General features: G+C 58.2%; 50 protein-coding genes and 1 tRNA gene (2 of these 51 cut by a window edge). 31 read left to right on the top strand and 20 right to left on the bottom strand.

Translation table 11 applies throughout. The features are described 5' to 3' along the window. Nucleotides 1-1,289, top strand: the 3' portion of a protein-coding gene (locus Q0899_RS13455; protein ID WP_298294781.1) for an NADP-dependent malic enzyme. Its footprint begins 970 nt before the window's first position; only the last 1,289 of its 2,259 coding nucleotides appear in the window; the start codon falls outside the window, past its left edge; the stop codon is at nucleotides 1,287-1,289. A 24-nt stretch (nucleotides 1,290-1,313) separates the two neighbouring features. Here Q0899_RS13455 and dnaJ read toward each other — a convergent pair whose 3' ends face one another. Together dnaJ and dnaK are read right to left on the bottom strand one after the other, a co-directional pair. Next, the gene (dnaJ, locus tag Q0899_RS13450) at nucleotides 1,314-2,450 is read right to left on the bottom strand and encodes a molecular chaperone DnaJ (protein WP_298361021.1); all 1,137 of its coding nucleotides are present in this window, start codon (nucleotides 2,448-2,450) and stop codon (nucleotides 1,314-1,316) included. 77 nt (nucleotides 2,451-2,527) lie between these two features. Continuing rightward, nucleotides 2,528-4,456, bottom strand: a complete 1,929-nt coding sequence (dnaK, locus tag Q0899_RS13445; RefSeq protein ID WP_298294779.1) for a molecular chaperone DnaK — start codon at nucleotides 4,454-4,456, stop codon at nucleotides 2,528-2,530. A gap of 227 nt (nucleotides 4,457-4,683) precedes the next feature. Here dnaK and Q0899_RS13440 point away from each other — a divergent pair, with 227 nt between their 5' ends. Continuing rightward, nucleotides 4,684-5,289 carry an alpha-ketoglutarate-dependent dioxygenase AlkB gene (locus tag Q0899_RS13440; RefSeq protein WP_298361583.1) on the top strand — a complete coding sequence of 202 codons (606 nt, stop codon included), beginning with the start codon at nucleotides 4,684-4,686 and terminating at the stop codon, nucleotides 5,287-5,289. Here Q0899_RS13440 and Q0899_RS13435 read toward each other — a convergent pair. Beyond that, complete coding sequence (locus tag Q0899_RS13435; protein ID WP_298294775.1) at nucleotides 5,286-6,107, bottom strand: ABC transporter permease; 822 nt, start codon at nucleotides 6,105-6,107, stop codon at nucleotides 5,286-5,288. The genes Q0899_RS13440 and Q0899_RS13435 overlap by 4 nt on opposite strands. Nucleotides 6,108-6,226: 119 nt before the next feature. On the opposite strand from Q0899_RS13435, the gene cysQ reads away from it, so the two are divergent. The 9 genes from cysQ (at nucleotide 6,227) to Q0899_RS13390 (ending at nucleotide 16,440) form a co-directional block, all read left to right on the top strand. After that, a complete protein-coding gene (cysQ, locus tag Q0899_RS13430; RefSeq protein ID WP_299193392.1) occupies nucleotides 6,227-7,024 on the top strand; it encodes a 3'(2'),5'-bisphosphate nucleotidase CysQ in 798 nt (265 codons plus the stop codon). Beyond that, on the top strand, nucleotides 7,024-7,824 hold the full coding sequence (gene kdsB / locus Q0899_RS13425) for a 3-deoxy-manno-octulosonate cytidylyltransferase (RefSeq protein ID WP_298294771.1): 801 nt from the start codon (nucleotides 7,024-7,026) through the stop codon (nucleotides 7,822-7,824). The genes cysQ and kdsB overlap by 1 nt, the downstream gene beginning before the upstream one ends. Further along, nucleotides 7,821-9,059 (top strand): glycosyltransferase, encoded by a 1,239-nt coding sequence (locus tag Q0899_RS13420; protein WP_299193389.1) that lies wholly within the window; start codon nucleotides 7,821-7,823, stop codon nucleotides 9,057-9,059. Before kdsB ends, Q0899_RS13420 begins: the two co-directional genes overlap by 4 nt. 115 nt (nucleotides 9,060-9,174) lie before the next feature. Continuing rightward, nucleotides 9,175-10,068, top strand: coding sequence for a UTP--glucose-1-phosphate uridylyltransferase GalU (gene galU, locus Q0899_RS13415; RefSeq protein WP_298294767.1), 894 nt, complete (start codon nucleotides 9,175-9,177; stop codon nucleotides 10,066-10,068). Between the two features lie 18 nt (nucleotides 10,069-10,086). Next, complete coding sequence (galE, locus tag Q0899_RS13410) at nucleotides 10,087-11,070, top strand: UDP-glucose 4-epimerase GalE (RefSeq protein ID WP_299193387.1); 984 nt, start codon at nucleotides 10,087-10,089, stop codon at nucleotides 11,068-11,070. Continuing rightward, nucleotides 11,030-12,283, top strand: a complete 1,254-nt coding sequence (locus Q0899_RS13405; protein WP_299193385.1) for a glycosyltransferase — start codon at nucleotides 11,030-11,032, stop codon at nucleotides 12,281-12,283. Before galE ends, Q0899_RS13405 begins: the two co-directional genes overlap by 41 nt. Before the next feature lie 33 nt (nucleotides 12,284-12,316). Then, entirely contained in the window at nucleotides 12,317-13,327 is a 1,011-nt protein-coding gene (locus Q0899_RS13400) for a glycosyltransferase family 2 protein (RefSeq protein WP_298294761.1), read from the top strand. Beyond that, a complete protein-coding gene (locus Q0899_RS13395; protein ID WP_298294759.1) occupies nucleotides 13,324-15,018 on the top strand; it encodes a beta-1,6-N-acetylglucosaminyltransferase in 1,695 nt (564 codons plus the stop codon). The genes Q0899_RS13400 and Q0899_RS13395 overlap by 4 nt, the downstream gene beginning before the upstream one ends. After that, nucleotides 15,019-16,440 (top strand): nodulation protein NodH, encoded by a 1,422-nt coding sequence (locus Q0899_RS13390; protein ID WP_299193382.1) that lies wholly within the window; start codon nucleotides 15,019-15,021, stop codon nucleotides 16,438-16,440. Here Q0899_RS13390 and Q0899_RS13385 read toward each other — a convergent pair. From Q0899_RS13385 to Q0899_RS13355, 7 genes are all read right to left on the bottom strand, one after another. Further along, nucleotides 16,437-16,901 (bottom strand): PTS sugar transporter subunit IIA, encoded by a 465-nt coding sequence (locus Q0899_RS13385; RefSeq protein WP_298294754.1) that lies wholly within the window; start codon nucleotides 16,899-16,901, stop codon nucleotides 16,437-16,439. The genes Q0899_RS13390 and Q0899_RS13385 overlap by 4 nt on opposite strands. A gap of 29 nt (nucleotides 16,902-16,930) precedes the next feature. Further along, nucleotides 16,931-17,506: a ribosome-associated translation inhibitor RaiA gene (gene raiA, locus Q0899_RS13380; RefSeq protein WP_298294752.1), complete on the bottom strand. Its 576-nt coding sequence runs from the start codon at nucleotides 17,504-17,506 to the stop codon at nucleotides 16,931-16,933. A 254-nt stretch (nucleotides 17,507-17,760) separates the two neighbouring features. After that, nucleotides 17,761-18,522: an LPS export ABC transporter ATP-binding protein gene (gene lptB / locus Q0899_RS13375; protein WP_298294750.1), complete on the bottom strand. Its 762-nt coding sequence runs from the start codon at nucleotides 18,520-18,522 to the stop codon at nucleotides 17,761-17,763. Further along, complete coding sequence (locus Q0899_RS13370) at nucleotides 18,522-19,028, bottom strand: LptA/OstA family protein (RefSeq protein ID WP_298294748.1); 507 nt, start codon at nucleotides 19,026-19,028, stop codon at nucleotides 18,522-18,524. The genes lptB and Q0899_RS13370 overlap by 1 nt, the downstream gene beginning before the upstream one ends. Nucleotides 19,029-19,036: 8 nt before the next feature. Beyond that, the gene (locus tag Q0899_RS13365; protein ID WP_298361004.1) at nucleotides 19,037-19,633 is read right to left on the bottom strand and encodes a hypothetical protein; all 597 of its coding nucleotides are present in this window, start codon (nucleotides 19,631-19,633) and stop codon (nucleotides 19,037-19,039) included. Between the two features lies 1 nt (nucleotide 19,634). Further along, nucleotides 19,635-20,624, bottom strand: coding sequence for a KpsF/GutQ family sugar-phosphate isomerase (locus Q0899_RS13360; RefSeq protein WP_299193378.1), 990 nt, complete (start codon nucleotides 20,622-20,624; stop codon nucleotides 19,635-19,637). A gap of 9 nt (nucleotides 20,625-20,633) precedes the next feature. Next, nucleotides 20,634-21,245 (bottom strand): ribonuclease D, encoded by a 612-nt coding sequence (locus Q0899_RS13355; protein WP_298294742.1) that lies wholly within the window; start codon nucleotides 21,243-21,245, stop codon nucleotides 20,634-20,636. A 201-nt stretch (nucleotides 21,246-21,446) separates the two neighbouring features. On the opposite strand from Q0899_RS13355, the gene Q0899_RS13350 reads away from it, so the two are divergent. The 6 genes from Q0899_RS13350 (at nucleotide 21,447) to Q0899_RS13325 (ending at nucleotide 29,861) form a co-directional block, all read left to right on the top strand. Continuing rightward, a complete protein-coding gene (locus Q0899_RS13350; RefSeq protein WP_299193376.1) occupies nucleotides 21,447-22,325 on the top strand; it encodes a LysR family transcriptional regulator in 879 nt (292 codons plus the stop codon). A 95-nt stretch (nucleotides 22,326-22,420) separates the two neighbouring features. Continuing rightward, nucleotides 22,421-23,245 (top strand): putative hydro-lyase, encoded by an 825-nt coding sequence (locus tag Q0899_RS13345; protein WP_299193374.1) that lies wholly within the window; start codon nucleotides 22,421-22,423, stop codon nucleotides 23,243-23,245. A gap of 27 nt (nucleotides 23,246-23,272) precedes the next feature. Then, nucleotides 23,273-24,310, top strand: a complete 1,038-nt coding sequence (locus Q0899_RS13340; protein ID WP_298360995.1) for a TRAP transporter substrate-binding protein — start codon at nucleotides 23,273-23,275, stop codon at nucleotides 24,308-24,310. 61 nt (nucleotides 24,311-24,371) lie between these two features. After that, nucleotides 24,372-24,935: a TRAP transporter small permease subunit gene (locus Q0899_RS13335; RefSeq protein WP_299193371.1), complete on the top strand. Its 564-nt coding sequence runs from the start codon at nucleotides 24,372-24,374 to the stop codon at nucleotides 24,933-24,935. 4 nt (nucleotides 24,936-24,939) lie between these two features. After that, entirely contained in the window at nucleotides 24,940-26,223 is a 1,284-nt protein-coding gene (locus Q0899_RS13330) for a TRAP transporter large permease (protein ID WP_299193369.1), read from the top strand. Between the two features lie 62 nt (nucleotides 26,224-26,285). After that, nucleotides 26,286-29,861 (top strand): hydantoinase B/oxoprolinase family protein, encoded by a 3,576-nt coding sequence (locus Q0899_RS13325; protein WP_299193368.1) that lies wholly within the window; start codon nucleotides 26,286-26,288, stop codon nucleotides 29,859-29,861. A 17-nt stretch (nucleotides 29,862-29,878) separates the two neighbouring features. Here Q0899_RS13325 and Q0899_RS13320 read toward each other — a convergent pair whose 3' ends face one another. Continuing rightward, nucleotides 29,879-31,033 carry an acyl-CoA dehydrogenase family protein gene (locus Q0899_RS13320; protein WP_298294729.1) on the bottom strand — a complete coding sequence of 385 codons (1,155 nt, stop codon included), beginning with the start codon at nucleotides 31,031-31,033 and terminating at the stop codon, nucleotides 29,879-29,881. Nucleotides 31,034-31,201: 168 nt separating this feature from the next. Here Q0899_RS13320 and Q0899_RS13315 point away from each other — a divergent pair, with 168 nt between their 5' ends. Continuing rightward, the gene (locus Q0899_RS13315; RefSeq protein ID WP_299193367.1) at nucleotides 31,202-31,891 is read left to right on the top strand and encodes an allophanate hydrolase subunit 1; all 690 of its coding nucleotides are present in this window, start codon (nucleotides 31,202-31,204) and stop codon (nucleotides 31,889-31,891) included. Next, complete coding sequence (locus Q0899_RS13310; protein ID WP_299193365.1) at nucleotides 31,884-32,885, top strand: biotin-dependent carboxyltransferase family protein; 1,002 nt, start codon at nucleotides 31,884-31,886, stop codon at nucleotides 32,883-32,885. Before Q0899_RS13315 ends, Q0899_RS13310 begins: the two co-directional genes overlap by 8 nt. 115 nt (nucleotides 32,886-33,000) lie before the next feature. Here Q0899_RS13310 and Q0899_RS13305 read toward each other — a convergent pair. Further along, a tRNA-Leu gene (locus tag Q0899_RS13305) sits at nucleotides 33,001-33,086 on the bottom strand. 140 nt (nucleotides 33,087-33,226) lie between these two features. On the opposite strand from Q0899_RS13305, the gene Q0899_RS13300 reads away from it, so the two are divergent. Further along, nucleotides 33,227-34,204, top strand: a complete 978-nt coding sequence (locus tag Q0899_RS13300; protein WP_299193363.1) for a complex I NDUFA9 subunit family protein — start codon at nucleotides 33,227-33,229, stop codon at nucleotides 34,202-34,204. Here Q0899_RS13300 and Q0899_RS13295 read toward each other — a convergent pair. Continuing rightward, nucleotides 34,201-35,004 carry an undecaprenyl-diphosphate phosphatase gene (locus tag Q0899_RS13295; RefSeq protein ID WP_299193361.1) on the bottom strand — a complete coding sequence of 268 codons (804 nt, stop codon included), beginning with the start codon at nucleotides 35,002-35,004 and terminating at the stop codon, nucleotides 34,201-34,203. The two genes, Q0899_RS13300 and Q0899_RS13295, sit on opposite strands and share 4 nt — an antisense overlap. Nucleotides 35,005-35,217: 213 nt before the next feature. Between Q0899_RS13295 and Q0899_RS13290 the strand changes: the two genes are divergently transcribed. The 4 genes from Q0899_RS13290 (at nucleotide 35,218) to Q0899_RS13275 (ending at nucleotide 44,891) form a co-directional block, all read left to right on the top strand. Then, nucleotides 35,218-36,651, top strand: coding sequence for an NAD(P)-dependent oxidoreductase (locus Q0899_RS13290; protein WP_299193359.1), 1,434 nt, complete (start codon nucleotides 35,218-35,220; stop codon nucleotides 36,649-36,651). Further along, the gene (locus Q0899_RS13285) at nucleotides 36,652-37,425 is read left to right on the top strand and encodes a hypothetical protein (RefSeq protein WP_299193357.1); all 774 of its coding nucleotides are present in this window, start codon (nucleotides 36,652-36,654) and stop codon (nucleotides 37,423-37,425) included. A 183-nt stretch (nucleotides 37,426-37,608) separates the two neighbouring features. After that, nucleotides 37,609-42,135 carry a glutamate synthase large subunit gene (gene gltB / locus Q0899_RS13280; protein WP_299193355.1) on the top strand — a complete coding sequence of 1,509 codons (4,527 nt, stop codon included), beginning with the start codon at nucleotides 37,609-37,611 and terminating at the stop codon, nucleotides 42,133-42,135. A 197-nt stretch (nucleotides 42,136-42,332) separates the two neighbouring features. Beyond that, nucleotides 42,333-44,891, top strand: coding sequence for a DUF3857 domain-containing protein (locus tag Q0899_RS13275; protein ID WP_299193353.1), 2,559 nt, complete (start codon nucleotides 42,333-42,335; stop codon nucleotides 44,889-44,891). Between the two features lie 9 nt (nucleotides 44,892-44,900). Here the strand turns inward: Q0899_RS13275 and Q0899_RS13270 are convergent, their stop codons facing one another. The 5 genes from Q0899_RS13270 to gpmI form a co-directional block, all read right to left on the bottom strand. Beyond that, nucleotides 44,901-45,371, bottom strand: coding sequence for a hypothetical protein (locus Q0899_RS13270; protein ID WP_299193351.1), 471 nt, complete (start codon nucleotides 45,369-45,371; stop codon nucleotides 44,901-44,903). 96 nt (nucleotides 45,372-45,467) lie between these two features. Continuing rightward, nucleotides 45,468-45,956: an RNA pyrophosphohydrolase gene (locus tag Q0899_RS13265; protein ID WP_299193349.1), complete on the bottom strand. Its 489-nt coding sequence runs from the start codon at nucleotides 45,954-45,956 to the stop codon at nucleotides 45,468-45,470. Then, a complete protein-coding gene (locus Q0899_RS13260) occupies nucleotides 45,953-47,296 on the bottom strand; it encodes a S41 family peptidase (RefSeq protein WP_298360970.1) in 1,344 nt (447 codons plus the stop codon). Before Q0899_RS13260 ends, Q0899_RS13265 begins: the two co-directional genes overlap by 4 nt. 4 nt (nucleotides 47,297-47,300) lie before the next feature. Next, the gene (locus tag Q0899_RS13255; RefSeq protein WP_299193347.1) at nucleotides 47,301-48,431 is read right to left on the bottom strand and encodes a peptidoglycan DD-metalloendopeptidase family protein; all 1,131 of its coding nucleotides are present in this window, start codon (nucleotides 48,429-48,431) and stop codon (nucleotides 47,301-47,303) included. Beyond that, nucleotides 48,428-49,945, bottom strand: a complete 1,518-nt coding sequence (gene gpmI / locus Q0899_RS13250) for a 2,3-bisphosphoglycerate-independent phosphoglycerate mutase (RefSeq protein WP_299193345.1) — start codon at nucleotides 49,943-49,945, stop codon at nucleotides 48,428-48,430. The genes Q0899_RS13255 and gpmI overlap by 4 nt, the downstream gene beginning before the upstream one ends. A gap of 136 nt (nucleotides 49,946-50,081) precedes the next feature. On the opposite strand from gpmI, the gene gmd reads away from it, so the two are divergent. Together gmd and Q0899_RS13240 are read left to right on the top strand one after the other, a co-directional pair. Further along, the gene (gene gmd, locus Q0899_RS13245; RefSeq protein ID WP_299193343.1) at nucleotides 50,082-51,194 is read left to right on the top strand and encodes a GDP-mannose 4,6-dehydratase; all 1,113 of its coding nucleotides are present in this window, start codon (nucleotides 50,082-50,084) and stop codon (nucleotides 51,192-51,194) included. Further along, a complete protein-coding gene (locus Q0899_RS13240; RefSeq protein ID WP_299193341.1) occupies nucleotides 51,194-52,153 on the top strand; it encodes a GDP-L-fucose synthase in 960 nt (319 codons plus the stop codon). Before gmd ends, Q0899_RS13240 begins: the two co-directional genes overlap by 1 nt. Here the strand turns inward: Q0899_RS13240 and Q0899_RS13235 are convergent. Continuing rightward, nucleotides 52,150-52,947 (bottom strand): exopolysaccharide biosynthesis protein, encoded by a 798-nt coding sequence (locus tag Q0899_RS13235; RefSeq protein WP_299193339.1) that lies wholly within the window; start codon nucleotides 52,945-52,947, stop codon nucleotides 52,150-52,152. The genes Q0899_RS13240 and Q0899_RS13235 overlap by 4 nt on opposite strands. 1 nt (nucleotide 52,948) lies before the next feature. Next, on the bottom strand, nucleotides 52,949-54,148 hold the full coding sequence (locus Q0899_RS13230) for a hypothetical protein (protein WP_298294698.1): 1,200 nt from the start codon (nucleotides 54,146-54,148) through the stop codon (nucleotides 52,949-52,951). 341 nt (nucleotides 54,149-54,489) lie between these two features. On the opposite strand from Q0899_RS13230, the gene Q0899_RS13225 reads away from it, so the two are divergent. The 5 genes in view from Q0899_RS13225 to Q0899_RS13205 are tightly spaced (at most 17 nt apart) and all read left to right on the top strand, a layout consistent with a single transcriptional unit that may run on beyond the window. Beyond that, nucleotides 54,490-55,182: a sugar transferase gene (locus tag Q0899_RS13225; protein ID WP_366942117.1), complete on the top strand. Its 693-nt coding sequence runs from the start codon at nucleotides 54,490-54,492 to the stop codon at nucleotides 55,180-55,182. A 17-nt stretch (nucleotides 55,183-55,199) separates the two neighbouring features. Then, nucleotides 55,200-55,832, top strand: a complete 633-nt coding sequence (locus Q0899_RS13220; protein ID WP_299193335.1) for a polysaccharide biosynthesis/export family protein — start codon at nucleotides 55,200-55,202, stop codon at nucleotides 55,830-55,832. Next, a complete protein-coding gene (locus Q0899_RS13215) occupies nucleotides 55,829-57,157 on the top strand; it encodes a hypothetical protein (protein ID WP_299193333.1) in 1,329 nt (442 codons plus the stop codon). Before Q0899_RS13220 ends, Q0899_RS13215 begins: the two co-directional genes overlap by 4 nt. Beyond that, the gene (locus Q0899_RS13210) at nucleotides 57,154-57,591 is read left to right on the top strand and encodes a UDP-N-acetylglucosamine--LPS N-acetylglucosamine transferase (RefSeq protein WP_298294691.1); all 438 of its coding nucleotides are present in this window, start codon (nucleotides 57,154-57,156) and stop codon (nucleotides 57,589-57,591) included. The genes Q0899_RS13215 and Q0899_RS13210 overlap by 4 nt, the downstream gene beginning before the upstream one ends. Further along, nucleotides 57,588-57,671, top strand: the 5' portion of a protein-coding gene (locus tag Q0899_RS13205; protein WP_298294689.1) for a glycosyltransferase. It continues 378 nt past the right edge of the window; 84 of the gene's 462 nt are visible here — the first part of the coding sequence; the start codon lies at nucleotides 57,588-57,590; its stop codon lies off the right edge, out of view. Before Q0899_RS13210 ends, Q0899_RS13205 begins: the two co-directional genes overlap by 4 nt.

The raw sequence follows: 57,671 nt of genomic DNA, 5'->3' as shown, positions 1-57,671 counted from the left end.
TGTGCTTCCCGTATTTGTTCCGTGGCGCGTTGGACATCAGGGCGCGGACGATCAATGACACCATGAAGATTGCGTGCGCTGAGGCACTGGCGAAACTGGCGCGTGAGGATGTGCCGGATGAGGTTGCGATGGCCTATGGGCGCAAATTGGCCTTTGGTAGAGACTATATTATCCCGACGCCGTTTGACCCGCGGTTGATCCACAAGATCCCCCCAGCGGTTGCGAAGGCTGGGATTGATACTGCCGTGTCGCGCAAACCGATTGTTGATTTTGACGAATACGAGGCGGCGTTGCGAGCGCGGATGGATCCGACGGCAACGATGTTGGACGGGTTGCACAACCGGGCACGAAAAACGCAGGCGCGGATGATCTTTGCGGAGGGCGATGACCACCGCGTGCTGCGTGCTGCGGTCGCATATGCGCGATCCGGGTTTGGCGAGGCCTTGGTCGTTGGTCGCGAAGACGATGTTCGGGAGAAATTGGACGAGGCCGGTTTGGCGGATTCCTATCGCGAGTTAACCATCGTGAACGCGCGGAATTCTGAGCATTTGGAGACCTATAAAGATTTCCTCTACGCGCGGCTGCAGCGCAAAGGGTACGACCACCAGGACGTGCACCGTTTGGCGGCGCGGGACCGGCATGTATTTTCGGCGCTGATGTTGGCGCATGGGCATGGCGACGGGTTGGTGACTGGGGCGACACGGAAATCGGCGCATGTCCTAGGCCTGCTGAACCATGTTTTGGATGTGTCGGAGGAAGATGGCGCGGTCGGCGTGACAGCGCTGTTGCACAAAGGGCGGATCGTTCTGATCTCCGACACATTGGTGCATGAATGGCCGGATGAGGAAGACCTGGCTAACATCGCGGTGCGCGCGGCGCATACGGCGCGGTCGCTGGGGCTGGACCCGCGTGTGGCGTTTGTCAGCTTCTCGACCTTCGGCTACCCGATCTCAGAGCGGGCTGAGAAGATGGGCGTGGCTCCGGCGGTGTTGGAGAAGATGGGCGTCGATTTCGAATTCGACGGGGAGATGAATGTGGACGTTGCGTTGAACCCGGACGTGTTGGCGAATTACCCGTTCTGCAAACTGTCGGGGCCTGCGAATATTCTGGTGGTGCCGGCGCGGCACTCGGCATCGATCTCGGTCAAACTGATGCAAGAGATGGGGGGCGCCACGGTGATCGGGCCGATCTTGAGCGGCTTGGACGAACCTATTCAGCTGTGTTCGACCACATCGACGGCGAACGACATTTTGAACATGGCGGTCATGTCGGCTTGTAAGGTCGGATAGCGGTAAGGCGGGGTTAACCCCGCCCTACGCTGATCCATCCCAGAAGGATTTGACCTTCTTGAAGAAGCCGGAAAGTTCGGGATTGTTCTCTTCGCTGAGCTTTTCAAATTCGCGCAGCAGTTCTTTCTGCTTACCGGTCAGATTGACCGGAGTTTCAACCGCAAGTTCGATGAACATATCGCCGGAGCCGCCGCCCCGCAGGGCGGGCATGCCTTTCGAGCGCAGGCGCATTTGGCGACCAGATTGACTGCCGCCGGGGACTTTGACGCGGGAACGGCCGCCGTCAATTGTCGGCACCTCAACGTCACCGCCAATGGCGGCAGTCGTCATCGAGACAGGCACGCGGCAGAACAGATCGACACCGTCGCGTTGGAACAGGTCGTGCTCCTTAACTTCGATGAAGATATACAGATCACCGGTTGGCCCACCGCGCATTCCGGCCTCGCCTTCACCGGCCAGACGGATGCGGGTGCCAGTTTCAACACCTGCCGGAATGTTAACCGAGAGGGAGCGTTCTTTCTGCTCCCGCCCTGCCCCGCCACAGGTTTTGCATGGATTCTTGATGATCTGGCCAGCGCCGGAACATGTGGGACATGTCCGTTCCACCGTGAAGAAACCTTGCTGCGCGCGGACCTTGCCCATGCCGGAACAGGTTGGGCAGGCTTGTGGTTCCGCGCCACCCTCCGCACCGCTGCCGTCGCAGGACGAACAGGACACGGATGTGGGCACGGTGATTGCTTTTTGCAGGCCGTTATAGGCTTCTTCCAAATCGATGCGCAGGTTGTAGCGCAGGTCGGACCCGCGTGCGGCGCGTTGACGTCCGCCGCCGCGCCCGCCGCCCATAAAGTCGCCGAACAGGTCTTCGAACACGTCCGAGAACGCGCTGGAAAAATCACCACCACCGGGGCCGCGCTGCCCGCCGCCGCCCATTCCGCCTTCGAATGCGGCGTGGCCGTAGCGGTCATAGGCTGCTTTTTTGTCGGCGTCTTTCAGAACTTCATAAGCCTCGTTGGCTTCTTTGAACTGCTCTTCGGCCTTGGGGTTGTCGCTGTTGCGATCAGGGTGCAGCTCCTTCGCCTTTTGGCGATAAGCTTTCTTCAGCTCGTCTGCAGACGCGCCTTTGGCGACACCGAGCACATCGTAATAGTCACGTTTTGACATAAATTTAGGTCTCCCCTGAAAACCGCAAGACCGGCCGCATTACTGGGCCGGTCTCACGTGGTTCAGGTATTCCGCGATCACGAGCGCTTGTCTTCGTCGTCCAGGTCTTCGAAGTCGGCGTCGACGATGTCGTCATCCACACCGCGTGGCGTGTCGTCAGGCTCTGCATCCGGGTCAGGTTGCGCAGCGGCTTCGTCCTGGCTTGCCTTGTAGATAGCTTCGCCAAGTTTCATCGATGCTTCCGTCAGGTTCTGGATGCCGCCTTTGATCTTGCCGGCGTCTTGTGTTTCAACGGCTTCTTCCAAAGCTTTCATCGCAAGCTCGATCGCTTCAATGGTGGAGCCGTCGACCTTGTCGCCGTGGTCTTCCATGGCTTTCTTGGTCGAGTGGATCAGGCTTTCAGCCTGGTTGTTTGCTTCCACCAGCTCCTTCTTCTCGGCGTCGGCCTCGGCATTCGCCTCGGCGTCTTTGACCATTTGTTCGATGTCCTCATCGGACAGGCCGCCGGAGGCCTGGATCGTGATCGCTTGCTCTTTGCCGGTGCCTTTGTCTTTGGCGCCGACCGACACGATGCCGTTGGCGTCGATGTCGAAGGTCACTTCGATCTGTGGAAGGCCGCGAGGTGCCGGCGGGATCTCTTCCAGGTTGAACTGGCCGAGGATCTTGTTGTCAGCAGCCATCTCACGCTCACCCTGGAACACGCGGATCGTCACCGCGTTTTGGTTGTCCTCAGCGGTCGAGAAGATTTGCGACTTCTTCGTCGGGATCGTTGTGTTGCGGTCGATCAGGCGGGTGAACACGCCACCCAAGGTTTCGATGCCCAGCGACAGCGGGGTCACGTCCAGCAGAACCACGTCCTTGACGTCACCTTGCAGAACACCAGCTTGCACAGCCGCGCCCATGGCAACCACTTCGTCCGGGTTCACGCCTTTGTTCGGCTCTTTGCCGAAGAACTTGGACACCTCTTCCACGACTTTCGGCATACGGGTCATACCACCCACAAGCACAATCTCGTCGATGTCGTTCATGGAAAGGCCCGCATCTTTCAGCGCTTCTTTACATGGTTTGATCGAGTTCTTGATCAGGTCGCCAACGAGGCTTTCCAGTTTTGAGCGGGTCAGCTTCATCACCATGTGCAGCGGCTGGCCGCCGTTCGGGTCCATGGAGATAAACGGCTGGTTGATTTCGGTTTGCTGCGAAGACGACAGTTCGATCTTCGCTTTTTCCGCCGCCTCTTTCAGACGTTGCAGCGCCATCTTGTCTTTGGTCAGGTCGACGCCGTTCTCTTTTTTGAACTCGTCGGCCAGGTAAGACACAATGCGCATGTCAAAGTCTTCACCGCCGAGGAACGTGTCGCCGTTGGTGGATTTCACTTCGAACAGGCCGTCGTCGATTTCCAGAATGGTGATATCGAACGTACCGCCACCGAGGTCATAGACCGCGATGGTTTTCGTTTCTTTTTTGTCGAGGCCATAGGCAAGTGCCGCCGCCGTCGGCTCGTTGATGATGCGCAGCACTTCCAGACCGGCGATCTTGCCGGCGTCTTTGGTGGCCTGACGCTGGGCGTCGTTGAAATAGGCAGGCACGGTGATGACCGCTTGGGTCACGTCTTCGCCGAGATAGCTTTCAGCGGTCTCTTTCATCTTTTGCAGGATGAACGCAGAAACCTGAGCAGGCGAATACTTGTCGCCACCGGCTTCGACCCATGCGTCGCCGTTGCCGCCATTGATGATCTCAAACGGCATGTTCTTCTTGTCTTTGGCCAGATCCTTGTCGTCAAAGCGACGACCAATCAGGCGTTTGACGGCGAAGACAGTGTTTGTGGGGTTGGTCACGGCTTGGCGTTTGGCGGCTTGGCCAACCAGACGTTCGCTGTCGGTGAAGGCGACGATCGAGGGCGTCGTGCGCGCGCCTTCAGCGTTTTCGATAACGCGAGGCTGCGAGCCGTCCATGATTGCTACGCAGGAGTTTGTTGTTCCGAGGTCAATACCAATGACTTTGGCCATAGATGCAGGTCCTTCTTACTTGCGGCGATGTTGCGGAAGACAGACCCGTTATGGCCCCTGCCCTCCAATCCCAATGAACCGGGGATCGCTCCCCTATCGGAGTTCGGTGGGTATATAAGGACGGGGTTTGGGTGCTGCAAGGCGATGACACCCCGGAATCTGCTGAAATGACTCATAAAATGCCCAATTTCCTTGAGGCAGGTCGCGGTTGTGGCTTCTATGCCTCCATGACCCCAAATCTGACCATCCGCGGCTTCTACATTTTTGAGGGCTTTTTGTCCCCGTCCGACCAGCAGGATTTGGTGCATGAGCTGAGAGAACTGAGCCTGAAGACCCCAATGTTCCAACCGGTAACGCCAAGCGGCAAGAAGATGTCGGTGCGGATGACTTCGCTGGGTTCAAAAGGTTGGATTACGGATCGTCAGGGCTACCGGTACGAGCCGTTGCATCCGAACGGCAGACCTTGGCCGGCTATTCCCGAAAGCGTGTTGTCGATCTGGCGCGCGGTTGCCGGCGTAGATCGGCTGCCCGATAGCTGTTTGATGAATTACTACGCCGAGGCCACAAAAATGGGGATGCATCAGGACAAGGACGAACACAGCTTTGAGTGGCCGGTTGTGTCTGTCTCCCTCGGGGATGATGCGCTGTTCCGGATGGGCAACCCGACGCGCGGCGGCAAAACCGAAAGCATCTGGCTACGATCAGGGGATGTCGTGGTGATGGGTGGCCCTGCCCGTCTTGCCTATCACGGGATTGACCGGATCAAGTTTGGTTCATCCCCATTGCTGGCCCATGGCGGGCGGCTGAACCTGACCTTGCGTGTGGTGGACTAGCGGCCAGCCGACCAGCTGAGCGACGCGTTTTTGCGAGTGTAAAATTCGCCCATCAACCCGATCATGATCAGCACAGCCGAAACTGTCAGCGGGTAACTGATCGAGCTGAAATGCGGATTGTAGTTGATGAACGCAAAACCGCGCGCCTGATCGATGCAATGAAACAGCGGGTTCCAATCAAAGAACGCCAGAATGTAGCCCGGCATCGCATTGGCCACGAACATCTTGCCGGACGCAATCATGTTGGCCCGGCTATACACCATCGCCAACGTGCTGGCGAAGCCAGGCAGCCACGGTTTCATCGCAAGAAAGACCATGCCCACGGCGACGCCGGAAAACCACGCGAGAAGGAACATGCCAATGGTGGGGATTGGTTTGAAGATCTCAATCGGGTGCCAGACCACGTGGACCACAAACAAGATCACCGCGGCCGACAGGACCTGAATGTACAGCGACGACAGCGCCGACGATGTGATGGCAATTGCGGTGTTCATGGGCGCGTGTTTCATCATAGCCGAAGTCGGGCCTTCCGACCCCATGATTGCACCGACCGCTTTGGTGTGTGTCAGAAACAGAAAAATACCTGACAGCAGGTACAGGATGAAATCGCCGCGAATGGCGCTGCCGCGGATGCCCAGAACCGAAAACATCAGATAGAACGCGGCCACAAAGACCACGGTTTGCATTATGTTGGTAAACAGCCCGATGAACGCGTTGCGATGCGTTTTGCGCACCTGCCGGACCGTGGAGAAATAGATCAGCTCCGCCAAGCCAAGGGCTGAGCGGAAATGGGTATTTCTCTCTTCGGTTCTGAACATGGTGCGTCTGCCTAATGCGAACGGTGCCTGATCATAGCGCCAGAAAACTTGCCGTTCCGTTAGCGACGCAGCATAAGAAGGGCAACTGAGGCGCGCAATACACGAGCAGGAGAGCGGCGATGGACTATAACAAGATGGCAACGGTGTTTCGCACACTCGCGCTGGAAGCCGGCGACATCATCATGGACATCTACAACGCAGACGATTTCGAGGTGAAATCGAAGTCGGATGATAGCCCGGTAACCGCTGCAGATGAGGCCGCTGACGCGCATATCTCTGCCGGGTTGGCCGCCGCGTTTCCCGACATTCTGGTGGTCACGGAAGAGCAGGCCGCCAGCCATACTGAGAGCGCCAAGGACTTCATCATCGTGGACCCGCTGGATGGCACCAAAGAATTCATCAAGCGGCGCGGCGATTTTACCGTGAATATCGCCCTGGTCGAAAACGGCACGCCGACAAGGGGCGTTGTGTACGCCCCCGCGAAGGGGCGGCTGTTCTTTACTGACGCCGACGGCGTATCTGTCGAGGAAAAAGGGCCGTTTGATGTTTCAAAACAGGGTCTAACAAGGCCTATTTCGGTCAAAACGCCCGACAATTCCTCCCTTGTCGTCGTTGCATCCAAGTCGCATCGGGATCAGGCGACGGACGACTATATCAACAAGTATGACGTGGCCGACATGACCGGCGCGGGCTCTTCCTTGAAATTCTGCCTGGTGGCCACAGGAGAAGCTGATCTTTACCCACGTCTGGGGCGCACCATGGAATGGGACACCGCCGCTGGTGACGCGGTGCTGCGCGGTGCCGGTGGCATGGTTGTCCGCTTTGACGACCACACACCGTTCACCTACGGCAAGCCGATCTACGAGAACCCGTTTTTCATCGCCTACGCGCCCGGCGTCTCGTTGAAATCAGCCTGATGTCAGTCGCAATCATAATCCCGGCGCGGTTTGCGTCTACGAGATATCCCGGCAAGCCGCTGGTGCCGCTGACCGGATCCTCAGGAAAGCCGCAGACGCTCATTGAGCGGTCTTGGCGGGCCGCGATGAGCGTTTCCGGCATCGACCGCGTGGTTGTGGCGACGGATGACACGCGCATCAAAGAGGCCTCGGAAGCATTTGGAGCGGAAGTCGTCATGACCTCGCCCGATTGCGCGAATGGAACAGAGCGCTGCGCAGAAGCCCACGCGACGATGGGCGGCGGGTATGACATCGTAGTTAACCTGCAGGGTGACGCACCATTGACCCCCGCTTGGTTCATCGAAGATCTTGTCGACGGGTTGAACGCTGACGAGAATGCCATGGTCGCAACCCCTGTGTTGAAGACCGACGGCGCCGCTTTGAACGGGTTTTTGAATGACCGGCGTGAAGGCCGTGTTGGCGGCACCACGGCGGTTTTTGATCGCAATCGCCATGCGCTCTATTTCTCGAAAGAGGTTATTCCGTTTACACCAAAAACATACTCTAACGCAGCGGAAACACCGGTGTTTCACCATGTTGGCGTCTACGCGTACCGTCCAAAGCCGTTGGCGAATTATCCAACTTGGTCGCCTGGCCCGCTTGAGAATCTGGAAGGGTTGGAGCAGCTGCGATTCCTCGAGAATGGCCATTCGGTCCTGTGCATCGAAGTAGACGCCCGCGACCGCCAATTTTGGGAATTGAACAATCCAGAAGATGTCCCCAAGCTCGAAGCAATGATGCGGGATATGGGGGTGGAATGACGTCCCCGTCCGTCAGCGTTGTTGTCGTCAGTCGGCATCGGCCTGAGGAGCTTCGCAAGTGCCTCCTGGCGCTCAAATTGCAAACTGCGATGGATTTCGAAGTGGTTTTGGTCGGTGACGCCGGAATTTCGCGCGTCATTTCCGAGCTAATGCTCACCGACCGGGTGAAATTCAGCGAATTTGACATTCCGAACATTTCCCGGGCCCGAAACATCGGAATTTCTTTGGCTGCGGGCGATGTTGTGGCCTTCATCGATGATGATGCGGTAGCGGAACCGACCTGGCTTAAGCGGCTCACCGCTCCGTTCAAGCAAGGCGAAGTCGCCGCGGCGGGCGGGTTTGTTCGTGGTCGAAACGGCATCAGTTACCAGTGGAAGGCCGAAGCAATCGGGCAAACTGGGGACTCGGAACCAATAGATGTGGCCCGCACAACCCTGCTGGAGGGGACGGAATACCGCGCAATCAAAACCCAAGGAACCAATTGCGCCTTCCGGCGGGACGTTCTGGTTCGGCTGGGCGGGTTTGATGAGAGTTATCACTTCTATATGGACGAGACTGACCTGAATGTCCGCATCGGACAGGCGGGGCTGCTGACGGCGATTGTTCCGGATGCAGAGGTTCAGCATGGCTATGCCAAAAGTGCGCGCCGCACCCAGAGTCGCGCCCCTCGATCCCTGTTTGATATTGGGGCCAGCCGGGCCTACTTTTTGAAGAAATTCGGTCAGGACATTGGTCGGATTGACCGGTACCGAGCGCATCAGCGCGACCGGTTGTGCCGGTTGATGGTCCGGGGGGAGCTGGAACCCGGCGCGGTCAAGAGTCTTATTGAAACATATGATGACGGTGTGATGGACGGTCTGAAAAGAGAGTCTATTACGACCAAAATCCCAAAAAAAGTCGGCAAGCTGCTGCCGTTCCTGCTCGCACAAAACAGCGGCCACCAAGTGATCTTTGGGCGACGCCGGTTGCAAAAACGGCTCTTCGCCACGGCTTGTGATCACATTTCAAGAAACGCAGCCGTCACAGTGATGGTCTTTAGCCGAACCGCGCTGTTTCACCGTCGCTGGTTCCATCGAGACGGGTATTGGGTCCAGTCTGGCGGGCTATATGGCAGGTCGGACCGGTCCGACCCAATTTACAAGCGATACAGCACGCGCGCGCGCGCTGAACGTGAGTGTCAAATGCTGAGCAAAACCCGGGACATTGTGGATGCCCCAAAGCGCCCCCAGCGATAAACCACCGATCACATGAAATTGTTGGCGGTTTCGCCACAAAAATTCCCCGTTCTAGGTGCAGTAGGTGACAGGCAAGAAGCGGTAAGTTAGTTCTAGTTTGAAAGTTGAGGCACAGATGAAACGCAAAGTCACCAAGGCGGTCTTTCCCGTAGCCGGATTAGGAACCAGATTCCTTCCGGCCACCAAGTCCATACCGAAGGAAATTATGACCTTGGTGGATCGCCCTTTGATCCAATACGCGATTGACGAAGCGCGAGCCGCTGGCATCAAGGAGTTCATCTTCGTGACCTCGCGCGGAAAAGGCGCGTTGGAAGACTATTTTGACCACGCGCCGGAGCTTGAAAGTTCTCTGCGCAAGAAGGGCAAAAAAGATCTTCTCAAGACCTTGAAGAACACCAACATGGACAGCGGCGCGATTGCCTATATCCGCCAGCATAAAGCCCTCGGGCTTGGACACGCGGTTTGGTGCGCGCGCCGTTTGATTGCGAATGAACCATTCGCTGTGATCCTGCCAGACGACGTAATCGCGGCAGAAAAGTCCTGCTTGCAGCAAATGACAGAAGCCTATGCCGAGACCGGCGGCTGCATGGTTGCCGCAATGGAGGTCCCGCATGAAAAGGCGTCTGCATATGGCGTGCTCGATGTGAAGGAAGACATGGGTTCGATGGTGTCCGTTCGCGGCATGGTCGAAAAACCCGCCGTCGACGAAGCGCCATCAAATCTGGCGGTGATCGGACGATACATCCTGACGCCGCAGGTTTTGCATAATCTCACAAAGATGAAGCAAGGCGCGGGCGGTGAGATCCAACTGACCGACGCGATCGCGCAAGAGATTGAGGCGGATCGTGACGTATATGGCTATCGCTTCCGAGGGCAGCGCTTTGATTGCGGATCCAAGGCAGGGTACCTGCAGGCGACCGTCGCGTTTGGCCTGACCCGCCCCGAATTGCGCGACGAATTTGAGGGCTACCTTGACGAGATGGCATCGCTGCGCAAAGCAGCCGAATAATCTGGGGCAAATACTGGTATGAAAACTGTTCTGGTCACAGGGGGCGCAGGCTATATCGGTTCGCATGCGTGCAAGGTCCTGGCCAAGGCCGGCTTTCTGCCCGTGACTTTCGACAATCTCGATACCGGATGGGAGCAGGCCGTAAAGTTTGGCCCCTTCGAAAAGGGCGACCTTCAGGATCGCAGCAGGTTAGACACTGTATTTGCCAAACACCAACCCGTTGCGGTGATGCATTTTGCGGCGCTGAGTCAGGTTGGTGAATCCATGGATAACCCCGGCCTGTACTGGCGTAACAATGTGTTGGGGTCATTGAATCTGGTCGAAGCAGCAATCGCCGCAGGGTGCAGGAAGTTCGTGTTCTCCTCCACCTGCGCGACCTATGGCGAACAAGATGGGGTCGCATTGACCGAAGACAGCCCGCAAGCGCCTCTCAATGCCTACGGTGCTTCAAAACGGGCCATTGAAGACATATTGGACAATTTTAGCGCCAGCCACGGGTTGGAACACGTGACCTTTCGCTACTTCAACGTCGCCGGCGCAGATCCCGAAGGAGACGTTGGTGAATTCCACCAACCCGAGACGCATCTGATCCCGTTGGTGATGGACGCGATAGATGGCAAGCGGGATGCGCTGACCGTCTACGGCACCGATTATGATACGCCGGACGGCACGTGTATTAGGGACTATGTGCATGTGATGGATTTGGTCGATGCCCATATTTTGGGTCTGAATTGGTTGTTGGAAGGCAAAGGCAACGCGGTCTTCAATCTTGGAACCGGGACAGGGTTCTCGGTGAGGGAGGTGATCGACAGCAGCCGCACCATCACCAACAAGTCGGTTCCTGTCGTGGAAGGCGCCCGTCGGGCTGGGGACGCGACCAAGCTTGTATCGGGAAGTGCTGCCGCACGTGACCTGCTGGGGTGGGACCCGAAACGGTCAACGATGGAGGCAATGGTAAGCGATGCATGGCGCTGGCACCAAAACGGCCATTACGACCGCTAGGGATTTTCCTGCGATCATCGACATCACCCGTCTGACCAGCCGTGTCGGTCGCGGCCCCTACACCGGGGTGGATAGGGTTGAGCTGGCATATCTGGAATGGTGTCTGGCGACCGATCCTGACCTGTTTGGCCTGGCCAAACTGTCCGACGGTTTTGTTTTGCTGGATAGGGGTGGCCTGTCGGCGTTCCACCAGAAGCTGACGGGGCAGGTGGTCTGGGGCAAGCGCGACCTGCGGGCCTTGGTGGGGCTCAAGACCCCGGCCCCGCGCGGCGCCGCGGAATCTGATCTCAGACGGCTGGCATTGAGAAAATTCAGCGACATACCTGCGGCCTTCCGGAATTTTGTGCCCAAGGGCTGCCGATATCTCAATATCGGGCATTCCAATCTGTCCGAACGGGTCCTTGCTGGATTTGCCCGGGCAGATATTGCCCCGGTTGTCTTCCTGCACGATGTGATCCCTGTTGAATTTCCCCAGTTCCAGAGGGCGGGGACGGCCCAGGCCTTTTTAAAGAAGCTTGTGGCGATGAAGGAACATGCTCATTGCATCATAACCAATTCGCAGGACTCCTTAGCCAAGGCGCGTGCTGCTTTGGACGGGCGCGATCGGGGAATGCATTTTGCACATCTTGGCATCGATGTTCCAGACAACATCATGGACGTTTCACGCCTTAATAGACCCTATTTCGTCACTCTGGGCACGATTGAGCCACGCAAGAACCACGCGTTGCTCTTGGACGTATGGCAAGAATTGGAGGATCACTTATCCGAAGAAATTATGCCGGATCTTTACATCATCGGGCAGCGTGGATGGGAAAACGTTGATGTGATCACAAAACTTGAAGTCCTCAAGGATCACCCCCGCATACATGAGCATAACACTATGTCGGATGCGGATATGTGGCCGCTCGTCGCCGGTTCCCATGGATTGCTTTTTCCAAGCCATGCGGAAGGATTTGGCCTGCCCTCGCTAGAGGCCGCCGCGCTGAATGTCCCGGTCGTCTGTGGCGATCTTGCCATCCATCGTGAGCTGTTGGGGGACTACCCCGTTTACGCAAACGTAAATGACCGATATCTTTGGCAAAAAACTATAATAGAGCAGGCAGAGAAAAGGCTGGAAGACCTCCGCGACGCGTGCGCGAAGAACACGCCGCATATACCAACATGGGACGAGCACTTTGTTCGCGTTAACGGCGCGGTCATGGGCTCGACTTAACGTGCGGACAAGGGCTTTTCGGCTGGGACAACCATGGGCGTTCTGAAATCATATCGGTTGCGGCTTGAAAGACGCCGTTGGAGGGCCAGGGCCTTTCGCAAAAGGCGTGAACTTACGTCCAAACGCAACCGGACGCAGCAGATCGGGAAGAACGACATTCTGCTGTTTTGCACGTTGCGAAACGAACGGATCAGGCTGCCATTCTTCCTGAAATACTACCGAGACCTTGGCGTCGATCATTTCTTCTTTGTCGATAACGGCTCGGATGACGGAACGGGCGCATATCTGGAACAGCAGATGGATGTGTCTGTTTTCTACAGCCAGGAAGGGTACAAGCGCGCCCGCTTTGGTGTCGATTGGCTAAATTGGCTGCAAATGCGGTACGCCCACGGCCATTGGTCGCTGACCGTCGATGTTGACGAATTCTTTATCTACCCGTTTTGCGATACCCGGCCGATCCGAGCGTTGACCGACTGGCTGGACGCATCTTCGATCAAGTCGTTCGGCACGATGTTGCTGGACATGTATCCCAAGGGCCCAATCGACAGCGTCAAATACGAAGAGGGGCAGGACCCGTTTGAAGTGGCGCACTGGTTCGACAGCGGCAATTACACGATCCAGAAAAACAGCCGTTATGGCAATTTGTGGATACAAGGCGGCCCGCGTGCGCGTGCGTTCTTCTACGAGAACGCAGAACGCGCCCCGGCAATGAACAAGATCCCGCTGGTGAAATGGAACCGCGCTTACGCTTACGTCAGTTCAACTCATATGCTGCTGCCGCGCGGGTTGAACCTTGTCTATGATGAATGGGGCGGGGAGAAGACTTCGGGCTGTTTGTTGCACGCCAAGTTCCTCGACACGTTCAAAGCCAAGTCGGCCGAAGAGCTGGAGCGCAAACAGCACTTCGCCAACAGCCACGAATACAAAGCCTATAACGAAGGCATGGCGGTAAATCCCGACCTTTGGTGCCAATGGTCCGAGAAGTACATAAACTGGCGGCAGCTTGAAATTCTCGGTCTCATGTCGAAAGGGAACTGGGCATGAGCGTCGGCTTCATCATGTTGGTGCACGAAGCGCTGGACCGGGCGGCGCAAACGGCGCGCCATTTCCATGACAGCGGAAAGCCGGTTGTCATCCATGTTGACAAGCGCGTCTCAGAGGACGACTTCGAATGGTTCCGAAAGAAGCTTGCCGACTGCAAAGACATCCGGTTTTCGGAGCGTCACGCCTGCGAGTGGGGCAACTGGTCCATTGTCGGGGCAAGCCAAACCGCATGTGAATTGATGTTGTCGGAGTTCAAGCACGTCCGGCATGTCTACCTGTCAAGCGGCTCTTGTCTGCCATTGCGGCCGCTGGACGAGCTGCAAACCTACCTTGATGAACGCCCACGTACCGACTTCATCGAATCCGTCACCACCGACGAGGTGGACTGGACTGTTGGCGGGCTGGATCAGGAACGATTCACCTTGCGATTCCCATTTTCCTGGAAACGCCACCGGCGGTTGTTTGATGCCTATGTCGACCTGCAACGCCGGCTGAAATTCAAACGCAAGATACCGGAGGAGCTAACGCCTCATTTGGGGTCGCAATGGTGGTGCCTGACACGGCAAACTCTGTCCGCCATTCTGGAAGACCCCCGGCGCGAGGAATTTGACCGATACTTCAAGCGAGTCTGGATTCCTGACGAAAGCTATTTTCAGACCCTGGCAAGGCTCTATTCCACCCAAATCGAGAGCCGATCTTTGACGCTGTCCAAGTTTGACTTCCAGGGCAAACCGCATGTGTTCTACGACGATCACATCCAGCTGCTGCGGCGGTCGGACTGTTTTGTGGCACGCAAAATTTGGCCACAAGCGGAACGATTGTACCGCGACTTTCTTGCGCCTGCGGACCGGGCTTTGCAGAAGGTGGAACCCAACCCGCTGAAGATTGACCGCCTGTTTAGCCGCGCAACGGAACGCCGGACGCGGGGCCGGGCGGGTCTTTACATGCAGGGACGCTACCCGAATGACGGCTGGGAAAATGGCAAGACGGCCGGGCGCTATTCGGTCTTTGAGGGCTTTGATGACCTCTTTGAGGATTTTGACGCCTGGTTGGCGCGGCGGACCGGCAACCGTGTTCACAAACATCTATTTGCGAAAGACCGCGTGCGGTTTGCGGGCGACGTAGACGTTTTTAATGGCGCGCTGTCCGATAGCGCGGCTTTGCGCGATTACAACCCGCGGGGTTTCGTCACCAATCTGACCTGGAATACACGCGGGGAACATCAGTGCTTCTTGTTTGGGCCCAACGACACCCAGGCTGTCGGCGAGTTTTTGGCGTCTGACCGAAATGCCCAAATCTCGATCATCACTGGCGCTTGGGCGATTCCGCTGTTTCATTCGAATCGAAATTTTGCCGAGCTGCGCAAGGAGGCCGCGTTTCTGCAACGGGTTGAGGCCGCGCATCTTGATCTGCTGCGCACAGGGCAAACGAAGGCCCGTATCAGCATTTGGAGCCTTGCGGAATTCATCGAGGACCCGATGGAGAAACTGCAACTTATCCTCGATGAGCTGGGCGGAGGGGCGCAGCGACGTTTGACCGAGGTGCCGCAAATGGCGAACTTGGCCGGGTTCGGGCAGTTTCTGCAGAACCTCAAGAACCAAGGCATGAGCCCGCATTTGATGGGCGATTTCCCGATCATTGAGGGTGAGAAACGGCAAGAGGGCGGCCAGCGGCCGTATTTGGTCAAGTAGATGGAATTTGAATATTTCGTTGTTTTCGCAGAGATGCGGACAGGGTCTAATTTTCTCGAAGCCAGCCTCAACGGGTTTGAGGATCTGCAGTGCTACGGAGAAATCTACAATCCGCATTTCGTGGGCCATCACAACAAAGACGAACTGTTCGGCATTGACCTTGCGCAACGAGAGACGGCGCCGATCGCGCTGATTGAACGGATCAAAAGCAATACGGACGGGATTGGCGGGTTTCGGTTTTTTAACGACCACGACCCGCGCGTCATGGCGCATGTTCTGGCTGACCCAAAATGCGCGAAGATCGTGCTGACGCGGAACCCGCTCGACAGCTATGTGTCGCTGAAAATTGCAGCGCAGACGGGGCAGTGGAAATTGTCTGATGTCAAGCAGCGCCGCTCGGCAAAAGTGACCTTCGATGAAGCGGAATTTCTGCGCCAACTGGCAGACAAACGGGATTTTCAGCTCGACATTTTGCGGGGCATTCAGACCAGCGGACAAACAGCGTTTTACATATCCTATGAGGATATTGGCGACACCGGGGTACTGAACGGAATTGCGCAGTTTATTGGGTCAAAGCATCAGATTGACGCCGCCGCGAAATCGACCAAGAAACAGAACCCCAGCGACCTTGAAGACAAGGTCACGAACTACGACGAGATGGTGAAGGCGCTTGCCTCCATCGACCATTTTGGATTGTCCGATACGCCCAATTTCGAACCGCGGCGCGGGCCTGGGGTGCCGGGTTTCTACACGGCAAGCAGGGCGCCATTGCTTTACATTCCTATCCGGTCCGGACCGCATGGTCAGGCCTTGGATTGGTTGGCCGGGGTCGATGCTGTCGGCGTAGATGCCCTTCAAACGGGGTTGTCGCAAAAGGACCTTCGGCAGTGGAAGAAGCAGCATCCCGGCCACCGGGCGTTCAGCATTCTGCGTCACCCGCTGGCGCGGGCACATCACGTGTTTTGCCAATATGTAGTGCCGAAGGAAGACAATAACTTTCAGGACCCGCGCCGCATTATGCGCAACAAATACGGTGTGTCCGTCCCCAAGAATGGCGATCTTAGCGGGTACAGCAAGGACGACCACAAGGTCGCATTCATCAACTTTCTGAAATTCCTGAAGGGGAACCTGGCGGGGCAAACCAGCGTGCGGATTGATGCCGTCTGGGCCTCTCAGTCATCTCTGCTGGAGGCAGCGGCTGTGGTCGCGTTGCCGGATGTCTTGATCCGCGAGGACCAGGCCGCTTTGCAGCTTTCGCGCTTGGCAGAAGACCTTGGATTGTCGGGTGGCGGGTACCAACCTGCCGCAGCGGATACCCCCTTTGGCCTTGCTGACATTTATGATGCGCAGCTGGAAAAGCTTTGCTTCCAGACGTATCGCAAAGACTACATCAGCTTCGGATTTGGTGACTGGTCGGCTTAGGCCGCCTGGCTGCCTTCCGAATCGGTCAGGATCGTGAACAGCGTCGACGCGTCGTCATTGGCGCGCAGTTTGGCGCAGACCTGAGACACCCGCATAGTGCGGGACACGAGCGCGAGCGCTTTCAGGTGCTCAACACCTGCATCCGGCGGGGCAAGCAGGCAGAAGAACAGGTCAACCGGTTGACGGTCGGCGGAATCAAAATCGACGGCTTTGTCCAACCGCAAGAACACCGCCACGACCGTGTCGAGCGAATCCAAACGGGCATGGGGCAGGGCAACGCCCTGGCCGACACCAGTCGGCCCAAGGCTTTCGCGATCTTGCAGCGCGTCGAAGACTTCAGACGCAGGAAGGCCGTGGCTGGATTCGGCAAGATCTGCCAATTCCTGAAACAGCCGTTTCTTGCTGGAAATAGAAGCTACGCTTCTCACCGAACTCGGTTGAAGTATGTCTACAATTTGCATGACCGCTCTCAAACGCAGCCGAATGGCCGCTAGTTACTGCTTGAAGGATCAACCCAACCGATGTTGCCGTCGTCGCGTTTGTAGACGACGTTGATCCCTTTGTTTCCCTCGTTGCGGAACACCAGCACTGGAGCTTCCGCCAATTCCATTTGCATAACAGCTTCGCCGACCGAAAGCGATGGTATCTTGGACTCCATTTCCGCCACGATAATGGGCTGAAGGGTCTCCGGCTCGCTATCGTCCGACTCAGCAGTTCCGGCGAGGATATAGGAGGAAGCTTCGAAAAGTTCAACAGGTTGCGACCGCTCTTTGTGATGGTCCTTCAGGCGCCTTTTGTAGCGCCGCAATTGCTTGTCCATTTTTTCAGAACAGCTATCAAAAGCGGCGTAAATCTCGGTCTCATGGGCTTTGGCCTGCGTCGTCAAACCTGTGCTCAGATGAACCGTCGCTTCGCACACATATTCATGTGCATGTTTGGAGAAAACCACCGTCGCGTCGGTCGGGCGTCCGGCGTATTTCCCAAGCATTTCAGCCAGTTCGCTTTCCACATGGGTTTGGAGTGCTACCCCGATATCGATCTGTTTGCCGCTGATTTGATAGCGCATTGCGTCTCCTTCAATATGTGGCGGAACAGACCCGCTGGGTGCGGGCCAATCCTGACGATTTGGTTAATCGACGACATGCGCCCGAAGTATTGGGGCGATTCCGCAGGGCCACATTGTGAGGCGTGACCAAAACCAAAGAGGTTTGCGATGTCATCCTATGTATTTGGCGTCAGGATGTAGGGGTCTGTCAACTGAGTCTTTGCTTACGTTCGAGGGGCATCGGCGGGTTAACGCCCTAAATTTGCTTCAAAATCTCAGGAAATGCGGAAGTTTTGGCCCAGGTAAACCCGGCGCACATTTTCGTCCTTTACCACTTCATCCGTGGTGCCGCTCATCAACACATGGCCATCATGCAGGATGTAGGCGCGGTCCACGATCTCAAGCGTTTCGCGTACGTTGTGGTCGGTGATCAGCACGCCGATTCCCCGCTTCTTGAGATCCGCAACCAGCGATCTGATTTCGCCGACTGCAATTGGATCGACACCGGCAAACGGTTCATCCAACAGCAGGTATTTGGGGTCAGCCGCCAAACAGCGGGCGATTTCCGCGCGGCGACGTTCGCCGCCAGAAAGGGACAGGGCAGGGGCCCGGCGCAGGTGTCCGATCGAGAATTCGTTCAGCAGCTCTTCCAGCCGTTCGCGGCGTTTGGTCCGGTTTTTGATGGAGATTTCGAGGATGGCAAGAATGTTGTCCTCGACGCTCAGCCCGCGAAAAATCGACATTTCCTGTGGCAGGTAACCAATGCCCATTTTGGCGCGCCGGTACATCGGTAGCAGCGTAACATCCTGCCCATCGATGGTGACCGTCCCCGCCTCGGGCGTGACCAGCCCGGCGATGGAATAGAAACAGGTCGTTTTGCCGGAACCATTTGGTCCCAACAAAGCGACAACCTCGCCACGTGCCAGATCGAGCGACACGTCCCGGATCACCGGGCGCCGCTTATAGTTTTTGCGCAGCCCGACGATTTTCAGGCCGGATGACCCGTCGGTCACCTGCAGATTTGGCCCGTCTGCCATCAGTTACCGCCCGTCTGAAAGATCGTTTTGACGCGGCCGGACATCCGGCCTTTGCCGGTGTTCAGGTCGACCGTCAGCTTTTCACCCGACAGCGCGTTGACGCCTTGCGTCAGGATCACGTCGCCGGTCATCACGATCTCGGCGCCGCTTACCGAATAGACCGCGTTCTGGGCCTCAGCCGCTTCGGCGCCATTGACCAAGGTCACGCCGCCTGAGGCGATCAGCTGATCAATGTCGCCTGTCGCCTGGCCGTCCACCACGGCGTATTGCACCTGCACGCGGGCCGCGCTGAGCCGCATTTCGCCCTGACCGGCAACAACATTGCCAATGAACACTGCGGAGCCGGTGCCTTGGTCAACCGTCAGTTCGTCCGCTGTGATTTCGACAGGAAGCGACGCGTCGTGCTGCAAGCCGCCAAACGCAACCGTCGCCCCTTGGGCGAGCAATGCAGAGCTGGCGCAGATAGCGAGAACAAGGCCCAACACAGGCCGCAACACATGTCTCATGACACCCCCTAATCTTTCGGATCGTATATCAGTTTAACGCCCTGCTTGAAAACAAGAACCTGTGAGCCGTTTTCACCGGACAATTCCATTGCGCCCGCTTCCAGAGTTCCAGCCGGTCCGGTGCCCGTCACCATGCCCGGCGACACCAATCCGGTTACGGCCAGATCGGCAACCAAAGCATCGGTGTTTAGCTGATAGCCAGTTGACGTGTTTATGCGGACCCTACCCATCAGATCGAGCGTGTCGGTGGTGCCGTCATACAAAGCATCATCCGACAGAACCATGAACTGCGTGCCGCCCTGAGTTTCTATGTCCGCCATCACATTTTTGGCGGATAGCCGTCGAGGGTTCGTCAGGTCGGGTTTCGCAGATTCGGCCGTCACGGTGATCGTCGATCCATCGGAGGTGACCCCAGAAAATTTCGGGGCAGCAAGGCTCTGTTCCCGCGCAATTTCTTCCGCGCCTTCGAAGATCGGGATGGCTCCCTCTATGTCGACGCTCTTGGAGAACAGGAACATTGTCGACAACAGCCCCAAAGCAAGCAACGGCAACGCGATTTTCGCAAATTGCACGAAGCGGGAATAGGGGTTGTTCGCGACGGCCATGCTACGCCACCCCGGCCCGCAGACAGTCGTGAATATGCAGCAGACCCATCGGCGCCGTTGCCGTGCCGTTTTCGGTCACGAACAGGCATGTGATTTTCCGGTCGTTCATGATGCTGACCGCCGCATCGGCAAGCGAGTCCGGCGTTATCGTTTGAGGCGCTGCGGTCATCACGGTCTCTGCGGTTTGGTCGAGCAACCCGTCCATGTGGCGGCGCAGGTCGCCATCGGTGATGATGCCCGCCAAATGTCCGTCCGCGTCGGTTACCGCGACGACGCCAAACCCTTTTTGGCTGATTTCAAGGAGCGCCTCGGACATCGGCGTATCAAGGCTGACCATCGGTAAGGCGCTGCCCGAATGCATCAGGTCGCCAACCTTCGACAGCTTGGCCCCCAACTTGCCGCCCGGGTGGAAGTCGCGGAAATGCTCTGGCGTGAACCCGCGCAGCTGCATCAAGGTGATTGCCAATGCGTCGCCCATCGCCAGCGTCATGGTCGTCGAGATGGTTGGCACCACACCATAGCCGCAAGCTTCGCCCAGTTGGGGGATCAGCAGGCAGATGTCGGATTGGGTGGCGAGGGTACCGTCGATACGGCTGGTGATGGCAATCAGCGGAATATTGAAACGTCGGGTATAGGCCAGAAGGTTGGAAAGCTCGGGCGCCTCGCCAGAGTTTGACAGCGCGAGCACCACATCCGTTTTGCCGATCATCCCAAGGTCGCCATGACTGGCCTCGGCCGGGTGCACAAAATGGGCCGGTGTCCCGGTGGACGCCAGCGTCGCCGCAATCTTGTTTGCGATGTGGCCTGATTTGCCCATGCCGGTGACAATCACGCGGCCCTGGCAGGTCTGGATGCGATCCACAGCTTCGGCGAAGCTGCCATCGATCGATTGGGCAAGCTTGGTCAGCGCGTCGGCCTCGTCGGTGATGACGCGGCGGGCGGATTGGATCGGTGTGTCCATTTGGGTCTTGGTGGTCACGTGTTTCAACATGCCCCTTACTTAGTGCGCGAAGATGTCAATTTCAGGCCAACCGGCCAAATCCAGCCGAGCGCGCATCGGCAGGAAGTCAAAACACGCCTGCGCAATCTCGGTGCGGCCCTCGCGTTCCAGCATCACGTTCAGCTTCTCGCGCAGCTCGTGCAGGTACAAAACATCAGACGCCGCGTAGTCCAATTGCGCGTCGGTCAGGCTCTTGGCGCCCCAGTCGCTAGACTGCTGCTGTTTGGAGATATCCTTGTTCATCAACTCCTGAAGCAGATTTTTCAGCCCATGCCGGTCCGTGTAGGTACGCACCAGCTTTGACGCGATCTTGGTGCAATAAACAGGCGCGGTGACGGTTCCAAACGTATTCAGCATGGCCGCGATATCAAAGCGCCCAAAGTGAAACAGTTTCAGGACATTCGGATCCGCCAACATCTTGCTTAGGTTCGGGGCCTCCGTCTGGCCCTGTTGCACCTGGATCATGTGGGCATTGCCGTCGCCGCCAGACATCTGGATCACGCATAGCCGATCCCGATGTGGATTGAGCCCCATGGTTTCGCAATCTATGGCCACGATAGGCCCAAGGTCCAAGCCGTCCGGCAAGTCGCCGATATAGAGATGATTTGCCACGATAAAGTCCTGTGTATGGGTTGGAGTTGGCAATACGTGCTTTGGCAGGATTTTTCAACAAAGCCCGATGAGGCGACCCTGCCGGCGGCGATGGAGGTTGGCCCAGTGTTGTTTCCCAAACGGTTCAGCTTGGACGAATGTCGTGCAGGCACAGGTTTATTTATGGATTGGCCCCGAATGTAATCAACAATATGAATACCTATGACCTTTGATCAAATAAAGACGTTCTTGTGGGTTGCGAGGCTTGGGGGCTTTCGCAAAGCGGCGGAGCGTCTGCATCTGTCCCAGCCCGCGGTGTCGACGCGCATATCCAACTTGGAAGATGAGCTGCGCGTCCCGCTTTTCGAACGTGGCCCCGGCACCCTTGTGCTCACGAAGCATGGCACATTGCTTCTGTCCTATGCGGAACAGATGCTGTTCGTCGAAGAAGAGATCAAGCAGCGTGTGGCAAATCCGTCCGAGGCAGAGGGGCTGTTTCGCGTAGGCGCGTCGGAGACGATTGCACAAGCCTGGTTGCCGGAGTTCCTGAAAGCGTTCAGCGAGCAATATCCTCGCGTGAACCTTGATTTGACGGTCGATATTTCGCTCAACCTGCGGGCCTCCCTTTTGGAGCGGCGGCTGGATCTGGTCTTTCTGATGGGCCCTGTTTCGGAATTCACCGTCGAAAACGTGGCCCTGCCGCCGTTCGATTTGCATTGGTACCGCTCGACCCAAAATCCGGAAACTGATCTTAGCGCCATTCCGGTCATTTCATATTCCAGCAAGACCCGACCCCACCGCGAGCTGATGTCGGAATTGTCCCGCCGCATTGGGCCTCAGGTGCGGGTCTATGCGTCGGCGTCTTTGTCGGCCAGTTTGAAGATGATCGCGGCGGGAATCGCCGTTGGCCCCTATCCCCGCGCCCTGGCAGACGATTACCTGCGCTCCGGCCAAATTGTCGAGTTCGACCCCGGGTTCAAACCCACATCGTTGGAGTTCACGGCGTCTTACCTGTCGGAACCGCGCAGCTTTCTTGTTGAAAACAGCGCAGAAATTGCGCGGGACGTGGCGGTGCAGTGGGAAGCTTCTCACCCTAGGTAGATCGCCAAAATCTATCACTCCTGATATAAAATGATAATTTGAATAAATTGCAGCATCTGTGGAATGGTTTTCCCAGACCACAAGAGGCTGCCGCCATGACGACCCAGACCACATCTTACGCCGATCTAACAGGCGCGTCCGCCGAGCAGGTTCGCGCATCTATTCGGTCTGGATCATATGCGGGGCATACCGCCGGCCTTGCCGCAGGAAAGCTTCAATGCAACCTCGCAATTCTCCCTGAGCGGTTTGCGTTGGACTTCTTGCGGTTCTGCCAGCGCAACCCCAAGCCCTGCCCGGTGGTTGGTGTGGGTGATAGCGGCGACCCGAGCCTGCCGACGCTTGGCCGCGACATCGATATCCGAACTGACGTCTCAAGGTATCGCGTCTTCAAAGACGGCGTGCTTGCGGAAGAGGTCAGCGATATTTCCGCTCTCTGGAGCGACGACTTCGTCACCGTTGCCCTGGGCTGCTCCTTCACGTTTGAAAATGCGCTTCTGCGCAATGACATCCCCGTCCGCCATATCGAAACGGGCCGCAACGTCCCTATGTTCCGGTCCAACATCGACCTGACACCGGCAGGGCCGTTTGGCGGCAAAATGGTCGTCACAATGCGGCCCATCCCGGAACATCAGGTAGACGAAGCCCACAAAATCAGCGCCCGGTTTCCGCAGGCCCACGGTGCGCCCATTGGCATTGGCGACCCCACTGAGATTGGCATCAATGACCTGTCCAGCCCCGATTGGGGTGATGCAGTCGAAATCAAACCGGGCGAGGTCCCTGTCTATTGGGCCTGCGGCGTCACTCCGCAAAACGTGCTGCTCGATGCCAAGCTGCCGCTATGCATCACCCATTCTCCCGGCCACATGCTGATCGCGGACGTGGCCGAAGATGCCGAAACGCCCATTCTTCCGACCCCATAACAAAAACGACCAACAAGGAGACTAACGATGAAAAAAGTAACAACGGCCCTCGCAGCCCTCACCTTCAGCGCAAGCGCCGCCTTCGCAGATGACCCTGTCGTTCTGAGCGCCGTGGGCACATGGTCCAGCCTGACGAACTTCCAAAAGCACGAAGAACCCTTCTTCAATTCCCGCCTCAACGAAGCCTCCGGCGGTGCCATCGTCGGCAAGATCCAGTCACAATCCGGTCTCGGCCTGAAGGGCTTTGAGATTATGCGCCTTGTGAAGAACGGCGTGTTCGATTTCGCCTTCGGCCTGCCTGGCTACGTCGCGGCAGAGAACGCGATCTTTGAGGGCGCAGACCTGTCGTCACTGACCCAAGACATCGACACGCAGCGCAAAGTTTCGGAAGCTTACTATCCCACTTTGGAAACTGCATTCGCCGACATCTACAACGCCAAGCTCCTGATGCTGTACCCGTTTCCCAGCCAAACCCTGTGGTGCAATGGCGAGGTGAACGGCATCGCAGACCTGGACGGCAAGAAAATCCGTGTCTACTCCACCACCTTGGGTGATTTCGTCGAAGGCGTCGGCGGCACGTCCGTCACCGTGTCCTTCTCCGAAGTGATCCCGGCGCTGGAAAAGGGCGTCGTTGACTGCGCAATCACCGGCACCATGTCCGCCTACACCGCCAAGTGGAACCAAGTCGCCACCCACGCCTACACATTGCGCGTCGGTTGGGGCCTCGCGTTTGGGGCGATGAACATGGACAAGTGGAACAGCCTGTCAGCCGAACAGCAATCGCTGCTCCAGACTGAAATCGCGACCTTGAACGACGCGATGTGGGCCGAGACAGCGACTGAGGATGACGTGGCCATCTCTTGTATCACAGGCGGCGATTGTTCCGTCGGCGAACCGGGATCTATGACCTTGGTCGAGCCATCTGAAGCGGACCTAAAACTCCGCGACACCATCGCAACGGATGTGGTTCTGGCCCGCTGGGCGGAACGCTGCGGGGCCGAGTGTGCGGCCAACTGGAACGAGACCGTGGGTCCGATCCTCGGCCTGACCGCTGCAGCGAAGTAAACGACCCGGGCGGCGGGGCACTCTCGCCGCTCAACCCTCCCTCCTCGCACAGGACGAACCGATGTTAGAGCGACTGCTAACCAACACACGCACCCTCAGCTTGTGGCTGACATGGATTGGCGGGACATTGATTGTCCTATCGGCATTCCTCGTCACGGCGGAAGTCTTCCTGCGCAAGTTGTTCAACCTGTCCATCGGCGGGGCGGATGAAATTTCTGGCTATGCCTTTGGCGTCGCGACCGCACTGGCGCTGTCCTACGCGTTGTTTGAGCGCGCGCATATCAGGGTCGACGCGCTCTTAGGGGCGATCCCCAAAGTGCTGCACGGGGCAATAAACCTGCTGGGAATGCTGCTGCTGGTCAGCTTTGCCTTGGTTATCGTCTACAACGTCTGGTCGATGGTCGGCGACACGCTGTCGAACGGGTCGCGGTCGATCACGCCGATGCGCGTCCCGCTGGCCATCCCGCAAATACCGTGGCTGCTGGGCTGGGCCTTCTTTGTCTTCTCTGGTCTGCTGCTGTGCCTTGTGGCGCTGAGGCGCATGGCCAAGGGCGATCACGCAGGCACGCAGGACCTGATCGGGGTCAAATCCCTCGACGAGCAAATTCAAGACGAAACGGTGTAAACTGATGTTGGTCAAAACACTTGTCATCCTGCTGGCCCTGATCGGGTTGGCCGTGCCTATCGCCGCCTCGCTGGGATGGCTTGGACTGATCCTGCAATTCACCGATAGCCCGATGCCGCTGCACCGCGCGATCTCGGACATGGCGTGGCAGACATCGACGGACTTCCTGCTGGTGGCGATCCCGATGTTCGTGATGATGGGCGAAATCCTGCTGCGCGCCGGCATCACGGAACGCATGTATGACGGTATCGTCAAATGGCTGGGCTGGCTGCCGGGCGGGCTGATGCACTCCAATATCGGGTCCTCGGCGCTGTTCGCGGCCACTTCCGGTTCCTCCGTGGCGACCGCTGCGACCATCGGCACCGTGGCTGTGCCGCAGATCAAGAAGCGTGGTTACAACGAAAGCCTGTTTCTGGGTACCGTCGCCGCTGGCGGGACACTGGGCATCCTGATCCCCCCGTCGATCAACCTGATCCTCTACGGGTTGCTCACCAACACATCCGTTCCCGAGCTGTACCTCGCGGGCTTTCTGCCCGGCTTTCTGCTGGCGCTGCTCTTCATGGCCACGGTCGTTATTGCCTGCATGATCAAACCAGAATGGGGCGGCGATCAGCTGCGCCATACTTGGGCCGAGCGCCTGCGCGCCCTACCATCCCTGATCCCGCCGCTTGGCATCTTCGTGGTGGTTGTCGGCTCCATCTATGCGGGGCTTGCCACGCCTACCGAGGCCGCCGCCTTGGGCGTCGTGGCGTCCATGGGGCTGGCTGCGCTGAACGGCAAAATGTCCATCGACATGATGCGTCAGGCCATCGAGGGCACCATGCGCACCACAGCGATGATCATGCTGATTATCATCGCCGCCGTCTTCCTGAACTTCGTGCTGTCGATCATCGGTCTGACCCAGGCGCTGACCGATTTCGTCACCGGGCTGGGTTGGACGCCGATGCAAACCATGCTGATGATTGTCGCGGTGCTGGTGCTGATCGGCTGTTTCATGGAAACGTTGTCGATGCTGCTGACCATGGCGCCGCTGATCACCCCCATCGTGGTGGCGCTGGGCTTTGACCCCGTCTGGTTCGGCATCTTGCTGATGGTGCTGCTGGAAACCGCGCTGATCACCCCGCCCATTGGCATCAACCTCTACGTGGTGCAGGGCATCCGAAAAGGCGGGCCGATGATCGACGTTATCAAAGGCGCGCTGCCTTTCGTCGTCACCATGTTTGTAATGCTGGGGCTACTTTTGTTCTTCCCTAATCTGGCGCTCTGGTTGCCGTCACTGGTCTACTAAAGCCGCCACCTCATCATCTTGATTTTTACTGCTCGCGCGCCAGCAAACGAAGGAGCTATGCCATGTGGCAATTTTGGGTCGACCGCGGAGGCACATTCACCGACATCGTCGCCAAAACACCGAAGGGCGGGTTGAAGACGCACAAACTGCTGTCCGAAAATCCGGAAGTTTATCCTGACGCTGCCGTGCACGGCATCCGCGAAATGCTGGGGCTTGGCGAGGCTGACCCGATCCCTGATGGTCAAATCACGGCCGTCAAAATGGGCACCACCGTCGCCACAAATGCGCTGCTGGAACGCAAGGGCGAGCGCACGTTGCTATTGATCACAAAAGGTATGCGCGACCTGTTGCGCATCGGCTTTCAGAACCGCCCCCGCCTGTTTGATCTCAATATCGAATTGCCAGAGCTGCTCTATGACGACGTCATCGAAGTCGAAGAACGCCTCTCTGCTACGGGCGAGGTTATTTGCCCGCTCGACACACGTGCAACGCGTACCGCCCTGTCGGAGGCCTATGGCAAGGGTTATCGATCCGTCGCTGTCGCGCTGATGCACAGCTATCGCTTTCCTGCGCATGAGCAAACCATAGGGGACATGGCGCGGCAATCGGGTTTTGATCAGGTTTCCCTCAGCCATGAGGCCAGCCCGCTGATCAAGCTGGTCTCGCGCGGCGACACGGCCGTCGTCGACGCCTACCTTTCCCCCATTTTGCGGCGCTATGTCAGCCAGGTGGCCAGTGCGCTCGGCACCGGTAAAGGCGGCTGCGAACGGCTGATGTTCATGCGTTCCAATGGCGGGCTGACGGACGCCGCCTTGTTTGAGGGGCGTGACGCTATCCTGTCAGGCCCCGCCGGCGGCGTTGTTGGCATGGTCAGCACTGCGACGGAACACGGCTTCGACAAGCTCATCGGTTTTGATATGGGCGGCACTTCCACCGATGTGTGCCATTACGCAGGCGAATTTGAACGCAGTTTTGAGACCGAGGTTGCGGGCGTTCGGATGCGCGCGCCGATGATGTCGATCCACACGGTTGCGGCGGGCGGCGGGTCGATTCTGTCTTACCGTGACGGGCGTATGCAGGTTGGCCCCGAAAGCGCCGGCGCCAATCCCGGCCCCGCCGCATACCGGCGTGGCGGCCCTTTGACTGTCACCGACTGCAACGTGCTGCTGGGTAAGCTGCAGCCTGATCTGTTCCCACCTGTCTTTGGCCCGAACGCAGATCAACCGCTGGACGTGGACGCGGTCCGCGCAAAGTTCGAGGCTATGGCAAAAGAGATCGGAGGCGGCCTCAGCATTGAGGAAATTGCCCAAGGCTTCCTGCGCATAGCTGTCGAAAACATGGCAAACGCCATTAAGAAAATCAGCGTGCAGCGCGGCTATGACGTGACCAAATACACCATGAACTGTTTCGGCGGCGCGGGTGGGCAGCATGCCTGTCTGGTGGCTGATGCATTGGGAATGGAAAGTATCTTTATCCACCCCTTTGCCGGCGTGCTTTCGGCTTTTGGAATGGGGCTCGCGGACGTGCGCGCCATGCGCGAGCATCAGTTTGGCAAGCCAATCACCGAGGTTGTAGAGGCCCGCGCTGTGCTGGATCAGCTTGGCCAAGACGCCTCCGCCGAGGTCAGCGGTCAGGGCATTTCTGCCACCAATATCAAGCTGGTGCAGACGGCCCATATCCGCCCAAGCGGGGCGCAGCAAACGCTTGAAATCCCCTTCGGCTCTGAGGAGGACATGACCCATGCCTTCGCCGCCGCCCATCAGCAGCGGTTCGGCTTCGTTCCGACCGATGCGGCACTCGTGATCGAAGTCCTCTCGTCCGAGGCCATCGGGGCCACAGGCGAGGCAGTGCAATTGCCGGATGCCGCCGCCGCGCCTTCAGCGCGCCAAACCACCAAAATGTGGTCGGATGGCATGCAGCACGACGCGCCCATTGTGGACCGCATGACCTTGCGCAAAGGTGACATTATCCAAGGCCCCGCCATCCTGACCGAACCCACGGGCACCAACATTCTTGAACAGGGCTGGCAAGCGGAATGCGTTTCTGGATGCTGCCTGGTCCTGACCCGTACCACGCCGCTCGCCCGTCAGGAGGCCATCGGTACCGAGGTCGACCCGGTCATGCTGGAGGTCTTCAACAACCTGTTCATGTCGATCGCGGAACAGATGGGTGCGACCCTGGCCAACACCGCTAATTCCGTCAATATCAAGGAACGCTACGACTTCTCCTGTGCGATCTTCGACGGGGCGGGCGATTTGGTGGCCAATGCCCCGCATGTGCCGGTGCATCTGGGTTCCATGTCGGAAAGCGTGCGAACCATTTTGGCGCAGAACGCCGGGAAGATTAGGCCCGGTGACGTTTTCATGATGAACAACCCGTTCAACGGGGGGACCCACCTTCCCGATGTCACGGTCATCACGCCGGTATTTGACGAGGCAAGCTCGGACATACTCTACACCGTTGCCAGCCGGGGGCATCATGCCGACATTGGCGGCAAAACTCCGGGCTCAGCGCCCCCTGACAGCCGATCCATCGAAGAAGAGGGCGTGCTGATTGACAATTTCCTACTGGTCGAACAGGGCAAACTTAGAGACCACGAAACCCGCGCGCTACTCGCTTCCGGCCGCTACCCTTGCCGCAACATAGATCAAAACATGGCGGACCTTTCGGCGCAGATTGCCGCCAATGCGACGGGGCAATTGGAGCTTCAGAAAATCACGTCCCAATTCGGCGCTGAGACCGTGCATGCTTACATGAAGCATGTGCAGGCGAACGCCGAGGAAAGTGTGCGGCGGGTGCTTGATGTCTTGCGAGACAGTGCATTCACCTACTCGCTGGACAGCGGCGACCAGATTCAGGTGAAGATCACGGTGGACAAAACCACCCGCGAGGCGAAGATAGATTTCACCGGAACGTCATCCCAAAACGCATTGAACTACAATGCTCCACTCGCGATTTGTCGAGCCGTGGTTTTGTATGTCTTCCGCACTTTGGTGGGCAGCGATATCCCGATGAACGAAGGCTGCCTGAAGCCGTTGAACCTTGTGGTTCCCGAGGGGAGCATGATCAACCCACGCAGCCCTGCCGCTGTGATCTCTGGAAATACCGAGGTCAGTCAGGCCATTGCAGACACGCTTTTTGGCGCGCTCGGGGTCATCGCCGGCAGTCAGGGCACGATGAACAACTTTGTCTATGGAAACGAAACCTACCAAAACTACGAAACCATTTGTGGTGGTACGGGGGCAGGCGACGGGTTTGACGGAACCAGCGCGGTGCATAGCCACATGACCAACACCCGCATGACCGACCCGGAGGTCCTGGAATCGCGTTTCCCGGTGCGGTTGGACGAGTTTTCGATCCGCCGGGGCTCTGGTGGATCAGGGAAATTCCAAGGTGGTGACGGTATCACGCGGCGGTTGCGGTTCCTGGAAGAAATGACTGTCACCGTGCTTTCCTCTCATCGCAAAGTCCCGCCGTTTGGGGCCGCCGGCGGCGGGCACGGGAAGACAGGTGAAAACAGCGTCATGCGTGCAGATGGCCGCGTAGAAATCCTTGGGGGAAACGCCGAGGCGTGGCTCAACGTGGACGATGTGTTTGTCTTAAAGACCCCGGGTGGAGGAGGTTACGGAAAGGCCTGAGGCCGCGGAATGTGCCGTCAGTAAGATCTTGGCAGGCCAAGAACATGTTCAGACAGATAGCTAAGGATGAGGTTGGTTGAGATTGGGGCGACCTGATACAGCCGCGTTTCGCGGAACTTGCGCTCTACGTCAAATTCTTCGGCAAAGCCAAAACCGCCATGGGTTTGTACTGCGGCATTCGCTGCTTCGTTCGAGGCCTCTGCCGCAAGCAATTTGGCCATGTTCGCCTCTGCCCCCGGGTTTTCGCCCGCCTCGTAAATCCGAAGTGCCTCGCGAACCATCAGCTCCGCGGCGCGCATGTTTGCATAGGCCTTGGCAATCGGAAATTGCACGCCTTGGTTCTGGCCAATCGCGCGTCCGAACACCTTGCGGTCGCTGGCATAGGCCACGGCCTTTTCGATGAACCATTTGGCATCGCCGATGCATTCCGCCGCGATAAGGATACGTTCAGCGTTCATTCCCGACAGGATGTAGCGGAAGCCTTTGCCCTCTTCCCCGACCAAATTGGTGGCGGGGACGCGCAGATTGTCAAAGAACACTTCGGTGGTGGCATGGTTCATCATTGTGCGGATGGGGCGGATGGTCAGGCCATTGCCTTTGGCGTCGCGCATATCGACCAGCAGCACCGACAAGCCGTCCGTCTTTTTCATGCTTCCGCTCAGGGGAGTTGTGCGGGCAAGCAGGATCATCAGGTCCGAATGCTCGGCGCGGCTGGTCCAGATCTTCTGGCCGTTCACCACATAGGCGTCGCCGTCCAGCTTCGCTGTGGTCATCAGCGCGCCGGTGTCGGTGCCCGAAGTGGGTTCCGTCACTCCGAAGGCTTGAAGCCGCAACGACCCATTCGCGATACTCGGCAAATACTGCCGCTTTTGGTCCTCTGATCCATGCCGCAGCAGCGTACCCATTGTGTACATCTGCGCGTGGCAAGCCCCGGCATTTCCGCCAGCCTTGTGTATTTCTTCCAGGACTGCTGCCCCGGCGGACAGGGGCAGCCCCGCGCCGCCATACTCTTCCGGGACGAGTGCTGCCAACCAACCTGCTTTGGTCAAGGCATCGACGAACTCGGTCGGGTAGGCCATTTCGCGATCCAGAAGTCGCCAATATTCGCCCGGGTAGTCAGAACAAAGCTTTGCAACGGCGGCGCGAATATCGTCGTAGGTTTCTACAGGCATGCAATCCCTCCCGGGTGGATATGATGGTGTTGCTAGGAAGACCGTACCGCCGACACAAGGAGAAGTCTTTTTGATTTGCAGCGCCGTTGACACGGCGGGCAATTTGCGGGACCGACTGATGTTGCAGAGCGTGTATATCACGGTTTTCTGGGCATACTGGCGGGCACAATGGACGCATCATTCAAACCCATAGCAGATCACGCCGTGTTGGTGACATTTGCCGAGCAAGTCGATGAGGCAGCACATGCCGCGGTCATTGCGTTGGATAGATCGTTGGCAAATGACCCCCCGGAAGGCATGGACGAAACCGTGCCTGCACTGGTCAACCTGTTAGTGACATTTGATGTCGCAAAGACAGATCACGCGGCAATAGAGCACGCCGTGCGTCAGCACTTAACTGCCCTGTCTCCGATAGCCCAAACCGGGAATGAACGCGTTGTCGAGATCTGCTATGAGGCCCCCTTTGGCCCTGACCTTGACGCCGTTGCCGCGGCGACCGGGCTTTCACCCGATGCCGTGATCGCCGCCCATCTTTCTGGCGACTACCGTGCGCTGATGTACGGGTTCTCGCCCGGCTACGCCTATCTTGCGGGGGTTCCCGAAGGCATCCGCGTGCCACGAAAGCCAATGGCGGTGCGCGATGTCGCGGCTGGCAGCGTGGTTATTGCGGGATCACAGTGCATTGTGACCACGCTGACGATGCCGACAGGCTGGTCGATCCTGGGGCGGTCTCCTACGCAAATTTTTACCGGGGACCCCCAACACCCGTTCCTCTTTGATGTCGGCGACGGCGTTGTGTTCAAGCGTATTGACGTCGCGACCTTCGAGCGGCTGAGCAAAGAGCGTGCACATGGCTGAGGCGGCCTTCAATGTCAGTTTTGCCGGTCCGCTTGTCACCGTTCAAGATGGTGGAAGGCCCGGCAACATGCGATACGGGGTGCCGCGTTCAGGGCCCATGGACAGGCTCGCCTTTGATGCAGCCCATGCCGCGCTGGGCAATGCACCGGGACAAACAGCGCTGGAGATATCGCTGGGTGGCCTCATCTTGCAGTGCACCGCCGGGACGGTGACGGTGGCTATCACCGGGGGTGACTTTGTGGTCGATCATGCGGGGCAGATGCTGTCTTCCTGGACCGTAATAACAGTCCATCAAGGCGAGCGGCTGGCAGTTCGCGCAGGTCGCGCCGGGAGCTGGGCCTATCTGGCCTTTGCCGGAAACGTGCAGGCCAATGCATGGATGGGCAGCGACGCGACCCATTCCACGTCTGGCTTTGGAGGGGGCGCCGTTGCATCCGGCCAACTCATCGAGGTTTTGGACGCTTCGATCCGGGAAGGCCGGCATGGCGACATTCGCCGGCCGGGCTTTCGAACCGACGGCCCCATTCGGGCTGTCATTGGTCCCCAAGATCAGCATTTTGATCCGGTTTCTCTGGACCGATTTACAAACGAAACCTTCGAGGTGACAGATGCTTATGACAGAATGGGAATGCGGCTGGCAGGACCAGAGCTACCGCTGAAGAATGCCCTGTCCATCCCGTCCGAACCCATCCTGCGCGGCTCGGTGCAGGTGGCGGGGGACGGCGTTCCGACGGTGCTGCTGGCAGACCATCAAACCACCGGCGGATACCCCAAGATAGCAACGGTGATTTCGTGTGACACTGACAGGTTGGCGCAGTTCAGAGCGGGCGAAAAGCTGCGCTTTGACGCGATCTCCAGCGCACAGGCTTTGGCTGATGTCAGGGACTTTCTGGTTCACCGGCAAGAGTATCTTGAGAACCTCGGCGTGGTGCGGGGCACGTTGGAACAACGGCTGATGCGAGAGAATCTGATCCATGGCTGTATTTATGACTGACCGCCTATCTGCATGATGGCTGGCAAATTCGTGGCTGCACTGAGGCCTGCCCCAGGAACAAGACAACCAAAAAGCGCCATTCCGGCTTAGCACATAGGGGTTTTCGGGGAATATTTGGTGCCCAGGAGAGGACTCGAACCTCCACGTCCATACGGACACTAGCACCTGAAGCTAGCGCGTCTACCATTCCGCCACCTGGGCAGGTGTCGTGAGCGCGGTGATTAAGGTGGGTCGCTGCCTCTGTCAACGTGATTCCGCTCCGATTTGTCGCTGAAATCAAACTTGTCTGCACCGGGACGGGTCGCTAAACCCGTAGCTAGCCAATTCAATGAGGTTTCTTCATGTCCAAGCTCGCAACTGTGTACGGCGGATCAGGTTTTGTCGGCCGCTATATTGTGCGCCGTCTGGCCAAAGAGGGCTGGCGCGTCCGCGTCGCCGTGCGCCGCCCAAATGAAGCGATCTTTGTGAAGCCCTACGGCGTCGTCGGCCAGGTTGAGCCGGTGTTTTGCAATATCCGCGATGACGCCTCTGTGCGGTTGGTGATGGAGGGGGCTGACGCCGTGATCAACTGCGTTGGAACTTTCGCCAAGGGCGGCAAAAACAATTTTGACGCGGTTCAGGACGAAGGCGCGGAACGTATCGCGCGCATCGCCTCAGAGCTTGCAGTGGATCAGTTGGTGCATCTGTCGGCGATCGGCGCCGATGTGGACAGCGAAACGTTGTACGGTCAATCGAAAGGTCGGGGTGAAGCCGGTGTGCTTCGTCATTTTGCGGATGCTATGATCCTGCGGCCATCCGTTGTTTTTGGGCCGGAAGACGAATTCTTCAACCGTTTCGCTTCGATGTCGCGCTTCGGTCCGGTGCTGCCTGTTATCGGCGCGGACACGAAGTTTCAGCCCGTCTATGTAGATGACGTGGCGCAGGCGGCCATGGCGGGTGTAAACGGCACCTCCGGCACGTTTGAGTTAGGTGGCCCCGACGTGAACACGTTCCGTGACTTGATGAACGAAATGCTGCAGGTCATCCGCCGGCGCCGTTTGGTGCTGAATGTGCCGTTCTTTGTGGGCGGCATCATGGGGTGGTCATTCGATCTGCTCAGCACATTGACCGGCGGTTTGATCAAAGGTCCGGTGACGCGCGATCAGGTCACCAGCCTGAAATCGGACGTGGTGGTCGGCGATAGCGCCAAAGGATTGGCGGATCTCGGGGTCACGCCGACTTCGATGGAGGCCGTGTTGCCGTCTTACCTGTGGCGGTTCCGTCCGTCAGGCCAGTATGACGCCATCAAGGAATCGGCGAAGAACCTGCGGGTGGACTAGCTGTACGCGTAGCCCAACAGGGCGATTCCAAGGAAAATCCGATAAATCACATAGGGCGTGAAGCTCACGGATTTCAGCAGCCGCATCATCAGCGACAGCGCGAAGAGCGCGGCGATGAATGACAGAACCGCGGCAATCGCCGCGTCCTTCGCCAAGGCCAAATTGGCATCTCCGACGACCTCGTACCCCAGCAACAATCCGGAAGCCAAGATGGTCGGGATCGACATCAGCATTGCAAGCTTTGCCGCGTCTTCACGCGCGTAGCCCAGGGATCGCGCCCCTGAGATCGTGGCTCCGGACCGGGACGTGCCGGGTATCAACGCAAGGGCTTGCCAAACACCCATCGTCACCGCGTCCTTAATCGACCATTGAGGCGCGGTCTTGGTGACCTCTCCCTTTTGGTCGGTCCAGTAGAGGACAATCCCAAAGATCAGCATCGTCCAACCGATAAGCGCAACGGATCGCAAATGAGCGTCGAACCCCGTCACTTTGAGGACCAGCCCAAATAGCAGAACTGGGATCGTTGAAACGATCAGCAGCAGGGCAAGCCAAGCGCCTTGGGTATCGACCTTTCCACGGATCAGCCGGGGCAATCCGTTTGCTGCAACGCCTACGTCAGCCCGAAAATACAGCATCACCGCAAAGAGCGTTCCGACATGCACGGCTATGTCGATCATCTGGCCCTGATCATCCATTCCCGTCAGAGCGGGCAACAGAATCAGGTGCCCGGAGGAGCTGACCGGCAGGAATTCCGTAATCCCCTGAATCAAAGCAACCAATATGAGGTGAAAGAGCGACATTTCGCGTGCGAACCTTTGAAGAGTGGCCGCCAACCTAGAGGACTGGAATCAAAAGGAAAGAACCTATTTAGGTCCGATTTGATACCTAAAAATTACTTCCAAGGTGAAATTTTCCTTACTTTGACGCAATAAATCGTCATATAGGTCAGCATAACTTACTTTTATTCCAATATTGTCCGAAGTAGTGAAAACCTTCGGAAATGGGAGTGTACCATGGCGAAAGAGCCAATGCTAAAATTCGTGTCGGTAGAACGGGACATGCCGGAGAAGCGGCCACCTAACCTACGGGCAAATGATTTCCAGGAAATTTACGCTGAGTACGCTGAGGCAAAAGCAGAAGAGCAGTCCAGCCGATGCAGCCAGTGCGGCGTGCCCTATTGCCAGTCGCATTGCCCGCTGCACAACAACATTCCCGATTGGCTTCGGTTGACCGCGCAGGGCCGCTTGCAAGAGGCTTATGAGGTCAGCCAGGCGACGAACACATTCCCCGAAATCTGCGGCCGCATTTGTCCGCAGGACCGGCTGTGCGAAGGCAATTGCGTGATCGAGCAGTCCGGCCACGGCACGGTCACAATTGGCTCGGTCGAGAAATACATCACCGACACCGCGTGGGAAAACGGCTGGGTGAAACCGGCCGTCCCGTCGATGGAGCGCAAGGAAAGCGTCGGCATCATTGGCGCAGGTCCCGGTGGCTTGGCGGCGGCTGACCGGCTGCGCCGCCAAGGCGTGCAGGTGACGGTTTATGACCGTTATGATCGCGCGGGCGGACTGCTGACTTACGGCATTCCCGGCTTCAAGCTGGAGAAAGATGTTGTGATGAAACGCATCGACCAGCTGGCACAAAGTGGCGTCACCTTTAAGCAGAATTGTAACGTCGGCGAGGACATCTCCTTTGCTGATTTGCAGAAAGCGCATGACGCTATTCTCATTGCCACCGGCGTGTATAAATCGCGCGACCTGTCGGGGCCCGGAGCGGGTGCCAAAGGCATCGTTCGGGCGATTGATTTTCTGACCGCCAGCAACCGCAAAAGCTTTGGCGACGCGGTGCCTGAATTTGATTCAGGTGAGCTGAATGCCGAAGGCAAACGCGTCGTCGTCATCGGTGGCGGCGACACCGCGATGGATTGTGTGCGCACCGCCATCAGGCAGGGCGCGACGTCGGTCAAATGCCTCTATCGCAGGGACCGCGCCAACATGCCCGGCTCGCAACGCGAAGTGGCAAACGCCGAGGAAGAAGGTGTAGAATTTGTGTGGCTGACCGCGCCCAAAGGCTACACGGGCGATGCGGTCGAAGGCGTGATGGTGAGCAAGATGCGCCTTGGCGCGCCGGACGCCACAGGGCGCCAAGCCCCTGAAATCATTGATGGTGCTGACTATGTCGAAGATGCGGACCTGGTCATCAAGGCCCTTGGGTTCGAGCCCGAGGACATCCCGACATTGTGGGATGTGCCAGAGCTTGCGGTAACCCGTTGGGGCACGGTCAAGGCAGACTTCCAGACGCATGAAACCAGCCTGCCGGGCGTTTATGCGTGTGGTGACATTCAGCGCGGCGCCAGCCTTGTTGTCTGGGCCATTCGCGATGGGCGTGAAGCGGCAGATGCGATGTTGACCCAATTCAACGCGGCATCTGCAGTGGCGGCCGAGTGAGTGAACGCCGCGCCTCTTTCAGGCCAGCTGGACTTTCAGCTGATGCATCAGGACGACCGGCTGCGCGTAGAAGTGGCGCCGGGCCGGTCGGGGCGACTGATGGTCAGCTTCACGAGCGTCGGGACGGAGCGCGACCAGTGGCCGCCGAAGGAGTTCGTCAAGCAAGCCTCGCAGGACGGGCGCAACCATCTGATCTGCATCACCGACAAAAGCCGCTGCTGGATGAACCACACCGGCATGGACCAGACCATTCTGCGTCTTGTGGCGGACTATGTCGCCCAGCACGAGGTACGGAACATCATGACGCTGGGCGTGTCGATGGGCGCGTTCAACGCGCTCGTCTTCGGGCGGCTGATGCCGGTGCAGCGGGTGATCGCCTTCGCGCCGCAATTCTCAGTACATCCCGACATTGTGCCGGAGGAGACCCGGTGGACCTTCTTCCGCAATCAGATTACCGACTGGCGATACCGGGCACTGGACAAGCTGCCCAAACGGCCTGCCAAGATCTATATGTTCCACGGCGACAGCCGGGACGAGCAGCATCATTGGCGGCAATTCCCCACAGCTCCGAATCTCAGGCATTACATTTTTGCAGGCCGGGACCACAACTTCGTGCGGCAACTGAAATCCGAGAACCTGCTGCCGAAAATCATGATCTCGGCAATCCGGGACGACGCGCAGCGGATGGACGAAATCGTCCGCTCAGCCTCAGGGATGGAGCGCGCCGATTACGACCATTTCGAAGGGGCAGTGCGCCACTTCGCCGAACGCTGAAAGGTGGCGAAACCGGCAGGACTGAACGGGCAATAGCGGCGTACACACCCTGTACACACTCCGTACACACCCTGTACCGACACGCGCCACACGCTTGAAAAACGAATGGTCAGCCCTGCTGACCGAACCGAGACAGAGACTAAACGCCGGGTTAACGCCCGGACCCGATGAGGAGAAGTGACCATGACCAAGTTTGACGAAAGCTGGGTGGCTCAGGAAGAAACGAAACGCGACTGGATGGCGGAAAACAGCCTCTATCGCAATGAGGACGAACACGCGTCTTGCGGCGTTGGTCTGGTCGTTTCGATTGACGGCAAGAAGTCTCGGAAAGTGGTTGAGAACGGGATCAACGCGTTGAAGGCCGTCTGGCACCGCGGCGCGGTTGACGCGGATGGCAAGACCGGCGATGGCGCGGGTATCCACGTTCAAATCCCCGTACCGTTTTTCTACGACCAAATTGAACGCACCGGCCATCGGCCAAATAAGGAAGAGATGATCGCTGTCGGGCAGGTGTTCCTGCCCCGCACCGACTTTGGCGCACAAGAAGCGTGCCGGACGATTGTCGAAACCGAAGTGCTGCGCATGGGGTACCGGATTTACGGATGGCGGCACGTGCCCGTAAACGTGGGCTGCCTGGGGGAGAAGGCGAACGCGACCCGCCCCGAAATTGAACAAATCCTGATTTCCAATTCCAAAGGGGCAGAGGAAGAAGAGTTCGAGCGGGAGCTCTATGTCATCCGGCGCCGCATCGAAAAAGCTGCCGCGACGATGAAGGACCTCTACATTTGTTCGTTGTCCTGCAGGTCGATCATTTACAAAGGCATGATGCTGGCCGAACAGGTGGCGGATTTTTATCCCGATTTGATGGATGAACGGTTCGAAAGCGCGTTCGCGATTTACCACCAGCGCTATTCGACCAACACCTTCCCGCAATGGTGGCTGGCGCAGCCATTCCGCATGCTGGCCCATAACGGCGAGATCAACACGCTGAAGGGCAACCTGAACTGGATGAAGAGCCACGAGATCCGCATGGCCTCTGGCGCGTTCGGGGACATGGCCGACGATATCAAACCCATCGTCGCCGCCGGTTCTTCGGATTCCGCTGCATTAGACTCTGTTTTCGAGGTCCTTGTGCGGGCAGGGCGCAGCGCGCCGATGGCCAAAACCATGCTGGTGCCGGAAGCCTGGTCACAGCAGGCGGTCGAGATGCCGAAGAAGTGGCAGGACATGTATTCTTACTGCAACTCCGTCATGGAGCCGTGGGACGGCCCCGCCGCATTGGCGATGACGGATGGCCGTTGGGTTGTGGCTGGTTTGGACCGCAACGGCCTGCGCCCGATGCGCTACGTCGTGACCGGTGACGGGCTGATGATCGCGGGGTCGGAGGCCGGGATGGTGCCGACCGACGAGGCGACCGTTCGAGAGAAAGGCGCACTTGGCCCGGGCCAGATGATCGGCGTTCATATGGGCAAGGGCCAGCTGTTCCATGACGAAGAGCTGAAGGACAAAATGTCCGCCGCCCTGCCATTTGGCGAATGGGTGTCGAAAATCACCCATCTGGATGACGTGACGCTTGATGTGCAGGAACAGGCTCTGTTTTCGGGTGCCGAGCTGCGCAAACGACAGATCGCCGCCGGATATTCCATTGAGGAATTGGAGCAGATTTTGGCCCCGATGGCCGAGGACGGCAAAGAGACGTTGGCGTCGATGGGTGACGACACACCAAGCGCGGTCTTGTCCAAAAAGTACCGCCCCTTGAGCCATTTCTTCCGCCAGAATTTCAGTCAGGTCACCAACCCGCCGATTGACAGCTTGCGCGAGTACCGCGTGATGAGCCTCAAGACCCGGTTTGGCAATCTTAAGAACGTGCTGGATGAGGATTCGAGCCAGACCGAGATTTTGGTTTTGGACAGCCCCTTTGTAGGCAACGCGCAATTCCAGAAATTGGTGGAGCAATTCAACGCGGACATGGTCAGCATTGATTGTACCTTTCCCGTGGATGGGGGATCTCTGCGCGAGGCGTTGAACCGCATTCGCAACGAGGCAGAAGATGCGGTTCGGTCGGGCGCGGGGCATATTGTCCTTACTGATCAGGATCAGGGCAGCGAAAAAGTTGGCATGCCTATGATCCTTGCAACCTCGGCGGTCCATGCCTGGTTGACGGCGAAGGGTCTCAGGACCTTCACCTCGTTGAATGTCCGGTCGGCCGAATGCGTTGACCCGCACTACTTTGCGGTTCTGATCGGCTGCGGGGCGACCACCGTGAACGCGTATCTGGCAGAAGATTCGCTGGCGGATCGCATTGATCGCGGTTTGTTAGACACTAATTTGACCGAGGCCGTGGCCCGCTACCGCAATGCGATCGACCAAGGCCTGCTGAAGATCATGGCGAAGATGGGGATATCGGTGATCTCGTCGTATCGCGGCGGTTTGAACTTCGAGGCGGTCGGGCTTTCGCGCGCGATGGTCAACGAATTCTTCCCCGGCATGCAGTCCCGGATTTCCGGCATCGGCGTCAGCGGCATTCAGACCAAGGTAGAAGAAGTGCATCGGTTGGGCTGGCAAGGTGGCCAAGACGTGCTGCCCATTGGCGGTTTCTACAAAGCGCGCCGGTCGGGCGAAAAACACGCGTGGGAAGCGCAGACCATGCATATGCTGCAGGCGGCTTGTGCGCGGGCCAGCTATGACATGTGGAAGCAGTATTCGCAGACCATGAAGTCGAACCCGCCCATTCATTTGCGCGACCTGTTGGACATCAAACCGATGGGCGAGCCCATTTCGATTGAGGAGGTGGAATCGATCACCTCGATCCGGAAACGGTTTGTCACGCCGGGGATGTCTTTGGGTGCACTAAGCCCGGAGGCGCATAAGACCCTAAACGTCGCGATGAACCGGATTGGGGCGAAGTCGGATTCTGGCGAGGGCGGGGAAGACCCCGCGCATTTCGTGCCGGAGCCGAATGGCGACAATCCGTCGGCGAAGATCAAACAGGTGGCCTCTGGCCGCTTTGGGGTCACCGCCGAGTATCTGAACCATTGCGAAGAGCTTGAGATCAAAGTCGCCCAAGGTGCCAAGCCCGGTGAGGGCGGGCAGCTGCCCGGCATGAAGGTCACCGACCTGATTGCGCGGCTGCGGCATTCGACCAAGGGGGTGACGCTGATTTCGCCCCCGCCGCATCACGACATCTATTCGATCGAGGATCTGGCGCAGCTGATCTACGACCTCAAGCAGATCAACCCGCGCTGTAAGGTGACCGTGAAGCTGGTTGCGGCCTCGGGCGTTGGCACGATTGCGGCTGGTGTTGCAAAGGCGAAGGCCGATGTGATCCTGATTTCGGGGCACAATGGCGGGACCGGGGCGTCGCCTGCGACGTCGATCAAATACGCGGGTCTGCCATGGGAAATGGGTCTGACCGAGGCGCATCAGGTCTTGGCGATGAACAACCTGCGCGAACGGATTACGTTGCGGACCGATGGTGGTTTGCGCACCGGGCGTGACATTGTCATGGCCGCGATGATGGGGGCCGAGGAATACGGCATCGGCACCGCCGCGCTGATCGCGATGGGCTGCATCATGGTGCGTCAGTGCCAGTCGAACACCTGCCCGGTGGGCGTGTGTACGCAGGACGAAGACCTGCGGGAGAAGTTCACCGGCAACGCTGACAAGGTGGTAAACCTGATCACATTCTACGCGCAGGAAGTGCGGGAAATCCTGGCGTCCATCGGCGCGACGTCACTTGATGACGTCATTGGGCGGGCCGACTTGCTGACGCAGGTGTCGCGTGGTTCGGCGCATCTGGATGATCTTGATCTGAACCCGTTGCTGATCACCGTCGATGGCGCGCATGAGATCGAGTATGACCGCAACAAGCCGCGCAACGCGGTGCCGGACACGCTGGATGCTGAAATCGTCAAGGACGCCCAACCCTTCCTGAAGGAAGGCGAGAAGATGCAGCTGTCTTATGCGGTGCAGAACACTCTGCGCACGATAGGCACCCGCGTCTCCAGCCACATTGTCGAGCGGTTTGGCATGCGCAACACGCTGCAGCACGATCACCTGACGATCAAATTGACCGGATCGGCCGGGCAGGCCTTGGGGGCATTCGCCGCGCCGGGGCTGAAGCTGGAAGTGTTTGGCGACGCCAATGACTACGTGGGCAAAGGTCTGTCGGGCGGGCGCATCGTTGTGCGGCCTGCGCAGGAAAGCCCGTTGGTGGCTGCTGACAACACGATCATCGGCAATACCGTGCTGTACGGCGCGACGGCGGGGCATCTGTTTGCTGCTGGTCGGGCCGGTGAGCGGTTCGCCGTTCGCAACTCCGGCGCCTCGGTGGTGATTGAGGGATGCGGGACCAACGGGTGTGAATACATGACGGGTGGTGTTGCGGTGATCCTGGGCTCAATCGGGGCCAACTTCGGGGCGGGCATGACGGGCGGTATGGCCTATCTGTACGACGCTGAGGGCCAAGCCGCCGACCTGATCAATATGGAAACCTTGGTGACCTGCCCGGTGACGGTCGATCACTGGCACGACCAACTGAAAGGCCTGATCGAGGAACACCTGGCGGAGACAGGAAGCGTGAAAGCTGGTCAGATTTTGCAGGATTGGGATCTGGAGAAATCCAAGTTCGTGCAGATTTGCCCAATTGAAATGCTGAAACACATTCCTGCCCCGCTGGGGATCGAGGATGAGGCTATTCCGGCCGAATAGGTGCGGGCCCCGCATAGCGGGGAATTCCCAGGCTACCGAAAAACAAATGAGCGCCGCGTTGAAAAACGCGGCGTTTTTTTGGTGCGGCCGCCTTTGGATGGTTGGAGCGCACCAGTTCTTTGAACGAAACCTGACGTAACGGATTGATGTGGATCATCCCGATGGTTACTCATTGTTCAGAGGTAAATGAGGCAGTTTTGAAATTTCTTAAGTTTTTCATGGCATTTCTCGCCATGGCGGGCCTTTGCGGCCCGGCGCTTTCACAAAACGTATCAGACCACGCCACCAGCGGGCCGCCTGCCGCTTGGGTGATCGTCAATGAAGTCCCCAGCGCGCCTTTCGACCTGGCTGACGAGACCAATGTGCAATACCTGCTGGTGGATCAGCAACGGCGGGTGTCGTCGACCAGCAGCGCGTATTACCGCCATTACGCCGACAGGTTGCCGAGCGCGCGTGCTGTCGAGAACAACTCTACCATCACCATCAACCTGGACCCGGCCTATCAAAGCGTGGTGCTGCACCGTGTTCAAATTCGCCGAGACGGCGAGGTCATCGACCTGCTGGACCTGTCGGCGTTTGACATTTATCGCGAAGAAACGGACCGCGAAAAGCTGATCTATAACGGACGTTTGCAGATGGCCTTTGTGGTGCCGGGTGTTCGGGTGGGTGACGTGCTGGAATACGCGTATACCGTGAACGGCCGGAACCCGGCGATAGGTCCGCACTTCTTTGGCGGCTTCCGGCACCAATATGGTGTGCCGGTGCAAAAGCTGTACCAACGTTATTCGCACCCGGAAGGCACCGACGTGTCTGTGAAGACCTATCACAGCCCGGTTCCGCCGGTGACGTCCAGCGTTGACGGATATGCAATCCACACATGGGATCTGAACAACGTTGAAGGCAAAGAAACAGACTCTAATCTGCCTGAAGGCTACGAGCGATATTCCCTGACCGAGTATTCCAGCTTCGCTGACTGGGCTGAGGTGGGCGCTTACTTCCACCCGTTCTACGATGCGGGCCAGTTCCAGACCGACAAGGTGTTGGCGGTGGCGGCGGAGATCAGGGCGTCCACCGCCGACCGATCCGAACAGCTGCGCGCGGCGTTGGATTATGTCCAACAAGAGGTGCGCTATCTGGGGATCGAACTGGGGCCGGGCGGCTATATTCCACGCGATCCCGATCTGGTGCTGGACCGTCGCTTTGGCGACTGCAAGGACATGGTGGTGCTGCTGACGGCCATTTTGAAGGCCCTGAATATTGAGGCTTACCCGCTATTGGTGGATTTCGATTACCGCGAGCAGGTTGCTGAGCAAATCCCCTCCTATGCGGCGTTTGACCATGTGGTGGCGTTGGCGAAGCTGAATGGCAAATCCTATTTCCTTGACCCGACGCGTGGCCCGCAATTGGGCGACCTGCAGAACCTGCAACAGGCCGATTTTGGCAGAGGTGTGGTGATTGCGGCTGACGGGCCAGGAATGATCAAGGCGATCGCGCCAACGACAGGTTGGCAGAAGGACATCGTCGACAAATACGATTTGACCGACCCGGAGGTCGCGACTTTCACCACCACGAATGTCTTCCGCACGGAAGCTGCCGACCGCATGTTGTCGCGGCGCGACCGCAACGGGTTGCGGGAAATAGATGACGGGTATTTCAAATTCTATCAGCGTAGCTATCCAAGCATAGAACGCGATGGGCCGCTGGCCCTGGAGGTTGATCAGGATGCCGGCACGGTGACGGTCACCGCGTCGTACCGCATTCCCGACTATTGGCAGCTTGACGAAGACAGCGGGGAGGAAACGTTTGACTTTACCGCTGACGAAATTGGATCTGCCACCCCGACGATCGAACGTTCTGAGCGTAGCGGGCCCTACGCTTTGGCATACCCTACAGCGATCCGGCAAAAGCTGGTGCTGATCACCGAAGACGATTTTGGATATGGTAAGACCTCTGATCTGCAGACCGTTCCCGGGCTAGCCTTCAGAAACAGTCTCTTCCTCAATGGCGGCCGGTATGAACATGAATTCACCTACCGCGTCACCCGAAGCCAGATCGCCGCCGTGGATGTACCACAGCACATGCAACTGGTGGAAACCGTGGATGAAGAGATTTGGCGCAGCTACACCCGCCCGGCCGCCGCAATTTGGGGCACAACAGCGGAAGAGGCCCCGCTTTTTCTTTTTGCGCTGGCGATCCTGGGGTCTTTGCTGGTCGCGACCTTGCATCGCAATAAGGATGCCGACGACCGGAAACACCAGCTGCTATACCCCGTAGGGACCTTCAAGTTCGTGGTGTTGTCCTTGGTCAGCCTTGGGCTGTATCAGGCCTATTGGGTGTACAAGAACTGGGTCTGGATACGGGACGTGAAGGGCGAACGCATCTGGCCATTCTGGCGCGCGGTCTTCATGAACTTCACCAATTTCAGCTTGTTCCCCCGGATCGTGAAAGAAGCGCCCGCCGCGTCCTTCCCGTTGCCCGTGTTGGCCCCAATCTACGCGATCATATATATGATCTTCAGCGTCGCCGACTATTCTGCTGATACGCCGGGCATCGGGACTGAATTCACCAGCTGGTTTGGTTTCGCCGCCATTTTGATCTTTGTCCCGATGTCGCGAGAGGTGTTGCGCAAGAATGCTGCCAACGGAAAATACGTGACGCGCAACTCGGCGTTTGGCTGGCCTGCCATTGCGTTGTTGGTGATGTGCCTGCCCATGTTCGTGACGCAGGTGGTGGCCCTGGCAAGTTTCCTACCGTGACGCGGGCGTCTATTCCGTCGCCGGTTCGCAAGCCCCGCCCTGCGCACAGTTTTCGAGGCGCTTGACCGCTTCTTGCACAGGCTCTTTGAACGCGAAGCCGTAACAGGGGCCGACTTCGAATATCAGCCGTTCGTTGTCGATGTTTTCGACGAAGGCGATGTATTCGACATTGGGATCGACTTGCGCGCACCATTCGCCCGCGCAGGTCATGTCAATTTCCACCGGGGCACTGACGGTCTGGGTGAAACCGCCGCCGGTCAGCAATCGGCCCCGGAATTGCGAGTCTACAGTTTCCGCCTGAGGCTTGTCCGTCTTGGCGGGCGGTGTGAATTCAAAGGTCCCTTTCAGCACGACGTAGTTGCGGTCAGAATCTGACGCGTCCTTGAACGCGGTCGCGACATCGGGCCTGATGCAGGACAGCGCGGACGCTTGGCTGGCGGAGACGGCCACAAGCGTGGCGGCGAGGATGATATTTTTCATATGGCTTTATGCGCGCATTGGGCGCGGTTTCTCAACTCACGTCTGCGTGGCGGCGGCGGGAGGTTGCCGACGGTGGTCACGCAGATGTAACGCAGGCTACGCGCCAACCAGCGGCTTGAACTGCGCAATGACCTTGGCGTAGCTGTCGCGCTTGAAGGGCACGATGTTGTCCAAGAGCGCGTCCATGTCCATCCACTGCCAGCGGGAGAATTCGGGGATTTCGGTCTCGATATTGATGTCACTGTCTTCGCCATGGAAGCGGAGCAGGAAATATTTCTGCTCCTGCCCGCGGTACTTGCCCTTCCAGAGTTTGGGCACCAGATCATGGGGCAGATCGTAGGGCAGCCACTCGGGCGTTTCGGCAATAACGGTGACCTTGTCGGGGGTCAGCCCGGTTTCTTCTTCCAGCTCCCGCAGGGCGGCGTCGCGCGCATCCTCGCCCTTGTCGACCCCACCTTGCGGCATTTGCCAGGCAGGTGTCGGGAAGTCGAGGCGCTGGGCGGCGAACACCTTACCCTTCCCGTTGACGACCATCAGGCCGACGCAGGGGCGGTAGGGCAGTTTCGCGATGTCCTCAGGGCTCACTTTGCCGCTGCGTTGATTGCGGACAGGCCTTTGAGAATGTCGAGCGCATAGGCGAGTTGGTAATCTTCCTCGCGCAGCTCGGCGGCCTTTTCGGCCTTCTCTTGTTCGGCTTCGATGATGGCGCGGTCTGCTTCAGACACGTCGTCGTTTTGAAGTGAGCCTCTCAGGTCGGCCTCCGACCGGCTTGGGCGGTTGCTCTCTTCTTCGTCAGCCGTTTCATCCACGGGTTTGCGCGGGGGCTGTTTGACGATGATGTCAGGGGCCACACCCAGCGCCTGAATGGAACGACCAGATGGCGTATAGTAGCGCGACGTGGTCAGGCGCATCGCGCCGTCGCCGCGCACGGGGACCACGGTTTGCACGGACCCTTTGCCGAAGCTCTTTTCGCCGATGACAACAGCGCGGCCATGGTCTTGCAGGGCGCCCGCGACGATTTCTGACGCGGAGGCGGAGCCGCCGTTGATCAGCACCACGATGGGTTTGCCATTGGTCAAGTCGCCATCTTGCGCATTGTAGCGTTCGCTGTCGCGCGGGTTGCGGCCACGAGTAGAGACGATTTCACCCTGGTTCAGGAACGCGTCAGATACGGCAATCGCTTGGTTCAGCAGGCCGCCGGGGTTGTTGCGCAGATCCAGCACGATGCCGTTTACGTTCTCTTCACCACCCAGTTCCTCGACCTGCTTTTTCAGCCCGGCTTCGAGGTTGGGGTAGGTCTGACGGTTGAAGGTGGAGACGCGCAGCACCACGCTGTCGCCTTCGGTGCGGGCGCGCACGGCGGTCAGCTTGATCGTGTCGCGGATGATGGAGACGTCGAATGGCTCGTCGACGCCTTCGCGCACGACGGTCAGAATGATTTCGGAGCCCACCGGGCCGCGCATCAGATCAACGGCCTCCTCTAGGGTGAAGCCGAGGATCGACTTGCCGTCGACACCGGTGATGAAGTCGCCCGATTCCATGCCGGCCTTGTCGGCGGGGGTGTCATCCATTGGGGTGACCACTTTGACGTAGCCCTCTTCCTGCGTCACCTCGATGCCGAGGCCGCCGAATTCGCCGGAGGTTTGTGTGCGCATGTCCTCGAAATCCTCGGGGGCGAGGTAGGAGGAGTGCGGATCGAGCGAGGTGAGCATGCCGTTGATAGCGGCTTCGATCAGCTCGGATTCTTCGACCTCCTCGACATATTGCGCGCGGATGCGTTCGAAAATGTCGCCGAACAGGTCGAGCTGCTCATAGACGTTGGATTTCTTGACCGACTCTTGCGCCAGCAATGGCCCGGTGACCTGCGTCGTTACCAAAACGCCAGCGGCGGTGCCCAGCAGTGCGGCCAACATAAACTTTTTCATTTCATCATTCCCTGTCCACCACGAACCAGTCCGCGGGATTAGTGGGCGTGTCGCCCTGTCTTAGCTCTATATAAAGCGACTCTTGCCGATTGCCGCCACCACCTTTGGCCGCATTGATCAAAAAAGCGTCAGCATCCAGTAAATTTCCGCCCATCATGGCAAGCGCCTCACCGTCCGAGACGATCTGACCTTCCTTCACCAGCGGTGCGCCGAGGCCCGCGAGAATCAGCAGATACCCCTTGCCGGGCTCAAGAATGACGACCGAGCCGTAGTCCAGCAACGGTCCCGCATAGCGCACAGTGGCAGGCCAGGGGGCCGTTACCAGCGATTGGGACTGCAACGCGACAGTTAGGCCGGGGCGTTTGGTGCCCTGCGCATTCACTTCGTTGAAGCCCTGAAGAATGATCCCATTTGCGGGCAGCGGCAGCTTGCCCTTTGCTGTTTCAAAATCCGCCGGGTTGGCAGAGCCGCTGCTGAGTTCAGTCAGGCCATCAGCGAAGCCTTGCAACGTGTCGGCGCTGTCGATCAACGCAGCCATTTGGGCCAGATCGGTGATAACGCGGTCCGGCAGGTCAGTGCGATCGGCGACGGCTTGCGCCAACGTGGCGCGGGCGGTTTGGATATTTTCCAAGGCAGTAACCAGTTGGGCGGCGGCACTTTCTTGCAACGACCGCAGAACCGACACTTCTTCAAGCTGGGTCTTCAGCTGCAAAGCCTCGCTTTGCAGCGCGGGGGTGACATCTGACAAGATCATGCCCGACCGCGCAGTGCCGATGGCACCGGAAGGGTGCATCATCAACAGCGGCGCGGGGGAGCGGCCGATGGTTTGCAACACGCCAAGCAGGCGGGACAGCCGGTCCTCCTTGGCCTCGAATTCGATGTTGATCGCGCGTTCGCGGATCGCGACACGGCGCAGACCTTCGCGGAGCGCACTGAGGCCTTCTTCATACGCGCGGACTGTAGAGGTGAGGGCAGCAACACGGTCAGATGATTTTTGCGCCTCTGACAGCTGGGTCGCGGCGGCGTCCAGCATCTGCGCAGCGCGTTTGGCGGTGGTAATGGGGTCCGACTGTGCATGGGCCATATTGGCCAAAGTGAGCAGGAATAGAGCCTGTATTGTCAAAAAAACCCTCATGAGATGAGGGTCTTTCCGGTCATTTCCTTGGGCTTGTCTATGCCCATCAACTGCAACACGCTGGGGGCCAAATCCGCAAGCCGCCCATCGGTCAGTTTTGCGCCCTCGGGGCTGCCAACCAAGATGACCGGCACCGGGTTTAGCGTGTGTGCGGTATGCGGTCCGCCGGTGTCAGGATCGATCATCATGTCGCAATTTCCGTGATCCGCCGTAACGATCATCGCACCGCCCGTGACGTCCAGTGCTTTCAGCGCGCGGCCAAGGCCCTGATCAACCGCCTCGCATGCCTTTTTGGCGGCCTCGATATCGCCGGTATGACCAACCATGTCAGGGTTTGCGTAATTCACCACGATCAGGTCGTAGCGCTCGTAGATGGCGTTAACCAATTGCTCCGTCACTTCGGCGGCGGACATTTCGGGCTGCAGATCGTAGGTGGCGACCTTGGGGGACGGAGCCATATAGCGGGTTTCGCCCTCTTCGGGGTCTTCTTTGCCGCCGTTTAGGAAGAAGGTGACATGTGGGTATTTCTCGGTCTCGGCTAGCCGGAACTGGCGCAGGCCTTGCTGCGCGACCCAGGCGCCCAGCGTATTTTTGATTTTCTGCTTTGGGAATACGGTGGTCATGTAGTCGTTATGCGCGGTCGAATAATCGACCATGCCCAGCCGCGCGGCGAGTTTGGGCAGCTTGGCGGTCGAAAACCCCTCGAACCGGATGTCGCCAAGCGCTTGCAGAATCTCACGCGCGCGGTCGGCGCGGAAGTTCAGGCAGAAGATGCCGTCGCTATCTTCCATGCCCTTGTAGCCTGTGATCACAGTTGGTTCGATGAATTCATCCGTCTTGCCGCGGGCGTAGGAATCACGGACCACTGATTGCGGATCGGCGTAGTCCGGGCCTTTGGCGTGCACCATCGCCTGATACGCTTTTTCGACCCTATCCCAGCGATTATCGCGGTCCATTGCAAAATAACGGCCGGTCACAGAGACGATGTTTGCGCCCTCTGGCAATGCTGATTTCAGGGTCTTCAGGTAGCCCTTTGCGGTTTTTGGCCCGACGTCGCGACCGTCAGTGATGGCGTGAATGGCAACCGGCACACCGGCGTCGGTAATCGCTTTGGCGGCCGCAATCATGTGGTCCGTGTGGCCATGAACCCCGCCATCAGAGACGACGCCGATCAAATGCGCCGTGCCGCCGGATTTTTTGAGCGTTTCGATAAAGTCCAACAGCGCATCGCGCGTGAAGAAGCTGCCGTCTTCGATGGCCAGATCAATCTGGCCGAGGTCCATCGCGACCACGCGGCCGGCACCGATATTGGTGTGGCCGACTTCGGAATTCCCCATCTGTCCCTTGGGCAGCCCGGCATCCGGGCCGAAGGTGGTCAGCGTTGCGTTGGGGCAATCCGCCATCAGTTGGTCAAAATTCGGGGTTTCCGCCAAGACGGGCGCGTTGCCCTCCTTGGTCTCGGACAGCCCCCAGCCGTCAAGAATACATAGAACTACGGGTTTTGGGGTCGCCATGACTGCCTGTCCTGTTTTGCACGCATTTTAGGGCGTGCCGCGCCTGCCCACAACCGCGCGGTTGGCAAAACGGGTGTTCTTGGGCGTTGTGGCGCGGTAAGACGGACCAAAGACCAACGACCAAAAGGCGAGACCGTTGAAAAAGGCACTGATTACAGGGATTACGGGGCAGGACGGATCCTATCTGGCGGAGCTGCTGCTGGAAAAAGGGTACGAGGTGCATGGCATCAAACGCCGGGCCTCGTCGTTTAACACGCAGCGCATCGACCACATTGTCGAAGACCTGCACGAGCATAACCGCAACCTGCACCTGCATTACGGCGACCTGACGGACAGTTCGAACCTGACCCGGATCATTTCAACCATTGAGCCGGACGAAGTCTATAATCTGGGGGCGCAGAGCCATGTTGCGGTCAGTTTTGACTCGCCCGAATACACGGCCGACGTGGACGCGATGGGCACGCTGCGGCTGTTGGAAGCGATCCGATTTCTGGGACTTGAGAAGAAGACGCGGTTTTACCAGGCCTCGACATCGGAATTGTATGGCTTGGTTCAGGAAACGCCGCAGCGCGAGACGACCCCGTTTCACCCCCGATCGCCCTATGCCGTTGCGAAGCTTTATTCCTACTGGATTGCGGTCAACTACCGGGAAGCCTACGGGATGTACGCCTGTAACGGCATTCTGTTCAATCACGAGAGCCCGCGCCGCGGCGAAACATTCGTCACGCGCAAGATCACTCGGGGGTTGTCAAATATCGCTCTTGGGCTGGAACAGTGTCTATATATGGGCAATATCGATGCGCTGCGCGACTGGGGTCACGCCAAGGATTACGTCGAAATGCAGTGGATGATGCTGCAACAAGACGCGCCGGATGATTTTGTGATTGCGACGGGCAAACAGTACTCTGTCCGTGATTTCATCACATGGACCGCGGCAGAGATTGGCCTGACCTTGCGATTTGAGGGCGACGGCGTGGACGAGGTTGGGATTGTCGACGCGGTTGACGGCGACCTGGAGGTCAATGTCGGTGATACCGTGCTGCGGATCGACCCGCGCTATTTCCGACCGGCTGAGGTGGAGACGCTGTTGGGCGACCCGTCAAAGGCCAAAGAAAAGCTGAGCTGGGTGCCAAAGATCACGGCGCAGGAGATGTGTGTCGAAATGGTTCAGCACGACTTGAAAGAGGCCCGTCGGCGCAAATTGTTGAGTGCTCACCAGATGGGCGTGCCGGAAGCACGGGGCGACTGATGCGCATTTTTGTGGCAGGGCATCGCGGGATGGTGGGCGGTGCAATCGCGCGGGCGCTGGAGCAACGCCATGACGTTGAACTGATCACCCGAACGCGGGGCGAATTGGATCTGGTGGACCAGGCGGCGGTTTTTGACTTCATGGCCGCAGAACAACCAGATGCGGTGATCCTGGCGGCGGCCAAAGTTGGCGGGATCATGGCCAATGACACTTATCCGGCCGACTTCATCTACGAAAACCTGACATTGCAGAACAATATCATCCACGCGGCGCATATGGCTGATGTTGGAAAGCTTCTGTTTCTGGGCAGTTCGTGCATCTACCCGCGCGAGGCTGATCAGCCAATGCGGGAAGATTCGCTGCTAACAGGTGTGTTAGAGCCTACAAATGAACCCTATGCCGTCGCCAAGATCGCCGGAATCAAGATGTGCGAAAGCTACAACCGGCAATATGGCCGCGACTACCGCAGCGTGATGCCGACCAATTTGTATGGCCCCGGTGACAACTTTCACCCCGAAAACAGCCATGTGATTCCGGGCCTCATCCGGCGGTTTCACGAGGCCGTTCAGGACGGGAAACCCGAGGTCACATTGTGGGGCAGCGGAACACCCCGACGAGAGTTTTTGCATGTGGATGACATGGCGGACGCCTCCCTTTACGTCTTTGATATGGGGGCTGATCAGTATGCATCCATTGTGCCTGAACGGCTCAGCCATGTGAATGTTGGCACTGGCGAAGACATCTCAATTCTTGAAGTGGCGCAGATGGTGGCGGAGGTTACGGGTTTTGACGGTCAGATTGTACTGGACCGATCCAAACCGGATGGCACCATGCGTAAGCTGATGGATGTCAGCAAATTGAACGCGCTGGGTTGGTCTGCCAAGACCGGATTGCGCGACGGACTGGCGGAAACATACCAATGGTTTCTAAACCACCAGGACAGTTTCCGCGCTGTCTAGTCCTGCGTTCCAAGTTCAGGATGATTTGAGAAACGGCAGGCGTTCATGACCACGCCAAGGCAGGGCTTCTGTTCCGACATAAGACGTTCCGAGCGGTCGATTTGATCGACTGTCGAGTGGTCTGCGCGGGCAATCATCAAAGCTGCGTCAAATAGATCGGCGGCGGCGACAAAGTCGTCATGCGGCAGGACCGGCGGAAGATCTATCAAGATCAGGTCTGGCTCAAATTCATGCTCAATCTGCTTCAAGAACTCCTTAGATCGAACGGTTCCCAACAGTTCGGCAGGATTAGGCTCTGGATCGGTGATCAAGCTGAGTGCCAAATTGTGACCAATCCGCAAAGCGCTACTGTCGAATTCGCGCCGAACGCGCCCCAGCGCGGAAACGCGGGAGACCGATTCTGACAGCGCGAATTCCGCCGACAATCCCGGGCTGCGCAGGTTCAGATCAAAGACCATGATTTTCAGGTCAATCTGGCGAGCAAGACTGAGTGCAAGCGCCGCAGTCACGGTTGTAGCGCCGCAGCCGGGCGTTGGGGACGTGATTGCGAGCCTACGAATTCCGTCCTTGCGCGCCTGCCGCAAAACGCGGCTGCGCAACAGGTCAAATGCGGCCGCTGCGTTCGGCGTCACCTTTGTCTTCACCGGCGCCAATGAGGGGATCGAAACCTCGTTTAGCCTTAACCAAGCGCGCGCCGGGTCAGATTTTATTGGCAAAATGCCTACGTCGCGAACCGGCGTTTCGGTTGGTCGCGTACCGTCGAGTAAGGCCTTTGTGTTGGTCAATTGTTCCATTCTAATTGCCCGTTGATGTTGTCTGCATGTTTGGAATCACAGCGTAGGGCCGTAGCCCCAGCCCGACTTCGAGGTCCCTAGACCGTCTTAAATGCGGATCACCCCGCGCCCGAAGAACCGCCGCGGCGATTGCCAAAAGGAACGCCAAACCGATGCCACCGGCGAGCAGCACTTTCTGCCGCGGGCCCGCCGGCGAGTCCGGCAAAGCGGCGCGTTCGACAATCGACAACCTGTCGCCGTTGGTTCGCAGGGCAATGCGTTCTTCGATGGCCGCCGCCTCCAGTCTCGAGACGGCCTGTTTGTATTGATTTTCGGCCAGGTCATGGTCCCGGGTGAGCGCCTTCAACGCCAGCCCGTTGGACGGGATGGCGGCAAGCTGCGCGTCGACACGCGACAGTGCGTCTGCAATGAGCGGGTTTTCAGCGGTTCTGGACGCCTGGCCTGTGGCGACCGATCCAAGCCGCGCGACCAACAGTTTCACCTTGGGATGTTGGTCAGAATAGACGGAGCGCGCGGCAGAAATCTCGGACATTAGGCGTCTTTGATCTGGTGTCATGGCGGGTCGTGTGGGCACCGCGGTCTGTTGGGCAAGCAGGTCCTTGCGCCGGTCAATGTGGCGTGCCGCGTCTTCGGGCAAGGAACCGGCATGTGCGTCTTTGAACGCCAACAGTTTTTCGAACTGCACATCAAGGCGGAGCTTACGGTTGGTGACCTCTTGCCGGAAAAAGCCAAGCGCGTCCTCGGCCCGTTCTGTTCGGATGATGCGATTTTCCTTCAGCACCTCATCTGCCAAACCGTTGGTTGCGACCGTCGCCAAATCGGCGTCCGCATTTGTCACGCTGATTGTAAGAGTTGTGGCTTTGCCACGCCCGCTGATGACCTCGAAAAGAGCGGCCTCCCGCAGCTCTTCGGCAGAGATGGTCAGGCTCAAGTCGCGGGTGAGCCGGGCCAGCCGCGACTGGGTCATCAACCGGTTTTCAATGTTTTGCAGATGCGCCGCGTCAGTCTGCGTATCCGCGACCGCGCGCGCATTCGCAGAGACCGAGCTTGCCTCGACCAATAACCGCGCGGTTGCCGTGTAGCGAGCGGGTAAAACCGTAAGGGCGGCTACGGTCAAAGCCAGCACAAGTGTCGCGGTTGCCAACCCAATCGGAAGCTGCCGTAGGATGGCCCACCGAAGATATGCCAGATCGGATGTCACCTCGGGCGGTTCATCTTTGGGTTAACCAAGATCTCCTTGAGAGCGCCGATGAGTTTCAGGACGTTGCGTTTGCTTTTGCCCCTATTGGGCGACTTGGCTGGGGTGCGGCGATCCAATGGCCTTGGACCTACGGAGTAAGACGGGTCGTTCACAGGTGGGGGCATTTGAGGTTCTCTCAGACGGTTGTTTGACCCGTCAAATCAGAGCTTTGAAAACTTAAGACATAATTAATCCTAATCGATTCATTTTTAGTGAGTTGCATGAACCGAAGAGACCCAACCTTAGGGCAGCGGGGCGTGCGGCATAGATATTGCGGTCTACAGGCGCACCGCAAACCCCGGATGGAGAGGGCCGCGATGACTGCGCCGATTAGGAATTTTAATGTTGATGAACGCGTCCATACTGATCTTCGACCTAGGCCATCCGATCAAATCTATTCTGCTCATTTCAAGCGGGCGGTCGATGTGACCCTGGTGCTAAGCACGGCGATTGTCACAGTCCCGTTCATACTTCTTGCGGCACTTTTGATCTCACTGGACGGCGCGTCACCTTTCTATGTTCAACGCCGTATTGGTCGGGGCGGCCGCCAGTTTCGGATGTGGAAATTGCGCACCATGCGGATCGGCGCGGAGGCTTTGTTGAGTGAGCAACTTAGCCGGAGCCCAACCTGCGCGCGCGAATGGCAGCTGTCGCAAAAGTTGCGCACAGACCCCCGTGTGACGATTGTTGGGAGACTGCTCAGAAAAACATCGCTCGATGAGCTGCCGCAGCTGTGGAATGTGCTGCGAGGAGACATGTCTTTGGTCGGGCCTCGCCCAATGATGGTCGAGCAGATGAGCCGATACCAAGGCACCGACTATTTCACCCTTCGCCCGGGCATGACCGGGTTGTGGCAAGTCTCTGCCCGCAACAGCTCGACCTTCGAGGCGCGCGCTCAGTTTGATGCGACCTATGCCGCGAAACAGAGTTTTCTTTTCGACCTATTCCTCATGCTGCGCACTGTCGGCGTCGTGCTGCGCGGCACGGGGTATTGACGAGATAGGAGCCCAGAATGTTGAGAGTATTTCTGATTGCCATGATCGCTTGGACCAGTGCCGCGCAGGCGGCAGAGTACCGCGTGCAACCTGGCGATACGCTGCATCTGGAAGTCATGGAAGACCCTGACATGCGGCGATCGGTTCTGGTCTTGCCGGACGGCACCGTGTCCTTGCCATTGGCGGGGACCATGGTGGCCGCCGGTCTGACCGTGCCGGAGATTGAAAACATGATCCTGGACGCGATTGCGCCGAATTACGTGACATTGCCGCATCTGACAGTTTCCGTTGCCAGCCTTGCGAAACCGAAACGGCAGGAACGGGCGCGGGTCAACGCGCCGACGCGCAAAGTCGCCCGCGCCGCATCTGTTGCCCCCGTGATTACGGTATTTGCGATGGGTGAGCTGGCGAAGCCTGGAAAGCTGGACGTGCCGGCCGGAACCAACATTTTGCAGTTTCTGGCGCAAGCGGGGGGCTTTACCAGGTTTGCCGCCTCAAAGCGGGTCATCTTGAGAAGAACAGACCCTAAAACGGGCCAACAGGTTGCGTATCGGCTCAACGCCAAGAAGATGATGTCTGGCGCTTCTGACAGCGTCGTCCTGATCAGCGGAGACGTGATCGTCGTGCCGGAAAGAAAACTGTTTGAATGAAATGGTGGGCCCTCGCACTTTGTCCAATCATTATCGGCCCGACATTTGCAGAGGAGCCGGGCGGGCTGCGCAGCTCGCTGGTCATTGGTGGCGGCTTTGTCATGGACGATAATCCGGACTTTCAAACCGTGCCGGATAGCAGCGTTGATCCGTTCGTCGAGCTACGCTTCGGGCTAACCAGCGAAACGCGCCGCCAGAGTTTCGAAGCCAACGGTGCACTGGATCTGCGGGGAGGCACTGTTGAAAAAGGTAAAGCGGCGCTGATCTACAGCATTGCGTCTTCCCAATCCAAGCTGACTGCCGGATTGGAGCTGGACAGGCTGTCGAGCGGTGGTTTTGAAGGCACCCTTGAGACGGCCGTCGATGAGCAACCGGCTGACCTGGTCGCAATTGCCCCGCGGGGCAGCGACATGACCAACGGCGCAGCTTGGCTGACCTTTCAGGACGGATTGCAGCGATCTGTTGGATATGAACTGGATTTGCGTCACGGCATTCGGCGGTTCTCTGACCAGGGGCAGAATGGAAATGTGGACCGGTCAGAAGCGCAGGCCGCATTAGTGTTGCGGTTTTCCCAACTGACAGAAGGGCGCGTTGAGATAGGCCAATCGCTATCTGAGACCGCGGCGCCGTTTTCCCAGTCCTTGCGTAATACATATGCGCAAGTGGGCCTCCGCCATCAGATTGATCGGTCAACGAGCCTGTCATTCGGATTGGGGCATCGCCGCATTCGCGGAGACCGGAGTGGTCGGCAGCTAGCGCGATCCGGCGCGGAGTTGACCTTCGGGTTGCAGCGGGAAATGCGCGACCGGCGGCTTTACGCAGATGTCAGCGTCCGGCAACAGGTTATCGGCAAACGCGCAACTGCCCGCATAGGGTACGAACGCGCCGGCAAGGCGGCGAAACTGTCTGCGTGGATCGGTGCGACCCATTTTTCCGGTGGCCAATCTGATTTGATCGGCGGCTTGTCCTACGTGCAGCAGAACGACACCGGGAAAGTTGAAATTGTGATGGACCGAACTGTCGGCATTGACGCAAGCAGCGAAGATTCGCGTATTACGGATCGCCTTGGGCTGAACTGGCAGTCGCAACTGAGCGCCAACGGTTCGCTTAATCTGCGTGCAGATTATGTGAGGGTTGGAGCGACAGCGGCTGGCCCTGCCCGACAGGGTGCAGGTGCGAAGGCGGTGTATCGTCATGCATTGAGGTCGGATTGGGGCGTTCAGGTCGCGCTGCGATACCGGGTGCGGCAAGACGGCGCCGGGCCGAAAGTATCGTCGCGATCCATGTTTTTGACCCTTGAGACCCAATTTGAGGCCCTGCATTGAGCGGCGGGGTAAAACGCGTTTTGGCCGTGGCTTCGCAGGGCGGGCACTGGCGGCAGTTATCGGCATTAGCCGGGGCATTTGAGGGGCATATCTGCCGCTTTGTTTCGACCTCGCCTGAGCTGGGCGATTACTGCGTGCGCGACTGCAGCCGATCGAAATGGTGGTTGGGTTTCATAACAGCTGTCCAGCTGGCATGGATTATTGGGCGGTATCGGCCCGACGTGGTTGTCTCGACCGGCGCACTGCCGGGACTGTTGTCACTGATCGTGGCGCGCGCTTTCGGGGCCCGCACAATTTGGATCGATTCGGTGGCAAACACGGAGCGGATGTCATTATCGGGACGGCTGTGCCGGCCGTTCGCGGGGCTGTGGTTGACCCAGTGGCCGAAAGTGTCTGCTGAAACTGGAGCAGAATATGCAGGTTCGGTGCTATGATTTTTGTTACCGTCGGAACCCAGCTGCCGTTTCCGAGACTTGTGGACGCGATGGACAAGATTGCCGGGCAATTGCTGGAA

Origin of the sequence: uncultured Litoreibacter sp., assembly GCF_947501785.1 — a bacterium.
Lineage (GTDB): Bacteria > Pseudomonadota > Alphaproteobacteria > Rhodobacterales > Rhodobacteraceae > Litoreibacter.
The sequence above is the reverse complement of the archived record's forward strand: the minus strand, read 5'-3'. Positions and strand labels throughout refer to the sequence as shown.

Coding starts and splice junctions, on each gene's coding strand:
- dnaJ (WP_298361021.1), bottom strand. CDS start 2,450: ATGTCAAAACGTGACTATTACGATGTGCTCGGTGTCGCCAAAGGCGCG.
- dnaK (WP_298294779.1), bottom strand. CDS start 4,456: ATGGCCAAAGTCATTGGTATTGACCTCGGAACAACAAACTCCTGCGTA.
- Q0899_RS13440 (WP_298361583.1), top strand. CDS start 4,684: ATGACCCCAAATCTGACCATCCGCGGCTTCTACATTTTTGAGGGCTTT.
- Q0899_RS13435 (WP_298294775.1), bottom strand. CDS start 6,107: ATGTTCAGAACCGAAGAGAGAAATACCCATTTCCGCTCAGCCCTTGGC.
- cysQ (WP_299193392.1), top strand. CDS start 6,227: ATGGACTATAACAAGATGGCAACGGTGTTTCGCACACTCGCGCTGGAA.
- kdsB (WP_298294771.1), top strand. CDS start 7,024: ATGTCAGTCGCAATCATAATCCCGGCGCGGTTTGCGTCTACGAGATAT.
- Q0899_RS13420 (WP_299193389.1), top strand. CDS start 7,821: ATGACGTCCCCGTCCGTCAGCGTTGTTGTCGTCAGTCGGCATCGGCCT.
- galU (WP_298294767.1), top strand. CDS start 9,175: ATGAAACGCAAAGTCACCAAGGCGGTCTTTCCCGTAGCCGGATTAGGA.
- galE (WP_299193387.1), top strand. CDS start 10,087: ATGAAAACTGTTCTGGTCACAGGGGGCGCAGGCTATATCGGTTCGCAT.
- Q0899_RS13405 (WP_299193385.1), top strand. CDS start 11,030: ATGCATGGCGCTGGCACCAAAACGGCCATTACGACCGCTAGGGATTTT.
- Q0899_RS13400 (WP_298294761.1), top strand. CDS start 12,317: ATGGGCGTTCTGAAATCATATCGGTTGCGGCTTGAAAGACGCCGTTGG.
- Q0899_RS13395 (WP_298294759.1), top strand. CDS start 13,324: ATGAGCGTCGGCTTCATCATGTTGGTGCACGAAGCGCTGGACCGGGCG.
- Q0899_RS13390 (WP_299193382.1), top strand. CDS start 15,019: ATGGAATTTGAATATTTCGTTGTTTTCGCAGAGATGCGGACAGGGTCT.
- Q0899_RS13385 (WP_298294754.1), bottom strand. CDS start 16,901: ATGCAAATTGTAGACATACTTCAACCGAGTTCGGTGAGAAGCGTAGCT.
- raiA (WP_298294752.1), bottom strand. CDS start 17,506: ATGCGCTATCAAATCAGCGGCAAACAGATCGATATCGGGGTAGCACTC.
- lptB (WP_298294750.1), bottom strand. CDS start 18,522: ATGGCAGACGGGCCAAATCTGCAGGTGACCGACGGGTCATCCGGCCTG.
- Q0899_RS13370 (WP_298294748.1), bottom strand. CDS start 19,028: ATGAGACATGTGTTGCGGCCTGTGTTGGGCCTTGTTCTCGCTATCTGC.
- Q0899_RS13365 (WP_298361004.1), bottom strand. CDS start 19,633: ATGGCCGTCGCGAACAACCCCTATTCCCGCTTCGTGCAATTTGCGAAA.
- Q0899_RS13360 (WP_299193378.1), bottom strand. CDS start 20,624: ATGTTGAAACACGTGACCACCAAGACCCAAATGGACACACCGATCCAA.
- Q0899_RS13350 (WP_299193376.1), top strand. CDS start 21,447: ATGACCTTTGATCAAATAAAGACGTTCTTGTGGGTTGCGAGGCTTGGG.
- Q0899_RS13345 (WP_299193374.1), top strand. CDS start 22,421: ATGACGACCCAGACCACATCTTACGCCGATCTAACAGGCGCGTCCGCC.
- Q0899_RS13340 (WP_298360995.1), top strand. CDS start 23,273: ATGAAAAAAGTAACAACGGCCCTCGCAGCCCTCACCTTCAGCGCAAGC.
- Q0899_RS13335 (WP_299193371.1), top strand. CDS start 24,372: ATGTTAGAGCGACTGCTAACCAACACACGCACCCTCAGCTTGTGGCTG.
- Q0899_RS13330 (WP_299193369.1), top strand. CDS start 24,940: ATGTTGGTCAAAACACTTGTCATCCTGCTGGCCCTGATCGGGTTGGCC.
- Q0899_RS13325 (WP_299193368.1), top strand. CDS start 26,286: ATGTGGCAATTTTGGGTCGACCGCGGAGGCACATTCACCGACATCGTC.
- Q0899_RS13320 (WP_298294729.1), bottom strand. CDS start 31,033: ATGCCTGTAGAAACCTACGACGATATTCGCGCCGCCGTTGCAAAGCTT.
- Q0899_RS13315 (WP_299193367.1), top strand. CDS start 31,202: ATGGACGCATCATTCAAACCCATAGCAGATCACGCCGTGTTGGTGACA.
- Q0899_RS13310 (WP_299193365.1), top strand. CDS start 31,884: ATGGCTGAGGCGGCCTTCAATGTCAGTTTTGCCGGTCCGCTTGTCACC.
- Q0899_RS13300 (WP_299193363.1), top strand. CDS start 33,227: ATGTCCAAGCTCGCAACTGTGTACGGCGGATCAGGTTTTGTCGGCCGC.
- Q0899_RS13295 (WP_299193361.1), bottom strand. CDS start 35,004: ATGTCGCTCTTTCACCTCATATTGGTTGCTTTGATTCAGGGGATTACG.
- Q0899_RS13290 (WP_299193359.1), top strand. CDS start 35,218: ATGGCGAAAGAGCCAATGCTAAAATTCGTGTCGGTAGAACGGGACATG.
- gltB (WP_299193355.1), top strand. CDS start 37,609: ATGACCAAGTTTGACGAAAGCTGGGTGGCTCAGGAAGAAACGAAACGC.
- Q0899_RS13270 (WP_299193351.1), bottom strand. CDS start 45,371: ATGAAAAATATCATCCTCGCCGCCACGCTTGTGGCCGTCTCCGCCAGC.
- Q0899_RS13260 (WP_298360970.1), bottom strand. CDS start 47,296: ATGAAAAAGTTTATGTTGGCCGCACTGCTGGGCACCGCCGCTGGCGTT.
- Q0899_RS13255 (WP_299193347.1), bottom strand. CDS start 48,431: ATGAGGGTTTTTTTGACAATACAGGCTCTATTCCTGCTCACTTTGGCC.
- gpmI (WP_299193345.1), bottom strand. CDS start 49,945: ATGGCGACCCCAAAACCCGTAGTTCTATGTATTCTTGACGGCTGGGGG.
- Q0899_RS13240 (WP_299193341.1), top strand. CDS start 51,194: ATGCGCATTTTTGTGGCAGGGCATCGCGGGATGGTGGGCGGTGCAATC.
- Q0899_RS13235 (WP_299193339.1), bottom strand. CDS start 52,947: ATGGAACAATTGACCAACACAAAGGCCTTACTCGACGGTACGCGACCA.
- Q0899_RS13225 (WP_366942117.1), top strand. CDS start 54,490: ATGGAGAGGGCCGCGATGACTGCGCCGATTAGGAATTTTAATGTTGAT.
- Q0899_RS13220 (WP_299193335.1), top strand. CDS start 55,200: ATGTTGAGAGTATTTCTGATTGCCATGATCGCTTGGACCAGTGCCGCG.
- Q0899_RS13215 (WP_299193333.1), top strand. CDS start 55,829: ATGAAATGGTGGGCCCTCGCACTTTGTCCAATCATTATCGGCCCGACA.